This is a genomic window from Neorhizobium sp. LMR1-1-1.1, assembly GCF_040675795.1.
Taxonomy (GTDB): domain Bacteria; phylum Pseudomonadota; class Alphaproteobacteria; order Rhizobiales; family Rhizobiaceae; genus Neorhizobium; species Neorhizobium cellulosilyticum.
On record NZ_JBEGHE010000080.1, the window covers coordinates 114,971 to 171,380 of the forward strand.

The window sequence follows — 56,410 nt, forward strand, 5'->3', positions numbered from 1 at the left end:
CCTGACATTGACGGAAAAGGGTATTTCCGGAATGGCGCAGGCGTTGCGCGAGATCGCCGAATTCAAGGATCCGGTCGGAGAGGTGATTGCCGCCTGGGATCGTCCGAACGGATTGAATATCGAGCGTGTCCGCACGCCGCTCGGCGTCATCGGCGTGATTTATGAAAGCCGTCCCAATGTGACGGCTGACGCCGGCGCATTGTGCCTGAAGGCCGGCAATGCGGTGATCCTGCGCGGCGGTTCGGATTCGGCGCAATCATCGCAGGCTATCCATGATTGCCTTGTTGCTGGCCTGAAGGCTGCCGGTCTTCCGGAGCATGCGATCCAGATCGTGCCGACGACCGATCGTGCGGCTGTCGGCGCCATGCTGTCCGGTCTCGATGGTGCAATAGACGTTATCGTCCCGCGCGGCGGCAAGAGCCTTGTCGCCCGTGTGCAGAACGAGGCGCGCGTGCCGGTCTTTGCGCATCTGGAAGGCCTCTGCCATATCTATGTCGACACATCCGCCGATCTTGAGATGGCGAAGAAGATCGTCGTTAATGCCAAGATGCGGCGCACCGGCGTCTGCGGCGCGGCCGAAACGCTGCTGGTCGACAAGGCCGTTGCCGGCACGCATCTCGTGCCGCTTCTGCAAGCATTGAAGGACGCCGGCTGCGAGATCCGCGGATCGGCAGAAGTCCTGCTTGCTTGCCCGACGGCGGCAGTGGCGACGGAAGAAGACTGGCGCACGGAATATCTGGATGCGGTGATTTCGGTCGCGGTCGTTGACGGCATCGATGGCGCGATCCGACACATAAACACCTACTCGTCCAGCCACACGGAAGCAGTGATTGCCGAAGACCCGGCGGTGGTGGGGCGTTTCTTCAATGAGATCGATTCTGCCATTCTGTTGCACAATGCCTCGACGCAGTTTGCCGATGGCGGCGAATTCGGCATGGGGGGCGAGATCGGCATTTCGACCGGCAAGATGCATGCCCGCGGCCCGGTCGGCGTCGAGCAGCTGACCTCGTTCAAATACCGTGTGCATGGCACCGGCCAGATCCGTCCATAGAGCTTCGGCCCGACGTGGAAGAAGAGAAGATCGATCGCCAATATCTTACCATGCCGCATATCGAGCGCGGCATGGCCGTCGGGCTTTTCGGCGGATCTTTCAATCCGCCGCATGAAGGCCATCTGCTGGTCGCCGAAATTGCGCTGCGCCGTCTCGGCCTCGATCAGCTCTGGTGGATGGTGACGCCGGGAAATCCGCTGAAAAGCCGTAGCGAGCTTGCGCCTCTCAGCGAGCGAATTTCGCTGAGCGAGCATCTTGCCCGTGACCCGCGCATCAAGGTCACTGCGTTCGAAAAGACACTCGGCGGCTCCTATACGGCGGATACGCTTGCCCATGTGAAAGCCAGAAATCCCCAGGCTCATTTTGTCTGGATCATGGGAGCCGATAGCCTGCAATCCTTCCATCTCTGGCAGAAATGGCGCGAGATCGTCTCGATGTTCCCGATCGCGGTCGTTGATCGGCCGGGTGCGACCCTGTCATTCCTGTCGTCGAAAATGGCCCGCACATTCTACTACGCGCGCGTGGATGAGGATGATATCGGTACGCTCTGGAAGCGGCAGGCGCCTGCCTGGACCTTCATTCATGGCCCCAGATCGACGCTGAGTTCGACCGCGCTCAGGGCGAATGGCCGCAAGAACTCACCATGAACCTGAAGGAGCGTCTACACATGACGGTTTCGCGTCATGCGTTCACTTCTGATGGTTCTCCCTTGAAAGATTAACCATTCGGTGCCAACTTCATCAAAGCGGCCGACCTTGATCGGATTCGCTGGAAGTGCTTGTTGCTGTTACTTGGTAAGAAAGGACAAACCCTGACAACAGTACACGCCAAGGGAAAGATGGTTTCCATCCTCCCGCAGAGTTCCGAACGTGGCGCCGATGCCGCAGCTCGTGCTCTCGAACTGATCCTCAATAGCCTTGAGGATTCCAAAGCAGAAGATATCGTCACCATCAATATTGCCGGAAAATCGGCGCTGGGCGACTACATGGTTGTGGTCACCGGGCGATCGAGCCGCCATGTCATGGCGATCTGCGACCATCTTGTCACCGACCTGAAGGATGAGGGGCTTGGATCCCCGCGTGTGGAAGGTCAGGAAAGCGGTGACTGGGTGCTGATCGACACGGGTGATGTGATCGTTCACGTGTTCCGTCCCGAAATCCGCGAGTTCTACAACATCGAAAAGATGTGGGCAGCTCCGGAGATCGAAGAGGGACCGCTGCTGCATTGAGCGGTTTGGGCTTGGCCTGAACCGTCGAAAGCCGTTAAAGCAAGACTGGCGTCACGCGCCGGTGCAGCACTCTTCGGCTGTTCGAATTTAGACGGATCAGGACATGCGTATTACCCTTTTTGCCGTGGGACGGCTCAAGGCCGGCCCGGAGAAGGACCTTGCGTCCCGCTATCTCGACCGTTTCGCCAAGGCCGGCCCCGCCGTCGGCCTGGAGCTGGCGAAGCTGGTGGAGGTACAGGAAAGTCGCGCGTCCAATGCCGATACCCGCAAGCGCGAGGAAGCCGGCGTCCTGGAAAAGGCCTTGCCCGAGGGCGCCATCCTCGTTCTGTTGGACGAACGCGGCAAGACGCTCGACAGCCAGGCTTTTTCGGATGCGATCGGCCGTTATCGCGACAATGGAAAGCGTGACATGATGCTGGCTATCGGCGGGGCCGATGGTCTCGATCCGGAGCTTCGCGCCAAGGCTGATCTCGTACTCAATCTGGGAACGATGACCTGGCCGCATCAGCTGGTCCGCATTCTCATTGCAGAACAGCTATACAGGGCCGTGACCATTCTTTCCGGCCATCCCTATCACCGCGTTTAACCTTTCGTTCAGGCGCAAACACGATGTTGTTTGTGGCGGGCCTAAGCAAATCAGCCTAGCCTTCGCATTCTATCACTCGGAGCGGACATGGACGCCAGTCGGAAAAGACCTGCCAGATATGGATCAGGCTTGGCCAGCACGCTGGCTGTTGCCGGTCTTCTGCTGGCTGTTCCGCAGGTCTTGTCTGCGCAGGATGCGGTTTCGCCAAGTGACAGCACGGTGAATGCGGCTCCTGTCGAAGCCGCCGGGCCGACAGCCGAATTGCAGCAGAAGCAGGAAGAGACACGCAAGGAGCTCGAGGCGCTCGGCAATACGATGCAGCTGTCGGGAGACAAGATTGCCGATATCGAGAAAAGTATTGCGCAGACCAACAAGGACAGCGCCGATATCCGTCAGGCCCTGATCGACTCTGCCAGCAAGCGGCAGGATCTCGAGCGGAAAATCCAGGAGAGCGAAAAGAAGATCGCTGCCCTCGGCGTCCAGGAAGACGGAATTCGCGCATCGCTTCGCAGTCGCCGGGGTGTTCTTGCGGAAGTGCTCGGCGCGCTCGAGCGCATGGGACGCAACCCGCCGCCGGCATTGCTGGTGAAGCCGGAGGATGCGCTTGCTTCCGTGCGCAGCGCCATTCTTCTCGGTGCCGTCGTTCCGGGCATGCGTGCGGAGGCCGAACGCCTCGTTGCCGATCTGAAGGCCCTGAGCGAGACGCGTAATGCCGCAGCGAGTGAAAAGCAGGCCGTGTCGGACACGATTGCCGCGAGCCTTGAAGAAGACAAGCGGATGGATCTTCTTCTGGCTGAAAACGAAAAATTGAACGGCCGGAATACGGCGGAACTCGAGGCAGAGCGGCGGCGCTCGGAGGAACTTGCAGGCCGGGCGACATCGCTCGAAGGGCTTATTTTTTCGCTGGAGAGTGAAATATCCTCGGTGCGGGAGGCGATGGAAGCCGCCCGGGCGGAAGAGGAGCGCCAGAAGCGTCTCACGCAGGTCGAGCGCGAGAAGGCGAGAGAGCTTGCCGAAAACGGTGTGCCCGACAAAAACCGCATTGCGCCAGCATATGCGTTTTCAAGCCTGAGGCAGAAGCTGGCCTTTCCGGTAGCAGGCGATGTCGTACGTTGGTTCGGCGATCCCGACGGGACAGGACATACGGCGCGCGGCATCACCATCGCATCCAATGCCGGGGCCATCGTGACTGCGCCGGCGGATGGTTCGATCGTATTTGCCGGAGCGTTCAGAAGTTACGGCCAAACGATCATTCTTAATGTCGGTGACGGGTATTACGTGGTCTTCACTGGCATGAAGGATGTGAACGTTCGTCAGGGAAGCTTTGTCTTCAGCGGTGAGCCGATCGCCGTGATGGGTGAGAAAAGAGTGGCGAGTGCAACTGCGTTGGCGCTGGAAACGGATCGCCCAACGCTTTACATTGAATTTAGAAACGGCAACACCACGGTTGATTCCAAGCCATGGTGGTTAGCCAAGGAAACTGGAAGGGCGCGAAATGATTCGTAGGGCTTCGCTTGTCATCGTCGGTGCACTCATGGGTGCGACAGCGATGAGTGTCATCTATTCGGCCGGCGTGCCGGCCCAGGCAGCCGGAGCGTCGACCTATAAGGAACTTTCGATTTTTGGTGACGTCTTCGAACGCGTTCGCGCTCAATATGTGACGGCGCCGGATGAAGAGAAGCTGGTCGAAAACGCGATCAACGGCATGCTGACCTCGCTCGATCCGCATTCGAGCTTCATGAATGCCAAGGATGCCGAAGACATGCGGACCCAGACCCGCGGCGAATTCGGCGGTCTCGGCATCGAAGTGACGATGGAAAACGAGCTGGTCAAGGTCATTGCGCCGATCGATGACACGCCCGCTTCCAAGGCCGGTATTCTTGCCGGTGACTTCATCTCCGAAATCGATGGCCAGTCTATCCGTGGCTTGAAGCTTGAGGATGCCGTCGAGAAGATGCGCGGCGCGGTCAATACGCCGATCAAACTCACTGTCATCCGTCAGGGCGCCGACAAGCCGCTCGACATCACCGTGGTTCGCGACGTTATCGCCGTGCGTGCGGTCAAGTCTCGCGTCGAGGGCGGGGATGTCGGTTATGTTCGCGTCATTTCCTTCACCGAAAAGACATATGATGATCTCGAAAAGGCAATCCTGAAGATCAAGGCCGATGTTCCGGCCGACAAGCTGAAGGGTTACGTTCTCGACCTGCGTCTCAACCCGGGCGGTCTTCTGGATCAGGCGATCAATGTATCGGACGCCTTCCTGGAGCGTGGCGAAGTTGTTTCCACCCGCGGCCGCAATGCCGACGAAACCCGCCGCTTCAATGCCGGTCCAGGCGATCTGACCGATGGCAAGCCGGTCATCGTTCTGATCAATGGCGGTTCGGCTTCGGCTTCGGAAATCGTTGCCGGAGCACTTCAGGACCTCAAGCGTGCAACCGTTGTCGGAACCCGTTCCTTCGGCAAGGGTTCGGTCCAGACGATCATTCCGCTTGGCGATGCCGGTGCATTGCGCCTGACGACTGCGCTCTATTACACGCCGTCCGGCAAGTCGATCCAGGGTACGGGTATCAACCCGGACATCAAGGTCGAGCAGCCGCTGCCGCCGGAACTGCAGGGCAAGCTGAAGGCAGAGGGTGAATCCAGCCTCAAGGGTCATATCCAGGGCAATGCGGAGACGGAAGAAGGTTCCGGTTCCGCAGCTTATGTGCCGCCGGAAGCCAAGGATGATATCCAGCTCAACTACGCCATGGATCTTCTCCACGGCACAAAGACCGATCCCAGCTTCCCGGCAAGCCCGGACAAGGCTGCAGCTGCGGTCAAGAATTAAGAACAATGCCGGGGGAGCCTGAAATCGCTCCCCCGGATTTTTATGACCGCGGGATAGCACGGATATTAGCGTGGGTACTGATCTCCATGCACCCTTGGGACAAGGGCGGCCACCGAAGACGAAACGTTCGTGGCGTGGTTACAAGGCCGCTCTGTGCGGCAGTGTAGTCCTTGTCGGCGTTATAGCTCTCTCCATCTATGTCATTCGGGAAAATGACGGGCTCAGGCAGGTTGCCGCCAATGTCGAGCAAGCGCCTTCCGGAGATAAACCCGACCCTTCGAAAGAGGCGGAGGCCGTGGCTCGTTCCGCGCAATCGGGCACATCGTCCGAACGTACGGCGTCCGGTGCCAATATCGAGCGCATTCCCACCGGCGACGGAAACTACGTTACCAAATATACGCCGCGTGACCGGACCGGGCCACTGGTCATCGATGCGCAGCGGATGGGCCAGGATCCGCGGATAGCCGGCCAGCCGAACTCCGATCTTGTCGAAGAAACCGGAGACGGAAAGCTGCCGATCATCGGCGCCGACGGTCTGCGTCCCATGGACCAATATGCAAGGCCATGGTCAGGCGAGAGGGGCGCGCGGGTCGCCATTGTCATCAGTGGCCTTGGCCTCAGCCAGACTGGCAGCCAGAAGGCCGTCCAGCAACTGCCGGCGGGGGTGACGCTAGCATTCGCGGCGAGCGGCAACAGCCTGCAGCGCTGGATGCAGGAAGCTCGGCGCAAGGGTCATGAGATATTGTTGCAGGTTCCGTTCGAACCTTTCGATTATCCGGCGAACGATCCGGGGCCAGGTACTCTGTTGACGGCGAATTCCGCCAAGGACAATCTCGCGCGCCTGCACCAGGCCATGGCTCGGGTCACCAATTATACCGGCATCGTCAATTATCAGGGCGCACGTTACCTTTCGGATGAAAAGGCGCTGCGGCCGGTGCTGCAGGACGTGGCGAAGCGTGGGCTGCTTTTCCTTGATGACGGGACGTCTTCTCTTTCAAAGACGAATTCCGTATCCGATGCCGTCAAGCTGCCTCATGCCTTTGCCGATGTCGTGCTCGACGGACAGGTGCAGACTCAGGCCATTCTTCGCAAGCTCGATGAACTCGGCCGCATCGCGGACCGGCAGGGAACGGCAATCGGCATTGCCGCCGCTTACGACGAGAGCATCGATGCTGTAAGGAAGTGGAGCGAAGAAGCGACGCAGCGTGGCATCGAGATCGTTGGCGTATCAGCGATTGTACGCGATAAAAGCGAACCCTGATGGAGAATGAAGCATGGCCAAGAAAGACGGGGCCGGGAAGAGTGGTACGGTGAAGGCTGAAGACCTGCCATATCGGCCTTGTGTGGGCATCATGGTACTCAACCGTGGCGGACTGGTCTGGGCCGGCCGAAGGATTTCCGAAAGAAACAGCGAATATGACGGCTCGCCTCAGCTCTGGCAGATGCCGCAGGGCGGTATAGGCAAGGGCGAGGATGCGCTTCCGGCCGCCTATCGCGAACTCTACGAGGAAACCGGCATGAAGACGGTGACCCTGCTTGCCCAATCAAACGACTGGATCAATTACGATCTGCCGTCGCATCTCATCGGTATCGGGCTCAAGGGAAAATATCGCGGGCAGACACAGCGCTGGTTCGCCTTTCGCTTCGAGGGCGATGAAAGCGAGATCGCCATCAATCCGCCTCCGGGCGGCCATGAGCCGGAATTCGATGCCTGGGACTGGAAGCCGATGGCCGAGCTTCCCGGCCTGATCGTTCCGTTCAAGCGACAAGTCTACGATCAGGTGGTTGCGGAATTTTTGCATCTGGCAGCGGCCTGAGTTTTGGCTCCCCCGTGAACAGCAATTGACGTGAGAAGACCCGGCCCGAAAGCCGGGTCTTTGCTTATTCACTCTGCAGCGTCGGCCGATTCCGCGTTGAGCTGGCCGTAACGTTCCTCACCGATCTTCGTCAGCAGGTCGAGCTGCGTTTCAAGGAAGTCGATATGGCCTTCCTCGTCCATCAGCAGTTCTTCGAACAGCTTCATGGAAACGTAGTCGCCTGCCTCGTGACAGAGATCACGAGAGGCTTTGTACGCCGTGCGGGCGTCGTACTCGCCGGCAAGATCGGCTTCCAATACTTCCTTGACATTCTGGCCGATACGCAGCGGCGCGAGTGTCTGGAGATTGGGGTGGCCCTCAAGGAAGATGATGCGATCGATCAGACGATCGGCATGCTGCATTTCTTCGATGGATTCGGCGCGTTCCTTCTTTGCGAGCTTGGTGAAACCCCAATCGCTCAGAAGACGATAGTGCAGCCAGTATTGATTAACGGCCCCAAGTTCGAGGAACAAAGCCTCGTTAAGCCGCTCGATGACTCTTTTGTCGCCTTTCAATGTCCGCTCTCCTGTTTTCCTCATGGAACTGCTTCAAGCGAGACAAATATATAACGACTTCGTCCTCCGTCGAGTGACGCAGGGCATGATATTCCTCGGTCGTGCGGATAATCAAATCCACGACGTTGGGGAAACAGCCGCAACAGCGGCCGCGTTTGCTCATGGCGTGATAGACTTTTGCCGGTACGATGAGCTGCCAACAGTCTTCGTCAAGAAGCTGGACTATGACGTCCTTGATTTCCTTGTCCGTGATGTAGTTGCAGCTGCAGACGAGCATTTCCGGTAGACCTGTCAAACATGACCAACGCTATCTTCTTTTGAGAAAGAAGACCGGGGATGTCAAGAAAAATCCTGTTCTGCTTAATCACGAGCTGCTAAATTGCCAGGCTTGGTCAGCATGAATATGGCGCAAAGCATTTCAACCTCGCAATTTGGCCTCAGAGCGGCTTTGCAACGCCGCCGCTTTTATCGAGTTTTGTCGGCGAAGATGGTCGGTTGATCAAGGTTGACGCTTCGACCACCAGCGGCATGAGGCCGTCCGCGCCTTCGTCCAGGCATTCGAACAGATGCTTGCGCATCCGTGGCTCCCAGAACCTGTTAATGTGGGTGGCGACGCCTTTTGCTCTGTCGGTTTTCGGCTGTGACATGAAGAAAATGGCGATCTGATTTGCCATTCTGATCAGCTTTTCCCGCCCCTGATCATGCGACATCGATGGGCTCCTTTTTATCCGCAAGGCGAAGGATTTCCGAGGTTATGACAGGGATTCGGTGCGATCCTGACCGGGCTCTACTCCGCGGCCTGTATTTTGCCTGCGATGCGACGTGAGCGGTTGGACAGATCATTGTAGTCCTCCTGCCATTGCGTCGGGCCGTTGGACGGGGAAACCTGTACTGCCGTCACCTTATATTCAGGACAGTTGGTTGCCCAATCGGAGAAATCGGTCGTGATGACATTGGCCTGCGTATCCGGGTGGTGGAAGGTCGTATAGACGACACCCGGCGAGACCCGGTCGGTAATCTGTGCCCGAAGCGTGGTATCGCCCGAGCGGCTTGCAAGTTTGATCCAGTCGCTATCCTTGATGCCGCGTTGCTCTGCGTCATGCGGATGGATTTCCAGCCGGTCTTCAGCGTGCCAGATGACGTTTTTGGTGCGTCGTGTCTGAGCCCCGACATTGTATTGGGACAGGATACGCCCGGTGGTGAGCAGCAGCGGGAAGCGTGGTCCGGTGCGCTCGTCGGTCGCCACATATTCGGTGCGGATGAATTTTCCTTTGCCTCGGACAAATCCATCGACATGCATGATCGGCGAACCTTTAGGATGCGCCTCGTTGCAAGGCCACTGAACCGAACCCATTTTATCGAGGTAATCGTAGGAAACCAACGCAAAGCTCGGCGTCGTTGCGGCGATCTCATCCATGATTTCGGATGGATGGGCATAATTCCAATTCAGCCCCATTGCCTGCGCAAGCTTTTGCGTCACCTGCCAATCGGCAAGACCGTTCTTCGGGGTCATCACCCTGCGTACACGGTTGATGCGGCGTTCGGCATTGGTGAAGGTTCCGTCCTTCTCGAGGAATGTCGAACCCGGCAGGAAGACATGGGCATAATTGGCCGTCTCGTTGAGGAAAAGGTCGTGCACAACAACGCATTCCATGGCTTCGAGCCCGGCCGAGACATGTCTGGTATCTGGGTCGGACTGCAGAATATCCTCGCCCTGGATATAGATGCCCTTGAATGTGCCTTCGACGGCTGCATCCAGCATGTTGGGAATGCGCAGGCCGGGCTCGTTGTTCAGCGTCACACCCCAGAGTTTTTCGAATGTGTCGCGCGTGGCATCGTCCGAGATATGGCGATAGCCCGGCAGTTCATGCGGAAACGAGCCCATGTCGCAGGAACCCTGAACATTGTTCTGGCCGCGCAGCGGGTTCACGCCGACGCCCGGCCGGCCGATATTGCCCGTTGCCATGGCAAGGTTGGCGATCGCCATTACGGTCGTCGAACCCTGGCTGTGTTCGGTAACGCCTAGGCCGTAATAGATCGCGCCATTGCCGCCGGTGGCAAACAGCCGGGCGGCACCGCGTATAAGATCGGCCGGAACGCCGGTAAAGCTTTCGGTTGCTTCCGGGCTATGGTTTTCTTCGGAAACGAAGGCCGCCCAGTCTTCGAATTCCGACCAATCACAGCGCTCACGAATAAACGCCTCCGCAGCCAGGCCCTCGGTGACGATGACATGCGCCAGTGCCGTCATGACTGCGACATTGGTGCCGGGTTTGAGAGGCAGGTGGTAGGCCGCTTCCACATGCGGCGTCCTCACCAGATCGATGCGGCGCGGATCGATGACGATCAGCTTTGCACCCTGCCGCAGTCGCTTTTTCAGCCGCGAGCCGAAGACCGGATGACCGTCGGTGGGGTTGGCGCCGATAACGATCACCACATCGGACTGCTCGATCGAATCGAAATTCTGCGTGCCGGCGGACGTGCCGAAAGCCTGTCCGAGACCGTAGCCCGTCGGTGAATGGCAGACGCGGGCGCAGGTATCGACATTGTTGTTGCCAAAACCGGCGCGCACCAGTTTCTGGACAAGAAAGGTTTCCTCGTTGGTGCAACGCGACGAGGTAATGCCGCCGATAGCGTCACGGCCATACTGGTACTGGATACGCCGGAACTCGGTGGCGATATGGGAAAACGCCTCTTCCCAGGTCACCTCCCGCCATGGATCGGAAATCTTCTCGCGGATCATCGGGTTGAGGATGCGGTCTTTGTGGCTGGCATAACCATAGGCAAACCGGCCCTTGACGCAGGAGTGGCCGCGATTGGCCTGACCTTCCTTCCACGGCACCATGCGCACAAGTTCCTCGCCGCGCATTTCCGCCTTGAAGGAGCAGCCAACTCCGCAATAGGCGCAGGTGGTCACGGCTGAATGCTCCGGCTGACCGATTGCGATCACCGACTTTTCCGTCAGCGTCGCGGTGGGACAGGCCTGCACGCAGGCGCCGCAGGACACGCATTCCGAATCGAGAAAATGCTCATGCGCACCGGGCGAGACCCGGCTTGCGAAACCACGCCCTTCGATCGTCAGCGCGAAAGTGCCCTGTACTTCCTCGCAGGCACGCACGCAGCGCGAACAGACGATGCATTTCGACGGGTCATAGGTGAAATAGGGGTTGGATTCGTCCTTCGGCATCCATTTCGCGTTGATGGCACCGTCGTTGCGCGCGCGTACATGATTGTCACCCTCGTAGCCGTAACGAACGTCGCGAAGGCCAACGGCACCCGCCATGTCCTGCAGTTCGCAGTCGCCATTGGCAGCGCAGGTGAGGCAGTCGAGCGGATGATCGGAGATATAAAGTTCCATCACGCCACGGCGGATATCCTTCAGGCGGTTGGTCTGGGTATGGACGACCATGTTCGGTGCGACAGGCGTGGTGCAGGAGGACGGCGTGCCGTTGCGCCCCTCGACCTCCACCAGGCAGAGGCGGCAGGAACCGAAGGCGTCGACCATGTCGGTAGCGCAGAGTTTCGGGATCTGGATGCCCGCCTCCATCGAGGCCCGCATGATCGACGTGCCTTCCGGCACGGTTATGGCGCGGCCGTCGATGGTGAGTGTTACCTGTCTTGCAGAGCGGGATGCAGGCGTGCCGTAGTCGATTTCATGGATGAGCGACATGACGTGCCTCCTTGCTGGAGATCGGCATTCGTACTGTCCAGATGATGGAAGTAAGCGGCGCTGAAAAGAAAAAGTCCAACCTCATCATTCCGCAGCCTCCGCCAACGGCACGGGGGAGAAATCCTCCGGGAAATGCGTCATCGCGCTCATCACAGGGTAGGGGATGAAACCGCCGAGCGCGCAAAGCGAACCGAACTTCATCGTATTGCAGAGATCGGCGAGCAGCACCTTGTTCTTGTCCGGCTCGATGCCGCGACCGATCCTGTCGACCGTCTCGACGCCGCGGGTGGAGCCGATCCGGCATGGCGTGCACTTGCCGCAGCTTTCAATGGCGCAGAATTCCATGGCGAAGCGCGCCTGTTTCAGCATGTCGACGGTATCGTCGAACACGGTAATGCCGGCATGGCCGATCAGTCCGTCCTTGGCGGCAAAAGCCTCGTAATCGAATGGCGTGTCGAACAGCGCGCGCGGAAAATAGGCGCCAAGCGGGCCGCCCACCTGCACGGCTTTCACCGGTCGCCCCGTGGCCGTGCCGCCGCCGATATGATCGACGATCTCGCCAAGCGACAGGCCGAAGGCCGTTTCGAAGAGCCCGCCATATTTCACATTGCCGGCGATCTGGATCGGGATCGTGCCGCGTGAGCGCCCCATGCCGAAATCCCGATAGAAAGCAGCGCCGCGATGCATGATGACCGGGATGGAGGCAAGCGAGATAACGTTGTTGACCACCGTCGGGCGACCGAGAAAACCTTGCAGGGCCGGCAAAGGCGGCTTGGCGCGAACGATGCCGCGTTTTCCCTCCAGCGAGTTGAGCAGTGCAGTTTCCTCGCCGCAGACATAGGCGCCTGCGCCTGCGCGGATCTCGATGTCAAAGGCATGATCAGACCCGAGCACCGAGGGACCGAGAATGCCAGCTGCCCGGGCAATGCCGATTGCCTGGCCCATCGTGGCAATGGCATGCGGATATTCGGAGCGGGTATAGATGTATCCCCTGGTCGCACCGGTCGCGAAGCCGGCGATCACCATGCCTTCTATCAGGACAAACGGGTCGCCTTCCATGATCATCCGGTCGGCAAAGGTGGCGCTATCGCCCTCGTCGGCATTGCAGACGATATATTTTTGAGGCGCCACCGCCTCCATCACAGTCTTCCACTTGATGCCGGTAGGGAAACCGGCACCGCCGCGCCCTCGCAGCCCGCTTTCGGTGACCTGAGCCACAATCTCGGCCCGCGGCATCGCGATAGCCTGTTCCAGTCCCTTCAGCCCCTGATAATGGCGATAATCATCGAGTGACAGCGGATCGGTCACGCCGCAGCGGGAGAAGGTCAGGCGGGTCTGCTGACGCAGGAAGGGGATTTCCTTCGTCAGCCCAAGACAGAGAGGATGGGCCTTGCCGGAGAGAAAACCGGCGTCGAAAAGGTCTTTTATATCCGAGGCTTTCACCGGCCCGTAAGCGACGCGACCGTGATCGGTGCGCACCTCCACCAGCGGTTCGAGCCAGAACATGCCGCGAGAGCCGTTGCGCACGATCCTGGCGTCAATACTGCGGGCAGCGATTTCGCTTGTGATTGCCGCTGCAACCTTCTCGGCTCCGAGCGCCAGGGATGCGGCATCGCGAGGGACGAAGATCGTTACCGTCATCGGCCCAGCCTCCCAACAATTTCGGAAAGACAGTGCTCGTCGACCCGGCCATAAACCTCGCCATCCAGCATGGCGGCAGGACCGCAGGCGCACAGACCCAAGCAATAGACCGGTTCGAGCATCACCGCTCCGTCAGGCGTCGTCTGGTGAAAATCAATCCCCAGCAACTGGCGAACGCGATCCGCGAGATTATCACAGCCCACCGATTGACAGGCTTCGGCTCGGCAGATTTTCAGAACATGCCGTCCACCCGGATGTTCACGAAATTCGGGATAGAAGGTGACGACGCCATGGACTTCCGCACGGGAGAGGTTGAGTTCATCGGCGATGACTGGCTTGACGATATCCGGTATGTAACCGAACTCCGCCTGAAGCGCATGCAGAATGGGCAGCATCGGCCCTTCCAGATGCTTCCGGTCACGGATGATGTCGCGTGACCGCTGGGCGATCTCACCAGCGGAATTTCGCATGGTCATGGACGTGGCCTCCCGGCATATGCCGCAAACCTGTCCTCCTCGACTGTCTCCGGCATCCATTCCCCGATGGTAAGATCATTCGGGGATGCGGGAAAATGTCGCAACACGAAGCCTGCCCGTCAATAAACGAGATCGGTTACGCGATAGCGAACACCTATCAAGCCATTCCGCCAGATCATAACATTGTGGAGTAACGGTTCTTTTTGTGTTGCCAATGTAGGTACGGTACACACGCAAAAAGTGTCCTTTGGCTGACTGCAAATGCCGCCGCCGAAGATCGCTGCATACACCCATGAGCAATAAAATTTCGCCAACTCACCCAATGCGAGAGAAACGCTATCTTCGGCATATCTTCCCTGTACGTAAGATGTCTCTAATGGTCCTGGCGGCTCATCGGACGAGATGAATATGGCGGATGGCTTTCATCAAGTTCACATTTCTCTTATGCAACCTTGACGTTTTTCTTGCGTGCCACAGTTGTCTCCTTCGACTGTGACGCGATGAGAAAAGCCTTGCAGTCCATGCCTTTCTGTCATTCATTCCCGCAACTGATCCGGAATAAACTGGGAAAGGATACCGATCATGTCTTCTCGTCTTCTCAAACTTTCTGCGGCCGCGCTGCTGGGGTCAGTGCTCTTCGCCAGCGCTCCGGCCTTCGCCGAGGCAGTGCTTCATCGCGGCAATGCCGGCGAGCCACAGACGCTCGATCAGGCGCAGACCTCGATCAATATCGAAGCCTTCATCCTCAAGGATCTTTACGAAGGTCTGACGATTTACGATGCTGCTGGCAAGATTATCCCGGGCGCTGCCGAGAGCTGGACACTGTCTGATGACGGTGTAACCTACACGTTTAAGCTGCGCGAAAATGCAAAGTGGTCGGATGGTACACCCGTTACTGCACAGGACTTTGAGTTTTCCTTCAAGCGTGTAGAAGATCCGAAGACGGCAGCGAAATACGCCAATATCCTCTACCCGATCAAGAATGCCGAAGCGATCAACAACGGCAAGGCTGAGGTCGCCACACTCGGCGTCAAGGCCGTCGACGACAAGACGTTTCAGATCACGCTCGAGCGCCCGACCCCGTTCTTCCTTGAGCTGCTGGCCCACCAGACCGCGCTGCCCGTTTCCAAAGCAAGTGTCGAGAAAAACGGTGCCGACTTCGTCAAGCCTGGTGTGATGGTGTCTAACGGCGCCTTCAAGCTGGTCAGCCATGTGCCAAACGATAGCCTCGTGGTTGAGAAGAACGAGAACCATTGGGACGCTGCCAACACCAAGCTCGACAAGGTGATCTTCTATCCGATCGACGACCAGGCTGCGTCCGTCCGTCGCTTCGAAGCGAAGGAAATGGATCTCGTCTTCAATTTCTCGGCCGACCAGATCGAGCGCCTGCGCGGCACCTACAAGGATCAGGTCCACGTTTCCCCGACGCTGGCCACCTACTACTACGCCTTCGATGGCAGTCAGGCACCCTATGACGACGTGCGCGTTCGTCAGGCACTTTCGATGGCTGTCGATCGTGACTTTCTCGCCAAGGAAATCTACAGCGGCTCGCAGATCCCGGCCTATTCGCTGGTCCCCCCGGGCATGGCAAGCTACGGTGAGCCATCCAAGGCCGATTTCGCCACACTTTCGCAGCTTGATCGCGAGGACAAGGCGCTCGAACTGATGAAGGAAGCTGGTTACGGTGAAGGCGGCAAGCCGCTCGAAATCGAGATCCGCTACAATACCAACCCGAACCACGAGCGTGTCGCCACCGCCGTCGCCGACATGTGGAAGAACACTTTCAAAGCCAAGGTGACGATGACCAATCTCGACGTCTCGTCGCACTACGCTTACCTGCAGGAAGGCGGCAAGTTCAACGTTGCCCGCGCCGGCTGGGTTGCCGACTATGCGGATGCCGAAAACTTCCTGGCGCTGAACCTGTCGACCAACAAGACCTTCAATTACGGCAAGTACAACAACCCGGAATTCGACGCTCTGATGCAGAAGTCCTATGCGGAAGAGAACCCGGAAGCCCGCTCCAAGCTGCTGCACGAAGCCGAAGCGCTTCTGTCGCGTGACCAGCCGGTCGCGCCTCTGCTTACCCAGGCTGATCTCTGGCTCGTGTCCAACCGCGTTTCCGGCTGGGAGGACAATGCTGCCAACGAGCACCTGAGCCGCTTCCTCAGCGTTTCCGAATAACATCCATCATCCGAGACGGCGCCCGCCTAACCGCGGGCGCCGTTTTGCAGGAGACACCCGCATGCTGGCTTTTGTCCTGCGCCGCCTTGCGAGCGCCGTACCGACGCTGTTTATCGTCGTCACCATTTCCTTCTTCCTGATGCGCTTTGCGCCAGGTGGCCCGTTCAATCTGGAGCGCCCGCTTCCGCCCGCAACGATGGAAAACATCATGCGGACCTATCAGCTCGACCAGCCCCTGTGGCGGCAATATGTAACCTACATATCCAATGCCGTTCAGGGCGATTTCGGCCCGAGCTACATCTACAAGGACAACACGGTCGCCGAACTGATCAGCAAGGGCCTGCCCTATTCTATGGAACTCGGCTTTTTCGCGCTTCTCCTGGCTCTGGTCGGCGGCGTCACGCTTGGCACGATTGCTGCCCTTCGCCAGAACAGCGTGCTCGATTTCTCCATCATGTCCCTCGCGACCGTCGGCACGACAATTCCGAATTTCGTCGTTGGCCCGGTTCTGACGCTGATCTTCGCTATCGTCTTCTCGCTGCTGCCGGCCGGCGGCTGGGGTGACGGTTCGTTCCGTTATTTGCTCCTGCCGATGATCGCCTTGGCGCTGCCGCAGCTTGCCGTTTTTGCTCGTCTTACCCGCGGCTCGATGATCGAGGCGCTGCATGCCGACCATATCCGCACAGCTCGGGCCTACGGTTTGCCGCCGCGGATCGTCGTCATCACCCATGCCATGCGCGGCGCGCTTCTGCCGGTCGTCTCCTATCTCGCGCCCTGCGCTGCGGCGCTGATGACCGGTTCCGCCGTGGTCGAGACGATCTTCACCATTCCCGGCATCGGCCGCTATTTCGTGCTCGGCGCGCTCAACCGCGATTATACGCTGGTCATGGGCACGGTCGTGCTGATCGCCATCTTCGTCATCGTTTTCAATCTCGTGGTCGATCTCATTTACGGCCTGCTCGATCCGAGGGTTCGCCATGACTGATATCGTCACTAATCCTGCGCCCGCGCAGCCGGAAAGCCCGGACAACAAAAGCCGCAGCCTGTTTCAGCTGGCAGCCCTTCGCTTCCGTCGCAACAAGGCTGCGATGGCCGGCTGCGTGATGATGGTGCTGATCGCGCTGTTTTCCTACATCGGCCCGTTCTTCGTGCCGCACAGCTATGACCAGGTTTATTCCTCCTACGTCTCCGTCGGCCCGAGCCTTGAGCCACGGCCGGATGAGGCGTCGCTGGAAGATGCGATGCGTGGCGTTGCCACCCGCGCCCGCGTCAATCTCGATGAGTTCAATGTTGAAGGACAGACATTTACCGCAACATTGAGCGCCGAAAACCCGATCGATCCGCGCGCAACCCGCTATTTCGACCGTGCCAACGAGTTCAAAAACACCAAGGTCGTCGCAACCGAAAACGACGGGCGCGAGCTGAAGGTCGAAGGCACTGTCAGCCGCGAATATTTCTTCTTCGGCACCGATCCGAATGGTCGCGACATGCTTGCCCGCGTCATGCTCGGCGGCCAGATCTCGATCGCGGTCGGCCTGCTTGCCAGTCTCGTCTCGCTCGGCATCGGCGTGCTTTATGGCGCGACATCGGGTTATCTCGGCGGTCGCGTCGACAATGTAATGATGCGGTTTGTCGAAATCCTCTATTCGCTGCCCTTCGTCTTTCTCGTCGTCGTGCTCGTCGTCTTTTTCGGCCGATCCTTCATACTGATCTTCCTTGTCATCGGCGCGGTGGAATGGCTGGACATGGCCCGTATCGTGCGCGGTCAGACGCTGGCATTGAAGCGTCGGGAATTCGTCGGTGCCGCACAGGCACTGGGATTGAGCGACTGGCAGATCATCCGCCGGCATATCATTCCGAACACGATCGGCCCGGTCATCGTCTTCGTTACCGTCGTCGTGCCGAAAGTGATCCTTCTCGAGAGTTTTCTTTCCTTCCTCGGCCTCGGCGTTCAGGCGCCGCTGACGAGCTGGGGCGCGCTGATCTCGGAAGGTGCCAGCAACATCCAGTCGGCCCCGTGGCTGCTGATCTTCCCGTCCATCTTCTTCGTGGCAACGCTCTTCTCGCTGAACTTCATCGGCGATGGCCTGCGCGATGCACTTGACCCGAAGGACCGCTGATATGACTGGGACACAAGAAAACATCCTCTCCATTCGCGATCTGAAGGTCGATTTCTCGACGCCGGACGGCACCGTGAATGCGGTCAAGGGTATCGGTTTCGATATCAAGGCCGGCGAGACACTTGCTGTCGTGGGCGAGAGCGGTTCCGGCAAGAGCCAGACCATGATGGGCGTCATGGGCCTGCTCGCCAAGAACGGCACGGTCATCGGATCTGCCCGATATCGCGGCAAGGAACTTGTCGGCTTGCCGAAGAGCGAGCTGAACAAGGTGCGCGGCGCCAAGATCACCATGATCTTTCAGGAGCCGATGACCTCGCTCGATCCGCTCTATACGATCGGCCGGCAGATCGCCGAGCCGATCCTCTATCACCGCGGCGGCTCAAGGGCGCAGGCCCGCGCCCGCGTGCTGGAGCTGTTGGAACTCGTCGGCATTCCCGATCCGGCGCGCCGGATCGACAGCTATCCGCATGAGCTTTCCGGCGGCCAGCGCCAGCGCGTGATGATCGCCATGGCGCTTGCCAACGAGCCTGATGTGCTGATCGCCGACGAGCCGACCACGGCGCTCGACGTGACGATCCAGGCACAGATCCTGAAACTCCTGCGCTCGCTGCAGGAGCGGTTCGGCATGGCGATCGTGCTGATCACCCACGATCTCGGTATCGTGCGCCATTTCGCGGAACGCGTCGTCGTCATGCGCCGCGGTGAGGTGGTGGAGCAGGGGACGACGGAGCAGATCTTCGAGAACCCGACCTCGTCCTATACCCGCATGCTGATCGATGCGGAGCCGCATGGCCGCAAGGCGCCGCCGGCAGACAATGCCCCGATCATTCTCGAAGGCCGTGACGTGGTCGTCGATTTCGATATCGGCAAAGGGTTTCTGTCCAAAGGTCCGCGTACCTTCCGTGCCGTCAATGGCGTCACCGTGAGACTGCAGGAAGGCCAGACGATCGGTGTCGTCGGCGAATCGGGTTCCGGAAAATCGACGCTCGGGCGCGCGCTTTTAAGGCTCCTGCCGAGCGACGGTGCATACCGCTTCGGCAAACAGGACATCTCGCGGCACGATCGCCGCCAGATGCGTTCGCTGCGCAAGGAGATGCAGCTCGTCTTCCAGGATCCCTACGGTTCGCTTTCGCCGCGCCAGACTGTCGGTGAGGTCATCACCGAAGGCCTGCTTGTCCACGAGCCTGGCTTGAGCAAGGCCGATCGCGACCGGCGCGCCATCGCGGCGCTTCAGGAGGTTGGCCTCGATCCGGCAGCACGCAACCGCTATCCGCATGAATTCTCCGGCGGCCAGCGGCAGCGTATTGCGATTGCCCGGGCGATGATCCTCAAGCCGCGTGTTGTCATCCTCGACGAGCCGACATCGGCTCTCGACCGGTCGGTTCAGGGGCAGGTGATCGATTTGTTGCGCAAGCTGCAGGCCGATCACAATCTTTCCTACGTCTTCATCAGTCACGACCTGTCGGTGGTCAAAGCCATTTCGGACTATGTGATCGTGATGAAAAACGGCGAGATCGTCGAACAGGGCGAAACGGATGCAATCTTCGAGGCCCCGAAGGCCGATTATACGAAGGCGCTGATCGGCGCGGCTTTCAGCGTATAGTACGGGTCGATCGGGACATTCTTAAAAAAGGGCGCGCATCGTCGCGCCCTTTTCCATGTCTGGATATCGGTATGCCGGTTGTCGGAGGAATTGGTTCTGCTCTTTGAGATAGCACGATCGAGTAGTCGATCGCGTCTACCGATCCTGCAAATCGGCCTTAATTTGCTGGTCTTGTCGTGCTGGAAGCGAGCCGATGCTGCGGCGGCTCTGGCCATTGCCACATTTGTGAGCATTGAAGAGTCGTAGTGTCCATAGCTAAGCGTTCAGTGCATGGCTCTGCTGCAGCAATATCGCTTCTAAAGTATCGGTTCGCCTGTATGATGACCACATCAGAGCGATGCTCCTCCTCCCGCAGACCTCTGATTTTCAGGCGACCTACTCCTCCTCCCAAGGGCGCCTGATCGAGCAGCGACACTCCTCCTCCCAGTCGCTGTTCAAATCTTTTCGAAAAGCCTGCCGCACCTCCTCCCGCGGCAGGCTTTTTCGTTTAATCCGTCAGAATGATATCGGCCTCACGGCAATGGTCCCTGATCAGGGCGCCGTTTTTCAGGTCGTTCCCTTGCGTTTTTGCCCGGGCCGCCTCTTCGCTCAATCCGTAACCGCGCCAGCGATCCATAAGCCGTTCCTCAAGTGTCGCGACGGGGGCAGAGATGAGGATCTCGTAGTCGAATTCGCCGTCCAGTGCCGACCAGGGAGCGCGATCGAGAAGCAGGTAGTTTCCCTCGACAAGAACGAACCGCGTCGAATCATCGATGATGCGTGCTGCCGCGATGGCCAGTTCCCGGGATCGGTCGAATACTGGCACCAGCACTTCTCCTTCCGCCACCCTGACTGCACGGATGATGTCGAGAAAGCCGCGGACGTCGAACGTCTCGGGCGCCCCCTTGCGGGAAAGGAGGCCTTTTTTCTGCAGGACGCCATTGTCCATGTGGAAGCCGTCCATCGGCAGGACTTCTGCGCTCTCACCAAGCGTTTTCAACGCCGCTGAAAGCGAGTCGGCCAGGGTCGACTTGCCTGCGCCCGGCGGGCCGGCAATCGCGACGATAAAACGTCGCCTGTCGCCCGCACGGTGAATGATTGTGCGGGCGATATCATCGGTGGTCATTGTCATGCGGCAAGCGGCTCCGGCGCCTTTGCGCCGGTCATGAATGCGACGGCGTCCGACATCGTATAATCCTTCGGATTGATGACGGTAAGACGTTTTCCTAGCCTGTGGATGTGGATGCGGTCGGCGATCTCGAAGACATGCGGCATGTTGTGTGAGATCAGCACGATCGGAATGCCACGCGAGCGCACGTCGAGGATCAGCTCCAGCACACGCCGGCTTTCCTTGACGCCGAGTGCTGCCGTCGGCTCGTCAAGGATGATGACCTTGGAACCGAAGGCTGCTGCCCGCGCCACCGCCACGCCCTGGCGCTGACCGCCAGACAGCGTTTCCACGGCCTGGTTGATGTTCTGGATGGTCATCAATCCAAGCTCGGAGAGCTTTTCACGCGCCATCTTTTCCATGGCGCCGTGGTCGAGTTTGCGCAGAACCTTACCCATGAAGCCGGGCTTGCGGATTTCGCGACCGAGAAACATGTTGTCGGCGATCGACAGCGCCGGTGACAGTGCGAGGTTCTGGTAGACGGTTTCGATACCGGCCTTTCGGGCCTCGATCGGCGAGGCGAAATGCACGAGTTCTCCGTCCATGCGGATCTCGCCCTCATCGGGACGGATCGCGCCGGAAATCGCCTTGATCAGCGAGGATTTTCCGGCGCCGTTGTCGCCGATCACGGCGAGGATTTCGCCGGGATAGAGATCGAAATCGGCATTGTCGATGGCGGTGACACGGCCGTAACGCTTGACGAGATTGCGACCAGTGAGGATGGGTTTGCGTGTGTCGGTCATCAGCGTGAAGCCTTTCTGATCCATTGGTCGGCTGCGACGGCGACGATGATGAGGACGCCGATCAGGAGATAGGTCCATTGCACATCGGTGCCGAGCAGGCGCAGGCCGAGCGAAAAGACGCCAACGATCAGCGCGCCGAACATCATGCCGAGAATGGAGCCGCGGCCGCCGAAGAGCGAGATGCCGCCGATCACCACGGCGGTGATCGATTCGATATTGGCAAACTGACCGGCGGTTGGCGACACGGAGCCGATACGGCCGATCAGTGCCCAGCCTGCCAGCGCGCAGATCACACCCGATAGCATATAGACGGAAATCAGCATGCGCTGCACGTTGACGCCGGAAAGATCGGCTGCTTCCGGATCGTCGCCGACTGCGTAGAGATGCCGTCCCCAAGCGGTGTGGTTGAGTACGTACCAGAGCACTGCGACGAGAAGGATCATGGCGATCACGCCATAGGTGAACACCGCGCCGCCGAACTTGAAGGTTTCTCCAAAGAATTGGAGAATTGGGGCGGTACTTTCGATTTCCTGCGAGCGAATGGTCTCGTTGGCGGAATAGAGAAAGTTGCTGGCAAGCACGATCTGCCACATGCCAAGTGTCACGATGAAGGGGGGCAGTTTCACCCTGGCGATCAAAACGCCGTTGATGAAACCGCAAAGCGCACCGGTTGCAAAACCACAGAGGATCGCGAGTTCCGGCGGCAAGCCGTAGCGGAAGGTGAATTGCCCCATGACGACCGACGACAGAACCATGATGGCGCCGACCGAAAGATCGATACCGGCGGTCATGATGACCAGCGACTGGGCCGCCCCGACGATCCCGGTGATCGCCACCTGCTGCAGGATCAGCGTCAGCGAGAAGGCGGAGAAAAACTTGCCGCCAAGCGTCAGGCCGAACACGATCAACGACACGACCAGCACGATCAGCGATACGGCGGACGGGTTGGAATGCAGAAAGTGACGGAACTTGTGAAGGAAGGACGGTTTGTCCTGTTCGAAGGATGCTACATCCTTCGAACTGTCCTTGAGCACTTTTTCATAGTCGTGATGCGGTGCGCTTGCCACTGGCTCGCTCATGAAATCCTCCCGCTTTTGTCGATGCCCGGTTCAGGCCGGGTTGCCGTGGCAGGCCGGTGGAACAGGTCCACCGGCCCGCAAGGATTTGCTAGAGGCTTAGCCCCAGCACTTGTTCAGGCCTTCCTTGGTGTCGATCGACTTGATCGACGGCACCGGCTTGTCGGTGACCAGCGTGACGCCAGTATCGAAGAAGTTCTTGCCTTCGGTCGGCTTCGGCTTTTCGCCGCTATCGGCAAACTTCTTGATCGCCTCAATGCCGAGTGCCGCCATCTGCAGCGGATATTGCTGCGAGGTGGCGCCGATCGCGCCATCGGCGACGTTCTTGACGCCCGGGCAACCGCCGTCGACCGAGACGATCAGCACGTCCTTCTCGCGGCCGACCGATTTCAGCGCCTCATAGGCACCGGCGGCAGCCGGTTCGTTGATCGTGTGGACGACGTTGATGGTCGGGTCCTTCTGCAGAAGGTTTTCCATCGCGGTGCGGCCACCTTCTTCATTGCCGTTGGTGATATCGTGTCCGACGATGCGCGGATCGTCCTCGTCACCGATCTTGTTCGGATCCTTCGGGTCGATGCCGAAACCGATCATGAAACCCTGGTCGCGAAGAATGTCGACGGAAGGCTGCGACGGGGTAAGATCGAGGAAGGCCACCTTGGCTTCCTTGGCGGCGTCACCCAGCGTATCCTTGGCCCATTGACCGATCAGCTTGCCGGCCAGCAGATTGTCGGTGGCGAAGGTCATGTCGGCGGCGTCGATCGGCTCCAGCGGCGTGTCGAGTGCGATCACCAGCAGGCCGGCATCGCGCGCCTTCTTCAGGTTCGGCACGATGCCCTTGGTGTCGGAGGCGGTGATCAGGATGCCCTTGGCGCCATCGGCGATGCAGGTCTCGATCGCCGCTACCTGGCTTTCGCTGTCGCCGTCGATCTTGCCGGCATAGGATTTCAGCGAGACGCCGAGTTCTTTGGCCTTGGCGGTCGCGCCTTCCTTCATCTTGACGAAGAAGGGATTGGTATCGGTCTTGGTAATCAGGCAGGCCGAAATGTCCGCGGCGTAAGCGGGTGCAGAAAAGACGACGCCAAGCGCCAACGCCCCGAATGACAGGGAAAGTACGGATTTTCTCATGATCTCCTCCCAGAGACGAAGTCCGCTCGCTGCGGACGGGTTCATTCCGGATGCAGGCCGGATCGTGCCCCAGTGCCTCCTCCGGGCGTTCCTGCATCCTTACAATCGTCAATAATCGCGAAAGAAAATCTCCTGTCAATAATTAATTCCGATTGAATTATTTATTCTGCCTTGTCATGCTATGCCCAACGTGAGAGAGCGAAGGCAAGGGAGGTGCTGGATGTCGATCACCGATGGCCCGCTTTCCGGGCCTGTTTCTTCTGCCGGTTTTTCCGGCGGTTCCAACCAGACGCGGGTGCGCGCCTATAACGAGCGGCTGGTCCTGTCGCTGGTGCGGCTGCACGGTGCGCTGTCGAAGGCAGATATTACCCGGCTCAGCGGCCTGTCGGCACAGACGGCGTCGGTCATCATGCGGGCGCTGGAGAAAGATGGTCTGTTGCTTCGCGGCGAGCCGGTGCGGGGGCGTGTCGGCCAACCTTCCATACCCATGCGTCTCAACCCGGATGCCGTCCTGTCCTTCGGCGTGAAGATAGGCCGTCGCAGCGCCGATCTGGTGCTGATGGATTTCGTCGGTAATATCCGCAAGCGCTATCACGAGACCTATGCTTATCCGCTGCCGCAGGAGATTCTGCGGATCATCACCTCGGGCATTGCCGATATCGAAGCGCAGATGAGCGGCGAGGAGCAGGCGCGGATCGCCGGCATCGGTATTGCTGCGCCGTTCGAGTTGTGGAATTGGGCCGACGAGATCGGCGCGCCATCGGGTGCCATGGAGGTTTGGCGTGGCTTCGATCTCCAGGCCGAAGTCGCGTCGCGCGTCGCTCACTCCGTCTATTTGCAGAACGACGCGACGAGCGCCTGCGGTGCGGAGCTGGTATTCGGTGTCGGGCCTACCTATCCGGATTTCATCTACCTGTTCATCGGCTCGTTCATCGGCGGCGGCATCGTGTTGAATTCGAGCATTTTTTCGGGCCGTACGGGCACTGCCGGGGCCGTCGGGCCGCTGCCGGTGCGGGGCAGGAATGGCGAAAATCGCCAGCTTCTCGATATCGCCTCGATCTTCGTACTGGAGAACATGCTGAGAGATCGCGGCATCGATCCGCAGCCGCTCTGGTATTCGGCCGATGACTGGGTCGATTTCGGCCAGCCGCTAGAGCTCTGGGTCCAGGCGACAGCTGCCGCATTGGCGCAGGCCATCGTCGCGGCCGCTTCGATCATCGATTTCGGTGCGGCGGTCATCGATGGTGGCTTTCCGGGCTGGGTGAGGAAACGCATCGTCGATGCGACGATCGAGGCGGTTGCCCGGCTCGACCTTCGCGGTGTCGTCATTCCCGATATCATCCAGGGCAAGGTCGGATCGCAGGCGCGCGCGATCGGTGGCGCCAGCCTGCCCATCTTCGCCCGGTACCTGACGGATCAGTCGGTGCTGCTCAAGGATTTCAACGGAGAGTGAGAGCCGTTCTTACTCTTGCAGCATACCGTCATCTTGCCTAGCCTTTGGTCCTCGGAGAAACAGGATGAATGAGGCCATGGAGACCAGCGAGACACATTCGCCGATGCCGAGCGAGCCGGGTATTCTTGAGTTTCTCGATGCCTGCAACAGCTTTTATCCCCCCGACGCCGTGAATGCGCCGATTGCGCAGCAGCGCGTCTGGTATGATGCGCTCTGTGCCGGTTTCGACCGGCCGCTGCCCAAGGGGATGATCTTTCAGGATGAGGTTTTGTTCGCGCCGATCCGGCGCTACCGACCTGCGCGTCTCACTACGAAAACCGTTTTGCTCTATCTGCATGGCGGCGGCTTTGTCGTCGGCTCTCTGGAGAGCCATCATGCGATCTGTGCCGAGATTGCCGAGTTTGCCCAAGCGGAGCTCATTTCTGTCGATTATCGTCTCGCGCCGGAACACGTCTGGCCTGTTCAGACGGATGATTGTTACGGCGTGCTGAAGCAGCTTATCGGGCAGGGTAGCAAGATCGTGGTGATCGGTGACAGTGCTGGCGGCAATCTTGCTGCCGGCCTCTCAATTCGGGCGCGTGACGAAAACCTTCCCGGCATTATAGGTCAGGTGCTCATTTACCCCGCGCTTGGCGGCGATCTTGTTTCAGGTTCGTATCGAGAAATGGCGAATGCGCCGGGTTTGACGACCGCCGATGTCGCCTATTATCGCGCAGTGCTAAAAGCGCCGGAAATTGAGCCGGTGGCGCATCCGCTTCTATCAACCGATCTTTCCGGGCTTCCGCCTGCCTATATCACCGTGGCGCATTTCGATCCGCTGCGTGATGATGGCCGGCTCTATGCAGCGCGGCTGAACCAATGGGGTGTCACCGCGAGCTTTCGAGACGAGCCGCAAATGGTCCACGGATGGCTTCGCGCCCGGCATATGAGCGAGGGCGCACGAGACGGTTTCAAGACTCTGTGCGAAGCGATCCGAGCGTTTGCCGCCTAGGTCTTCGCCTTGGAGACAAGTACCGGATTGGCCCTGAAGGCTGCCGGGAAGATGGTCTTCAGATTATCGATCTTCGGCATGTCGTTATAGACGATATAGGGGTGGTTCGGATTGAGCGTCAGGAAATCCTGATGGTATTTTTCTGCCGGATAAAAGCCTTTCAGCTTCGAAAGCTTGGTCACGATCGGCGCATGAAACAGCCCGGTTCTGTCCAGTTGGGCGATGTAGGCTGCGGCAACTTTCTGCTGTTCAGCGCTGGCGGTAAAAATCGCTGATCGGTACTGCGTGCCCTGATCCGGCCCCTGATAATTCAGCTGGGTCGGGTTATGGGCGACGGAGAAAAACACCTGCAGCAGTGTGCCGTAGCTCACCTCGTGCGGATCGAAGGTCACTTCCACCGCCTCCGCGTGGCCCGTCTCGCCTAGGCTGACGGTCTCATAACTGGCCGTTTCCTTCGCGCCGCCGGAATATCCCGAGACTGCGTTCTTCACGCCCTTCACATGCTGGAACACGGCCTGCACACCCCAGAAACAGCCGCCGGCAAAAACTGCGGTCTCGCTGCTCCCCTTGGCTGCCTCATCAACTATGGGGGCCGGGATAACCACTGCCGCTTCTGCAGCAAACGCGGATGTTGCCGGAGCGGCAAGTAGCAACAAGGCGAATGTCATTCCAAGGTTTTTGCGTGCAAATATTGTCATGGCAGCTTCTCCAGTTGCCATGACTGTGTTCCTCGTAAAGCTTTCGGTCAACTCACATCGATGTGGCGAACGTGACCGTCTAGATGAGGTCACGCGGTATCGCTTTCTCGAATGTCTTTTCGAAGATCTGCTTTTCCCCGTGATAGGCCAGAACCTTGGCGCTTATCAGCCAATCCTTGTCCGTGCAGGCTATATTGGCGGTCGACACAGTACGTATCGACCAGTTGGAGCGGCTCATGTCGCAGGTCCAGACGCAGGTTCCTGTCATAGACAGTGGATCGTCCGGGCTGATCGACCAGGTTTCCTCGCGGCGCCGGCAGGTGGCAAGGCCGGTGCCGGGATGTTCGAAAAGTCCGGTATCCTCGGTCACCTGATAGCGCGTCTCGTTGGCAGCAAGGTCGCGGGTTACGCTGCGGCGCGTTTCAGCCGGTGCATGTTCGATATATTTCGGCAGCGGATCCGGATTGTCAGGCTGCTTCATCTCGAAGGTCTCATGGCGCCCAAGAAGCGGCATGGCGAGACCAAGCGAAGCGATATCGATCGTCACGCCGGGATCGACCGGCGGCGGTAGAACCATCGGCCAGTAAGAGGTTGAAATCGATAGCCGAATTCTGTGTCCTTCGCCAAAACGATAACCGCATGCATCGAGTTCAAGCCGGATCGTTACCGGCTCGCCGGGCGTGAGCGGCTTCGGGTTCTCGTTGCCGTCACGATGGGCAAGGTTGATGACGCCGAACGAAACGCGTGTTGCGGTGCCGTCGGGATGGATGTCGACGATGCGGGCGCAGAGATTGGCAAGCTCGGCATCGGCGTGCAGCGTCAGCGTGATGACCGGGCGACCGAGATAGGTTTTCGACTGCGCCAGCGGTGCCGTCTCAAAGGTCAGCGAGCCGGCATCGTCGCTGCGCTGGTCGCCGGCCAGTTCCGCATCCGGTTTCAGTGTGAACCATTCACCGGCGGCTGTTCCGGTGTCGAGTGGGGATTTCAGATAGACGTTATGCTTCGGCGCATGGGGGATAGGCATGCCTTCAAGCAGTGTTCCGAACTGATCGATATAGAAACACTCGGCTTCCGGTGCGCTCCAGCGGTCTTTCGAGATCCAGAAACCCGGATCGGCATCACGTCTGACAGCCGGCTTCGGACCGTCGAGAATATAGGCGCGCATCTGCGGCAGCCGGTCGATGCCGTTGTTCTCGCCGCGCAGCCAGCGGTTCCAGAAGGCGATGGCCTCGCCAAGGAAATCGGCGCGTGGTTTTGGCCAGGCAAAATGCGGGTATTTGTGGACCCATGGGCCGACAAGCGCCTTGGCCTTTTCGCCCAGTCCCTCGACCGCCAGAAACGGGGTGTTGCGATAACCATCGGCCCAACCGGCAATTACCAGAGCCGGGATTTCGAAAGCGGAATAGTCCTCGCAGATCGAACCGTGTTTCCAGAATGCATCGCGGCGCTGGTGAGAGAGCCATTCCTCCACGAAGAAGGGTTCGTTTTCCAGCCGCTCTACCCACATGTCGAGCCAGCGGTCGCCGACGATTTCCGGATCGGGCGAGCGGGATTGGTAGGCAAGCATGGTTGCCGCCCAGGAGAGCTGGGCCGAGAGATGACAGCCATTCTTGTAATGGATATCGTCATTGTAGCGATCGGTAGTGGAGGCGATCGAGATCACCGCCTTTAAGGCTGGCGGGCGAAGCGCTGCGACTTGCAGGCTGTTGAAGCCGCCCCAGGAGATACCCATCATGCCGACCGAACCGTTCGACCAGGGTTGTTCGGCAATCCAGGCGATCAGCTCGCAGGCATTCGCCAGTTCCAGCTCGGTATACTCGCCGTCGATCACCCCGTCGGATTCGCCCGAGCCGCGGATATCGACACGCACTCCGGCAATACCTGACGCAGCAAAGACCGGATAAGTGGATTCGTCGCGCGGGCTGGTTCCGTCGCGTTTTCGATAGGGCAGGAATTCGAAGACCGCCGGCACCGGATCGGCTTCTGTTCCATCCGGCATCCAGATGCGGGCGGCAAGCCGGGTCCCGTCCTTCAGCCTGATCCACTGGTTTTCGATAACGGTGAAGGGGCGGTCGTTCATCTGTTCAGATCCTAAAAGCAAACTCTTTGCGGGATTTGCCCCTCACCTTCCCCCTCTCGATGGTGGAAAGGGAAACGAGACGTTGGTACCTGCGTCCTCGCCCCGTTTACGGGGAGAAGGTGCCGGCAGGCGGATGAGGGGCAGCTCTCAGTGTCCGGCGCTTTCCATGCGCCGCGTGGCAAGCACCTTTTCCAGCCAGCCGAGTTCCATTTCGGGCACGGATTTGAGGAGAAGGTCTGTGTAGTCGTCGAAGGGCGGCGAAAGTGCCTGGGATTTCGGGCCGAAGCGGACCAGCCTGCCGCGATGCATGACGGCGACCGAATCGGCTATTGCCTTCACGATGGCGATGTCATGGGTGATGAAAACATAGGAGAGCTGCTGCTCTTCCTGCAGTTTCATCAGCAGCTTCAAAATGCCTTCGGCGACCAGCGGGTCGAGCGCCGATGTCGGCTCGTCGCAAAGGATCAGCTCCGGTTTCGCCGCAAGCGCACGGGCAATCGCCACACGCTGCTTCTGCCCGCCGGAAAGCTCTGCCGGATAACGATCGATGAAACCGTTGCCCATTTCGATCTGTTCGAGCAGTTTCCTGACGCGGGCGGTCTTTGCAGCACCTCTGAGGCCGTAATAGAAGGTCAGCGGCCGGCCGATGATGTCGCGCACCGTCTGGCGTGGGTTCATTGCCGTATCAGCCATCTGGTAGATCAGCTGGATACGGCGAAGATCGTCTTTCGGGCGGTTCTTCAGTGTCAGTGTCAGCGGCTTGCCGTCGAACGTGATCTTGCCTTCGCTCGGCCTCAGAAGGCCGGTGATGACACGTGCCAGCGTCGACTTTCCCGACCCTGATTCGCCAACGATCGCCAGTGTCTGCCCCTTGCACAGATGCAGGGAGACGCCGTGCAGAACCTTGAAGCCGTTCGAATATTCCGCGCTGACATTATCCACTTTCAGCAGCGGGTTGGACTGGTCCGCAGCCTCCTCGCGTGCTGTCTGGCGCACGTTGACCAGCGCTCTTGTATAGTCCTGCGTCGGCGCCTCGATGATCTGCTGTACCGAGCCGTATTCCACCGTCTTGCCATGGCGGAGAACCATGATGTCGTCCGAAATCTGAGCGACCACCGCGAGATCGTGGGTGATGTAGAGCGCAGCCGTATCGGTTTCCTCAATCGCATGTTTGATCGCGGCCAGAACATCGATCTGCGTCGTCACGTCGAGCGCCGTTGTCGGTTCGTCGAAGACGATCAGGTCAGGGTTGGAGCAGAGCGCCATGGCGGTCATGGCGCGTTGCAACTGCCCGCCCGAAACCTGATGCGGGAAACGATCGCCGAAGGTCTCGGGACTTGGGAGGCCCAGTACCTGGAAGAGATAGAGCGCCCGCTGGCGCGCCTCCTGCTTGGTCATCAGGCCGTGCTTGACTGTCGCCTCGATTACCTGGTCGCCCAGCCGGTGGGCCGGGTTGAAGGCGGCAGCTGCAGACTGCGCCACGTAGCAGATACGGGCGCCGCGCAGTTTTCTGATGCCGCCCTTGCCGAGTTTGAGGATGTCGATGCCGTCGAGTTTCACCTCGCCGCCGGTGATTTCGGCGCCGCCGCGGCCATAGGCGAGGGCGGAGAGGCCGATCGTCGACTTGCCGGCTCCCGATTCGCCGATCAGGCCCAAAACCTTACCCTTTTGCAGATCGAAGGAAACGCCGTCGACGATGGTGATCCGTTTCGGCTGTTCGCCGGGCGGATAGCTGGTTGCTTCGATCTTCAGGTCGCGGACGGAAAGAAGATGGGTGTCAGGCATCGCCACGACCTCCCTTCAGGCTGGAGGTTCGTTTCAAGAGCCAGTCGACCACAAGGTTGACGCAGATGCAAAGTGCCGCGATCGCCGAGCCGGGTACAAGCGCTGCGGGGATGCCGAAGATGATGCCGTCCTTGTTGTCCTTCACCATGCCGCCCCAGTCTGCTGTCGGCGGCTGTATGCCGAGGCCGAGGAAGGAAAGGGTAGAAAGGAACAGGATGGCAAAGGCGAAGCGCAGACCGAACTCGGCCAGAAGCGGCGAGAGCGTGTTGGGCAGGATCTCGCGAAAAATGATCCACATCTTGCCTTCACCGCGCAGTTTCGCCGCCTCGACAAATTCCATCACCGCGACATCGAGCGCCACGGCGCGGCCGAGACGGTAGACGCGGGTGGAATCAAGTACTGCCATGACAAGGATCAGCACGAACAGGTATTGCGGCAGGACGGCCAGTACGACGAGCGCGAAGATCAGCGTCGGGATCGACATCATCAGGTCGTTGAAACGGGAGAAGACTGTGTCGATCACCCCGCCGGAGACCGCCGCGATGAAGCTTAAAATGATGCCGAGCGAAAACGAGATCACGGTCGCCGCCAGCGCCACGAAAAGCGTCGTACGGGTGCCGTAGATCAGCCGCGAGAGGATGTCACGGCCGAGATTGTCTAGGCCGAAGAAGAACTGGCCATCCGCCACCTGCCAGACGCCCCCGACGACTTCGGTTTCGCCATAAGGGGCAATCAGCGGGGCGAAGAGGGCGCAGAAGATGGCGAGCGCAATGCCGAAAAGGCCGATCCAGGCGGTGATGGGGATTTCTCTCACTCTCATCGCGGATGCCTCAATCTCGGATTGGCGACGATCGCAAGAATATCGGCCAGCATGTTCAAGAGGATGTAGACGGCCGCAAAGATCAGGCCGCAGGCCTGCACGACCGGCATGTCGCGCACCGTCACCGCATCAACCATGTATTGGCCCATGCCCGGATAAACGAAGACGACCTCGACGACTACGACACCGACCACCAGATAGGCGAGATTGAGCGCCACTACATTGATGATCGGGGCGAGCGCGTTGGGGGCGGCGTGCTTGACGATCGCTCGCCAGCTGGAAAGTCCCTTCAGCTCGGCCGTTTCCATATAGGCAGAAGACATGACGGAGAGGATGGCTGCCCGCGTCATCCGCATCATGTGAGCGAGAACGACGAGAACCAGTGTTGCCGTCGGCAGCGCAATCGTCTGGATACGTTCGAGGAAGCCCATGCCCTCGTAGACTGTCGCCGGGAAGGTGGCGATACCGAAATTGACGGCGAAATAGAGGATCAGCAGGTAGCCGATGAAAAATTCCGGCAGCGAGATCGCCGCCAGCGAAATCACATTGATGATCTTGTCGGGCATCCGGTCACGGAAATGGACCGAGAGCATGCCGAGACAGATCGCAAGCGGCACGGCGATGATGGCGGCAAAACCGGCAAGGAACAGTGAGTTGCCAAGTCGTTTGCCGACCTGTTCGGAGACCGAATTGCGGCTTGCCCAGGAGGTGCCGAAATCACCCTGGACCACGCCGCCCAGCCAGTCGAAATAACGGGTGACGACAGGGCGATCGAGACCGAGTTCGGCGCGGATGTTGGCAATCGTCTCAGGCGTTGCCGACTGGCCGAGATAGGTGGAGGCGAAATCGCCGGGCAAAGCTTCCACGCCGGCAAAGATCAGCACGGAAACGGCGAAGAGAAGAACGAGCGAGAGGAGGAAACGCTCGAAGATAAGGGTCAATAGCGGAAACCGCTCCCTCGGGCTGCGGGCAGGCGTACCGCCGGCCTCTGCGGAATTTGACATCTGGCGCGATCCCGTTTCCGAAATGAAGGAATGGGATCGCAGGCGCTGACCTGCGATCCATGTTCATCGGTGGGCCGAGGCCCTCGTTCAAAGGATCAGGCGTCGAACCAGACGCGGCTTGCGACATAACCGTTGGACATGTCGTTGCCGATATCGCTGACATAGCCCATTAGCTTCTTGGTGCCGGCATTCACGAAGTCGTTGAACATCGGCAGAATCGTGCCGCCTTCGTCGCGCACCAGCATCGCCATTTCGCGATACATGTCCTTGCGCTTCTTCTCGTCCAGTTCGCCACGGGCCGAGATCAGCAGCTTGTCGAATGTCTCGTTCTTGAAGCGGGTGTCGTTCCAGTCGGCGGTCGAAAGATAGGCGCCGGAATAGAACTGGTCCTGGGTCGCGCGGCTGCCCCAATAGGAGGCGGAGAAAGGCTGCACGTTCCAGACGTTCGACCAGTAGCCGTCACCCGGCTCGCGCTTAATCTCGATGTCGATGCCAGCTTTCTTGGCGCTCTGCTGGAAGAGCACGGAGGCGTCGACGGCGCCCGGGAAGGCGACTTCCGAGGTGCGCAGGAGCACGGATCCACTATGGCCGGACTTCTTGTAATGGAAGGCCGCCTTGTCGGGATCGTAAGATCGCTGCTCGATGCCTTCGGGGAAGAGCGCGTAGGTGTCGTTGATCGGGAAGTCGTTGCCCACCTTGCCGTAACCGCCGAGAATGCGCTTGACCATTTCCTCGCGGTCGATCGCGTATTTCAGCGCCATCCTGAGGTCGTTGTTGTCGAACGGCGCCTTGTCACAGTGCATGATGAAGACATAGTGACCGCCGCCTGATGTCGTCAGCAGCTGCACCGTCGAGGCGCGTGTCAGAAGCGGTACGGTCTTCGGATCGACGCGGTTGATGAACTGGACCTGACCGGACGAAAGTGCCGCAATACGGGCCGTCGCGTCGTTCATCGTGATAATTTCGACTGAATCTACATAACCACGGTCGGAGCGCCAGTCATTCGGGTTTTTCTCGAAGGTCATGCGAACGCCGGGTTCGAAGCTCTTCACCTTGTAGGGGCCGGTGCCGACGCCTGCCGTCGGCTTGTCGATGCCGCCATTCGGCTGGATGACGAGGTGATAATCGGTGAAGATTGCCGGCAGGTCGGCATTGCCGCTGTCGAGTGTGACAACCAGATCACCGCCCTTGTTTTCGATCGAGGTGATCGACTTCATCACGCCGGCTGCACCGGATTCGGTCTTCGAGTCGCTGTGGCGTTTCAGGGTGGCCACAACGTCGTCGGTGGTCATTTCCTTGCCGTCGTGGAACTGCACGCCCTTGCGGATCTTGAAGGTCCAGGTCTTTGCGTCGGCGGAAGGCGCCCAGGATTCGGCCAGCGACGGGATCGGGGCCCGGGTCTGCGGATGTGTCTCTACCAGCGTGTCACCCCAGCTGCGTACGGCAGCGAACATGACTTGTGAAGTTGCCTTGGCGGGGTCGATCGAGTCGGTGGCTGCGCCGCCTTCGAGGCCGAGCTTCAATGTGCCGCCCTTCTTGGGCGTCTGGGCTGCGGCGCTGGTGGCGAAAAGATTGCCAGCTGCGGTCAGCGTCAGGCCGGCGGCCATGGCGCGACCCATGAATTCGCGGCGGTTCATGCCGCCTGCCGTAACGCGTCCGGCCAGATACTTGGTGAAGTCGTTCATTTCCCTTGTTCCCCTTTATCCGATGCAGATTTCTGTTCTTGTCATCGACACCCCGTCGTCCGGTTTCCTCTTCCGTGGAGGGGCGTGTTTCATGCTGTCGATCGTGGGAAATGGTTCGGTTGCCGCCGACATAACTTCCTTTCTTCTGCAGTCTCCCGCTCATCTGCGTGAGCTTATCTGCCTCGGGAAAATCTGCTCTGTGATCGAAGGCCCGTTGAGGCTTGATGAATGGTAAGGGCGCGGTGTCGCGCGGGTGAGCCTTCGCTACGACATTAAGTGCCTTTGATGCGACACATTTGGCAACCTCCCATGGGTTGCGAAAATTCGACACCTGTCAGGCAGGTGCCCAATAGGCTCAATCGCGCGCTATTGCATGGAAAAATGCGCCGGTCACACGACCTCGTTTTCCACCCGATGGGCCTATTTCGACGCCGCGGCCGTCTGCAATCATGGCGAGAGGTTGGTCGTTTCCAGCATCGATCACGCGTGCGTAATGGAATTCATGGCCACGGATCAGGTCGTTGGCCGAACCGATCGCAGAGTGGCCCAGCAGGCGTGCCTGGCGGTAGCCGAGATTCATCTTGCGCTTTGCAAAGCTCGTGGCATGGGAGAGAAGCCCGGTCATGGCGTGGGTCACCCCGTCGGCATCCTCCAGCGCCTCGCCGAGAACCATGTAGCCACCACATTCGCCGTGAACGGGTTTTGTTTCCGCGAAGCTTTTCAAACCCGCCTTGAAATTGTGGGCTGTTGCCAGCCGGCGGGCATGCAGCTCGGGATAACCGCCCGGCAGCCAGCAGATGTCGCAATCGGCTGGCGGCGCTTCGTCGGCAAGCGGCGAAAAGGTGATGATCTCCGCCCCCATGGCGCGCCATTGCCGCTTGATATGTGGGTAGAGGAAGGTGAAGGCTGCGTCCTCGGCAAGCGCAATCCGCTGGCCCGGTGGTGGAAGCGCCTTTTCGGTTGAACCTGACGGTATATCGAATGGTTTTGCGGCGGCAAAAATCGCATCGAGATCAAGCGAGCGCTCCATAGCATCGGCCAGACGATCGATGTGGGCATCCATTTCCGGGTGTTCGCTCGCCTGGACGAGACCGAGATGGCGTTCCGGCAGTGTCAGCGTCGGATCACGCAGCACCGTGCCGACAACCGGCATGCCAAGTGCCTCGATCGCATCGCCGGAAAGCTTCTTGTGTCGCTCGCTGCCGGCCCTGTTCAGCACGCAGGCGGCCATCTTCACATTTGGGTCGTAATGCATGAAACCGCAGGCGATTGCCGCCGCTGTCTGGCTCTGGCCGGAAACGTCGAGTACCAGAAGCACAGGCAGGCCGAAAAGCCGGGCCAGATCGGATGCGGCGCCGGAACGATTGGGTTCGGTCACGATGCCGTCGAACAGGCCCATGGCACTTTCGATCAGTATCAGCTCGGCATCATCCGCCTGTTCACGCGCCAGATGGCGCAAAAGATCGGGCGCCATCGCCCAGCTGTCGAGATTGAGGCCGGGCAGGCGGGTCGCCGCCTCGTGAAAACCGGGGTCGATATAATCCGGCCCGGTCTTGATGCCGCGAACTTTCACGCCGCGCCGTTGGAACGCCCTCAGCAGGCCGATCGTGACGCTTGTCTTGCCGGAGCCGGAGCGGGGTGCGCCGATGATGAGCGCGCGGGCGATCATGGATTCTTGCCCGAAAGAACGGCCTGCCCGGATAGGGCAGCCTGCATGGAAACGATCCTGCCGATGACGATCAGTGCTGGAGCGGCAAAATTCTGGCGCTGGACTTCTTCCTCGACAGTGGCAAGTGTTGCCGTCATCGAGCGTTCGTCCGGCGTCGTTGCGGCCATCAGCACGGCAACGGGCGTGTCGGCGGCAAGGCCGCCTTCCATCAGCAGTCGGGCAATCGTGCCGATCGTGCTGACGCCCATATAAACGACGATGGGCTCGCCGGTTTTTGCAAGCGCCTTCCAGTCGAGATCCCCGGGTGTTCCGGCGGCATGGCCGGTTGCCAGCGTGATCGAGCGGCTGATGCCGCGCATGGTAGCGGGAATGTTGGCGGAGGCGAGCGCCGCCAATGCGGATGTCATGCCGGGCAGCACGCGAAAGGGAATGTTTTCCTTCACCAGCGCTTCAGCTTCCTCGCCACCACGACCGAAGATGAAGGGATCGCCGCCCTTCAGCCGCAAGACGCGCTTTCCCGCCTTTGCCAGTTCGATCAGTTTGGCCGTGATATCGTCCTGCGCGACGGAAGGCTTGCCGCCACGCTTGCCGACGAAGATCAGGTCTTTTGTCGTCGCCAGCGCCAGCACGCCGTCAGAAACCAGCGCATCATGCACGATCACATCCGCCTTTTTCAGCGCATCAGCCACTTCCAGCGTCAGATAACGTGGATGACCCGGTCCGGCACCACCCAGCCATACGTGGCCCGGGGCAAATTCGGGGGCATCGACGATCGTTTCCAACAACTCATTCACGGACATATTCAAACCTTTTGCCGGCCGGTGGCGGCCGGGTTATAGAAACGGCCATGGAAGCGGCCATTGAAACAGAAAGCAAGAACCTGCGTCGTGGATGGACGACGGGCACCTGTGCGGCGGCAGCCAGTAAGGCCGCCTGTCTTGCGTTGATGACTGGCGAATTTCCCGCCTTGGTCGAAGTGACATTGCCCGGTGGCCAACGCCCGGCCTTCGCTCTTGCTATGGAAGAGAAGGGCAGCGGATTTGCCAAGGCTGGTATCGTCAAGGATGCCGGCGACGATCCCGATGTCACCCATGGCGCGCTGATCATGAGCACCATGCGCCGTGGATTGCCCGGCTCCGGCATTACCTTCAAGGCGGGACCGGGCGTCGGCACCGTGACACGACTTGGCCTGCCGCTGCCGCCCGGTGAGCCATCTATCAACCCGGTTCCGCGCAAGATGATCGCCCAGGCTATTTCCGAGGTTTGCCATGGCGAGCGGGATTTCGAGGTCGAGATTTCCGTTGCCGATGGCGAGAAGATCGCCGAGCGCACCCTCAACGGTAGACTTGGAATCCTTGGCGGCATATCGATTCTCGGTACAACCGGCATCGTCATCCCGTTTTCCTGCGCTTCCTGGATTCATTCCATCTGGCGTGGCATCGATGTGGCGCGCGCCGCAGGGCTTGATCACATTTCCGGCGCCACCGGCAATGTGTCCGAAAAGGCGGCGCAGGCCCATCATGGCCTGTCGGAGATCGCGCTGATCGACATGGGCGATTTCGTCGGCGGCATGCTGAAATATCTTCGCAGCCATCCGGTGCCGAAGGTGACGATTGCCGGCGGCGTCGCCAAGATGACCAAGCTTTCTCAAGGCATGCTCGATGTGCATTCCAAACGCGGGCTTGCCGATCTCGAGGCTCTGGCCAAGGTTGCGGCCGAAGCCGGCGCGGAGGCCGATCTCGTGGCGCGAATTACCGCGGCCAATACCGTGTCGCACGCCTTCCAGCTCGCCGATGACATAGGGCTTCCGCTTGGCAACCGCATCGCTGCACTCGCCTGGAAAACGGCGGCCAAGGCACTGCATACGCCAGATATCGCTCTGGAAATCCTGGTCTTCAATCGACAAGGCCAGCTTGTCGGCAAGACGGAGTTCACGCCCTCCGATCATTCCGAACCCTTATCGGCGTGATCCTTGCTGAACTGATCCCAGCCGGGGCGAAAACGCCTTACATAGTCGGCATTGTATAGCTGGCTCTCGACAAAATCGGACGCGCCCAGGCCTTTGCCGATAAAGATCAGTGCCGTGCGTTCGGCCGGCTCTTCCGCCAGTTTCGCCTCGATATCGGCGAGCGTTCCGCGGATGATCCGCTCTTCCGGCCAGGAGGCGCGTACGACAATTGCCACCGGGCAATCTGCGCCATAAAGCGGCGTCAGTTCCTCGACGATTTTTTCCAGTGCATGGATGGCGAGATGGATCGCCAGCGTTGCGCCTGTCGCTCCAAAGGCCTTCAGTGTTTCGCCTTCCGGCATTTTCGACGCGCGGCCGGAAACGCGGGTGAGTACGAGGCTCTGGGCCACTTCCGGGATGGTGAGTTCACGCTTCAGTGCTGCCGCTGCTGCGGCGAAGGAGGGCACGCCCGGCGTCAGCGTATAATCGATACCGTGTTTTTCCAGCCGACGGATTTGTTCGGCGACCGCGCTCCAGACGGAGAGATCGCCGGAATGCAGCCGCGCGACGTCCTTGCCCGCCTTGTGGGCGGCAACATATTCGGCTTCGATCTCGTCCAACGACAATGAGCCGGTATCGACGATCCGCGCATCTTTCGGGCACCAGTCGAGCAGTTCCTTGGGCATGATCGAGCCGGCATAAAGGCAGACCGGCGCGCGGGCGAGAATATCACGACCGCGCACGGTGATCAGGTCTGCTGCACCCGGACCTGCACCGATGAAATGGACGGTCATGCTTGTTCTTTCATTTCTGCCAGCGCGCAGGTGGCGCCCTGCGATATCAGCCTAGGCACGATGATCTCTGATTTTTCGCCCGCAGCTGCCAGCGCGGCACCCTCCGAAAGGCTGGAGGACAGCGTTTTCGCAAGGCTGTGCCGTGACACGGTTTTCGTTCGCGGTTCTGCGTCCATCAGGGCATCGTCCGCCACGATATGGAGCGGCAGGCCCAGCATCTCGGCCAATTGCAGAATGCCGGCTTCCTCCCGCTTGATCTCGCCGGTTGCGAGCGCCGAGATGGATTCACGTGAAATTTTCGCTTCCATGCAGGCGGCATCGAGCGCCGATAGAAGCTCATCGCGCGTGCTGCCCTTGCGGCAGCCGAGACCGGCAACGATCATGATTGCATTCCTTTTGTCCATGTCCATTGGGTCACCGGCATTGCCGGCTTCCAGCCCTGCATCGCGCCGACCGGTGCTGCGCGTGAAACTTCCATTCGGATCAGGTTGCCGCCGAGTTTCGCTTGTGCCGCCAGCAGTACGGTTTCCATTTCCAGCGTCACGGCATTGGCAACCAGCCTGCCGCCGGGCTTCAGTGCCTCTAAGGCTGCGTCGAAGACGCCTGGTTCGCTGCCTCCGCCGCCGATGAAGATCGTATCGGGTTGCGGGAGATCGTTCAGCGCGGACGGCGCCTCTCCTTCGACCAGAACCAATCCCGGAACGCCGAAACGGTATGCATTGCGCCTGATCCGCGCGGCGCGTTCCGGATGAGCTTCGATGGCAATCGCTCGCATCGACGGGTCAGCCAGCATCCATTCTATGCCGATCGAACCGGAACCGGCGCCGATGTCCCAGAGCAGTTCACCAGGCCGCGGGCTGAGCGCCGACAGCGTCAGCGCCCGGATTTCCCGCTTGGTGATCTGTCCATCGTGTTCGAACAGCGCGTCGTCCAGTCCGAAACCACGCGGCAGGATGCGCGCATCGGCACTTGCAACCACCTCGATGGCCACGACATTGAGGACATTGATATCCTGCAGTGCGAATTCTGCGGCCTTGCCGGCGCGCATCGTCTCGGCCTCACCGCCCATCGCTTCAAGCACTGTCATTCCGGATCGACCAAACCCGCTTTCCGTCAGCAGTTCCGCCAGCTCCCGAGGGCCTTTTTCGTCGGAGGTCAACGCGATGATCCGCCGGCCGGGATGTAATAGCGGGCGGATCAGATCGATCGGGCGGCCGTGCAGGGAAACGGTTTCGATATCCTGTAGTGGCCAGCCAAGTCGTGAAGCCGCCAGCGAGAATGCCGAAGGCGATGGGTAGGTGGTAAACTCATCGGAGCCGATGTGACGCGACAGGGTGACGCCGGCGCCGTAAAAGAACGGATCGCCGGAGGCGAGCACGCAAACCTTTTGCCCTCTCAGTGCCACGACATCGCGCATCGCTGCATCGAACGGCACCGGCCATGGCCGCGCCTCGCCGGTTACCAGCGGCGCTGCAAGCTCCAGATGCCGTCTGCCGCCGAAGACGACCGAAGCGCAGGCGATCGCATCCCTGGCGTTTTCGCCCAGCCCTTTCACGCCATCCTCGCCGATCCCGACAATGGACAGCCAGCGGCTTTGGTTTAAAGCTTGTTTCTCTGATTCAGGAGGCAATTTGACCTACTCCATCCTCATTCTGGGAGGTACGGCGGAAGCCAAGGCGCTCGCCGCCCAGCTTTCGACGAGCCCCGATTACGATATTCTGCTCTCGCTTGCCGGCCGCACCAAGGCCCCGGCCGAACAGCCCGTGCCGGTTCGCATCGGCGGCTTCGGCGGTGCCGGAGGGCTTGCCGCATTTCTTCGCGAAAAGAACGTGGACCTGCTGATCGACGCGACGCATCCGTTTGCGGCAAACATTTCCCGCAACGCTGCCGAGGCGGCGGCGCTGGCGGGTGTCGATATTCTCGCTTTGCGCCGTCCGGTATGGTCGCGACAGAAGGACGATCACTGGCAGGAGGTCACCGATATTGCGGCCGCCGTCCAAGCCCTCGACATTGCTCCGCGCCGGGTTTTCCTGACGCTCGGCCGGCAGGAACTGCTGCCTTTCGAAGTGATGCCGCAGCATTCCTATCTGGTGCGCAGCGTCGATCCAGTCGATCCGCCGCTGAAGCTGCCGAACGTGTCTTATATCACCGCGCGCGGTCCGTTCTCCGAATGGGACGAGACCCAGCTGCTTGAACAGCATGCAATCGATCTTATCGTCTCGAAGAATAGTGGCGGTGTCTCCAGCGTCGGCAAGATCAGCGCTGCCCGACGGCTGGGCATCGAGGTCGTGCTGATCGAACGCCCCCGTCTGCCGGATGTGCCATCGGCCAGAAGCGTCGAAGAGCTTGCCGGCATGGTGCGTCACTGGAAGCTCTCCCGCAGAAAACGGGGCGAATAGACAATCGGCCTCTGACCAGTCCGCTCGATAAGCCTCGTCTCGGCCGTGCCGACGATCACGCAGGTCGCCATGTCTGCCATATCGCCTTCAGCTTCTTCGAGCGGCACGATGCGGATCGCCTCGTCGGGGCGGCCTGCTGCACGGCCGAAGATCACCGGCACTGAGCCGGGCAGATGGGCGCGCAAAATGTCGAAAGCCTCGCCCAGCTGGTGCGGACGCGCCTTGCTGATCGGATTGTAGAAGGCCATGACGAAGCCCGCCTTCGCAGCCGCCACGAGACGTTTCTCGATGATCGCCCAGGGTTTCAGGTTATTCGACAGTGATATGGCGCAGAAATCATGGCCCAGCGGTGCACCGGCCTTGGCGGCAACCGCAAGCATCGCAGTAACACCCGGCACGACGAACAGCTCGATATCACGCCATTCGGCCGGGCCGTCGTCGATCGCTTCGCAAACTGCGGCCGCCATGGCAAACACGCCCGGATCACCGCCGGAAACAACGCAGACCTTACCGCCCTTGGCCGCCATTTCCAGCGCTGCTTTGGCGCGCGTCAGTTCTTCGCGGTTGTCCGAGGCGTGGCGGCGTTGGTCTGCTCTGAGGTTCAGCCGGTCTATATACGGGAAATAGCCGAAAAAGTCGGTGGATGCCGTAACTGCCGCGAGAGCCTCCTGGGTCATCTGGTCGGGATTGCCGGGGCCGAGGCCGACAACGGTCAGCGACCCGGTCATTTCTTTTCCCCTTGCGGTCTCGTGGTCCAGCCGGGAACGAGTACGATGGAGAAATAGGGCGCCGGGCTTTCGTCGCGCGTTTCCAGTCGCTCGGCCGCTCCGTTCGCCATCGTGCCGCGCTCGACATAAAGTGCGCCGGAAAGCTTTCCGACCGATGCTAGGGCGCGGCGGATTTTCGGCAAGTTACGGCCAACCTTCATAATCACGGCGCCATCCGTAACCGCGAGCCGTTCTGCGAGCTTTTCTTCCGACAGTGTGCCGGGCAGCACGCTTAAAATGTCGTCGCCCTGCACCAGCGGCAGGCCGGTCATCGACCAGCAGCCGGACATGGCGGTAACGCCTGCGATCACGTCCGCCTGATAAAGATCCTTCAGCCGCAGATGCAGGTGCATGTAGGAACCGTAGAAAAGCGGATCGCCCTCGCTCAGCACGGCAACATTCTTGCCGGCATCGAGATAGGAGGCGATCTCTTCGGCCGAGCGATCGAAGAAATCGTTGATCGGGTTCTTGTAGTCGTCTTCGTCCTTGTGGGTCTCGATTGTTACCGGATAGACCAGCGGCAATTCGATCGTGCCGGGGCGGATATGCGCCTCGACGATGGTGCGGCCATTGCCGGTCGAGCCCTTCTTGCAGAAGAAGGCGACGACATCGGCCTCGTTTATGGCGCGCACTGCCTTCAGCGTCATCAGTTCCGGGTCGCCCGGGCCGGTGCCGACGCCGGTCAGTTTACCCTTGAGGATGGCGGCGTTCACAGGCCTGCCCTCGCAAGCGCGTTGACTGCGGCGGCGGTCATCGCCGAGCCGCCCATACGGCCGCGCACCACGGCATATGGAATATCGTGGGTGGAAACCATCAGCGCTTCCTTGCTTTCCATCGCGCCGACAAAACCGACTGGCATGCCGATGATCGCGGCCGGGCGCGGTGCGCCGGCATCCAGCATTTCCAGCAATCGGAACAGTGCCGTCGGCGCATTGCCGATGGCGACGACCGCGCCTTCCAGCTCGTCCCACAGGTCGAGAGCGGCCGCCGAGCGGGTATTTCCGATGGTTTTTGCCAGTTCTACGGTGCGACTGTCGCGCAGGGTGCAGATCACCTGGTTTTCCGCCGGCAGTCTTGCGCGGGTCACGCCATGCGCCACCATTTCGGCGTCGCAATAGATCGGCTTTCCAGCTCGAAGGGCAGCGCGTGCCGCCTCGACGAAATCGCTCGAGAACCGGAAATGCTCTGCCGCCTCGACCAGCCCGCAGGCATGGATCATGCGCACGGCGATATCGGCCTGTTCCTCGGTGAAGGCGGAAAGATCGGCTTCCGCGCGAATGATCGCGAATGACTTTTCGTAGATCGCATCGCCTTCGCGGATATATTCGTAACTTGTCATGGTCGTCCTGTGGCTGCCGCTTCCAGCCGGTCTGAACCGATCCGGGCAAGGCACGCGGCTGAGTTTTCGCTTGGTCGTCTTTCTGATCTGACGAGATCGGCAAGGCGGCGAAGCGTGGCGTTGGTATCGGCAAAGCTCGAGAAAGCAAAGGGTTGGTCTGCAGCTTTTCCCTGCGCAATCAGAGAAACGCGATCAGCGGTGCCGCAAAGGGTAAGCGCTGCCGGTTGCGGATGGGCGCAGCCTTTCGGGCAACCGGTGACATGCAGCTTGAAAGAACCGTCGAGCAGATCGGTGCATTCGGCGGCCGCTGCTGCGGCAATCTCGTGAGTGGCGATCGTCGCCGAAGTGCAGGCGGGGCTGCCCGAGCAGGCGGCGATATGGCCCCGCGGATCGGTGGCAGAGATGATGAACCCGTTGCTGTCGGCGAAGTCCCGCAATTCCCGGCAGGCGATCTCGGTGCCAAAGAAGAGCAGGGAGTGATCAAGCGCTGGTTTGAGCGATTTTATTCCCAAGCGGACGGCTTCGTTACAAAGCGCGATCAGATGTTCCGCCTTTGCCTGTCCAAAGGCGGGGCCGACGCCGATGGCGTGGAGGTGATTTGAAAGGCTGAACAAGTCAAAAGGAGATGCAGCCACTTTTCCAGCCGTCATGCTCGGGCTTGTCCCGAGCATCTGCGACGGATCAACTGTCGCGACGCTGGCAGATCCTCGGGACAAGCCCGAGGATGACGGCGGAGTGTGGGGTGCTGCCTCGTTCACGGCCAAGCGATGAGCCAGATCTCGTCCGCGAGCCTTGTTTCCCAGGCTTGCCAGCCGCTTCAACAGGTCGATGACCGTGTCGACAACAAGTGTTTCACGTAAAACATTGAAAACACGAGCGGATTGCTCTGTGTCTCCGAGAAGCAACTTCCAGTCGTGTTTTCCGACCGCGATAAGACGGATATCGGCAAGCAGGTCCGAGAGCCGCAGAAGTCCTCCACCATCGACCACAACGGCCATTTTGGGTGCCAGTCCGGTAATGCCGCGCGAGGCGTCACGTATGGCCTCTGCCAGCGGTCGGGGATCGGCAATTTCGCTATCATCCATACCGGCAAGCGGTGGAACTTCGACGGTAAGAGCTTCGCGAAGCGGCAGGTTCATCGCGCGCGCATCGGCATCCAGACGCGGCGCGGACATCTCGCTCAAGCCACGGACCTGAAGATTGCCGCGGGCGGAAATGTCGACCATGCCGTTGCCATGCTTCAGCGCCAGCAGGCAAATATCCGCCAGTTGTTCGGGCGAAATCGCTTCGATCAGCGAGATACGCGCCAACAGGCCGTCGCCGGTCATCATCGGGGCCGAAAGGGCAGGGCAGGCACCGCGTTGCAGAGTGAGCGGGAGCGCCGTCATGCGACCTCTCCCGTCAGCATCTCAAGCTCGGCATCGACCGCATTTCGGCGCGGATGCCATAGCCCGCGGATCAGCGCCGAGCGGAAACGCTCGCCCATATAGCGCGCACCTTCCGGGCTCTGCGTCAGCAGAAATTCTCGCACGATCTCATCACCCAGATAGGCGTCATAAGTGGCGTCGATCAAGGATTGAGGAATGGCGTGGGTCGTTTCGGCAAAGCCGATCAGTCGGTCGACCGTTTCCACCAGTTCTGCCGCGCCGCGTGGGCCGTGGCGCATCTGGCCGGCGATGAAGCGCGGATTGATGGCCCGCGCACGGACAACCCGTGTGACGGCTTCGGAAATCGAGCGTGCTTTCGGTTTTGCGGGATCGGTCGTATCGAGCGCAATCACGTCCGCCTTGCCGCCAAGCGCTGCCACCGCTGCGGAAAAACCGCCGATAAAGGCAACGTCGGCCGAACCGTCCAGAAGATCGCGGCCGGGATCGTCGCCGGTATGGACGAGTAGGTCAGCATTGCCGATCCGTCCGGCAAATTCGCCGGGCACATGACTCGCCATACCGTCGGCACCGCCGAAAGCATGGCTGGTGGCGTCGAGATAGATGCGCCCCAGCTCTTCCCGCTCGCCCCACGATCCATCGGCAAGTTTTTCCTCGATGCCGGAGCCGTAGGTGCCGGGCGCCGAGCCGAAAATGCGCGGCGGAACCGCGCCTGTTTTCTGGGCTTCTTCGGCCAGCGGGTTGTCTCCCGGTGCTTCTTCGCGCGCGGCAATCGCCCGCATGGCGGCATTGAGCAGGGCGATCAGCGCCGGGAACATGTCACGGAACAGGCCGGAAATCCGGAGCGTCACGTCCACGCGCGGACGGCCAAGCTGCGCCGGAGGCAGAACCTCGATGCCGGTGACACGGCCGGTCACTATATCCTGAACCGGCCTTGCGCCCATCAGTGCCAGAACCTGCGCCACTTCCTCGCCGCCGCTTCTAAGCGAAGCACTGCCCCAGAGATCGAAAACGAGGTTTTTCGGCCAGTCGCCATGGTCCTGAAGATAACGCCGCAGAATTTCGTCGGCGGCGCGTTTGCCCAGTTCGAACGCGGTTGGCGTCGGCAGGGTGCGCGGATCGCTGGCAAAGAGGTTCCGCCCGGTCGGCATCACATCCCGGCGGCCGCGGGCTGGCGCACCGGAAGGGCCGGGGCGGATATGCCTGCCATCCAGCGCATCCAGCAGAGCCTGCTTTTCCGTCCCGGCACTGGCAATCCGCAGCGGATCATCGTCGGCCTTGGCCACTTCGCCGAAAACATGCTGGCCGTCCTTGATCGCAAAGTCCTTGAGATCGCAAAGAAACGCATCGATCCGGGCAAGCGCGGTATCCGGGTCGTCGTCGCGGGAAACGCCGGCATCGGTGGCAATCGTCGTGTCTCGGGCCGCATCGACGATCAGTTTTGCCAGCCGGTCACGGCGGCGGCGGTCGAGGCCATCGGCCTGGGCATATTCGTCGACCAGCAGTTCAAGCTTCTTCTCATCGTCCGAAAGACCGGCGCCGGTCAGAACCGGGGGCAGGTGGCCGATGGTGACAGCGGAAATCCGCCTTTTGGCAACGGCTGCCTCGCCGGGATTGGAGACGATAAAGGGATAGATCACCGGCAGGCCACCAGTCACCAGTTCCGGAAAACAATCTTTCGACAGCGCCACCGTCTTGCCCGGGAGCCATTCGAGCGTGCCATGTGCGCCGACATGCACGATCGCATGAGCGCCAAGGGCGTGGCGCATCCATTGGCCGAAGGCGATCAGCGCATGGCGGGGCGGCAGGTCAGGGCTGTGATAGTCGGCGCGGCGATCGGCGCTGCGACCGCGATCCGGCGCCAGCGCCACGGTGACATTGCCAAACTCTGCGGCGCGGAAGCGGTATGCACCATCTTCCAGATCCGCGTCGTCTTTCGCCTGGCCCCATGCTTCGCTGGCACCTGGTGCTGCGACGTAGTCGCGAAGCGGCAAGGAGCCAGTTTTCCGATTAAGACGATCAAGGAGGTCGCGGGGCGTGTCGGGAATATCGGCAACCGAATAGCCGGCTAGCGAGACTTCGCGCAGCATGGCAAGCACGCTTTGCGGCACATCCAGCCCGACGGCGTAACCGGTGCGGCCCGGCGCGCTCGGATAATCCGGCATCAGGATGACGATTTTTCGCTCAGAGCGGATCGTCATCTTCATCCGCAGGAAGGCTGCGATCCGCTCGGTCACCTGGTCGACGCGATCCGGCTCGGGGCCGTTGACGAGTTCCGCTGATCCACTGCCCTGCTTGAAGGAGATCACACCGGCCAGAATGCGGCCATCGAGTTCCGGCAGGACGACATGCATGGCAAGGTCGGCGGGGTTCAAGCCGCGCAGACCCTCGATCCAGCCTTCGCGACGGGTGGTCGCGACAACGATCTGGAAGACCGGAATGCCTGACCTATCGAAAATCGTCTCGTTGCTGTCGTCGGTGCCGCTGGCAAAAGCGGTGGTCGTCAGGATCGCGGCGGGCTGAAGCTCGGTTACCGCCTGTTCGATAAAGGTTATCGCCTCGGCATCCTTCAGGCCGCTGACAAAGAGCGGCACGGGGGCGAAGCCGCGCGCGGCGAGCGCTTCAAAGAGTGCATCGATCGGTGCAGCGTCATTGGCGAGCAGCATGGACCGGTAGAACAGGATCGGCAGGCGCGGCGCATCCGGTGAAAATCCGGCCATAAGGTCTCGTCGGTCAACGATCCCTTTCCCAGGGCGATAAAAACCGGCCTTCGGCATCGCAATTGCAGGCGGAATCTCATCCGCCCCGCCGCTTGCCAATGCTCCCAGTCGCTGCACCAGAAGCCGCATATTGTCCGGTCCGCCCTCGCGAAAGCAGGCGAGAATGCCGGTAAGATTTGCCTCGGAAACCGTCGAGGCGGCGGCCAGCCGCTCGTCGCGCATGCTGCATTCGCCGGGCAGCATGGCGAGCGCTATCTTCCGGCGTTTCGCCAGCCGCGACAGTTCCTCGACGCCATAGGCCCAGCGGTCGTAACCGCCGAGAATGCGCACGAGGATGACCTTTGCGTGAGCCGCCGTCTTTTCCAGCCACAGGTCGACGGACATCGGATGGCGCAGGTCGGAGAGGTTGGTGAGGGCGAGCGACGGGCTGTTGGTGTTGCCCGAGGCTTTACCCCCCTCTGCCCTACCGGGCATCTCCCTCGCAGGAGGGGAGATCGACTCGCGGCGAGGTTCCGCCCTATTCAATTGTTGAGGATTTAGCGGTGTTGCTACGTCTTGCTGATCTCCCCCCTTCTGGGGGAGATGGCTGGCAGGCAAGAGGGGGGTATCAAGGCCACGAGCCTCAGCCGTATTCCACGCGCCACGGTCAACCGCCTCCCAAGCCGCCGCAATCCCGTTCAGATCGCTGCCGGAAAAGGACAGAACCACCACATCGGCCGGTGACTGGTTGAGGTCTACCGGTTCTATAAGGTCGTCGAGCGACGACGATGTGGTGGCGAGTATGTGCATCCTTTTCCTCGGCCGGTGGCTCTTATGCCGCCAGCATTTTTTCGATCGCGGCGCGGTCGATGCCTTTTTCGCCGATCACGACGAGGCGGCTCTGGCGGTTTTCGCCAGGTGCCCAGGCGCGGTCGAAATAGTGGTTCACGCGCGATCCTACCGCCTGAACCTGCAGGCGCATCGGCTTGTTCGCGACGTCGACAAAGCCCTTTATGCGCAGCACGTTTTCCGCTTCCGCGGTCGCCGAAATACGGGCAGCCAGCGCTTCGGGGTCGGTTACCGAGGCCAGATCAATAACGAAACTGTCGAAATCGTCGTGGTCGTGGTCGAGTTCGTCGTCATGATGGGTCTTGCGGTTCTCGATATCGTCCTCGACGGCAAGGCCAAGGCCGATCAGAACGCTGGGATCAACCGCACCATTTGCAGCCGGTACGATTCTCACGGCACGCGGCAGATGCGCCTGAACTCGGCCCTTGGCGGCTGCAAGCGAAGCCTGATCGAGAAGGTCGGTCTTGGTCAGCACGATCATGTCGGCACAGGCGACTTGGTCCTCGAACACTTCTTCGACCGGATCGTCATGATCGATCGAGCTATCGGTCTGGCGCTGGGCTTCGAGCGCATCGTGGTCATCGGCAACGCGGCCTTCGGCCAGTGCTACACCATCAACGACCGCAATCACGGCATCTACTGTCACACGCGCCTTCACGGCCGGCCACTGAAACGCCTGTACGAGCGGCTTCGGCAGAGCAAGACCGGAAGTCTCGATCAGGATATGGTCAACGCGCGGCTCGCGGGCGAGAATCTGGTCGATCGCCGGCACGAAATCGTCTGCCACCGTGCAGCAGATACAGCCATTGGCCAGTTCGATGATGTTGTCGTTCGGGCAGCTCTCGATGCCGCAGCCTTTCAGCACCTCGCCATCGATGCCGACATCGCCGAATTCGTTGACGATGATCGCCAGCCGCTTGCCGTCCAGCTTTTCGATCAGGTTGCGGATCAGCGTGGTCTTGCCGGCGCCGAGAAAGCCGGTAACGACGGTGCAGGGAACCTTATCGAACTTAGGGGCGAAGTTTTCGCTCATGAAGGCATGTCCTCGTGGTGATGAAAGGGTGGGATACGGGCCGTCATGCCTTTTCCACGAAGGCACATCGGGCGGCCGCGAAGGGGCAGGAAACCGCGCTCGTCTTCGGCCAGCATCATCGCGCCGGTGACGATGTCGTCGGCATTTTCGGTGGAGAGGTGGCCAAAGACATAGGACCAGCCGGAACGGTGGTTGAAGGCCGCACTCGGGCTCTTATCGCAATTGGCAAGGCAGGTGACCGGCTTGACGGTAAGGGGCTTGCCCTCAGCTGCCAGTTTCAGCGCTTCGATCAGGCCGATACCGGGGCGGGCCTCGCTGTCCGTCGCCTCGCGGCAATTGGTGCAGACGAAGATCGTCACGTCGACGTTGCCGGCATTGCCGCCGACGGTCGTTCCGGTTTCGTCTTTTCGCGCATCATCTGTCATCAGGCCGCACTACCGCCGGGTTACTCAAGTCGGGGTGCGGAACAGGAAAGCCAAGCCATCCTGCAGCGATGATTGAAGCCTTTGCCGGAGCACCCCGCCCGGAAAAGCACGATTTTCAAACGGCAGGTCTCCTGGCTCGCGGGTCGTCACCATCCGCCTGCCTTCCCAGAAGGGTCCATGGCCGGACCTCTCCAGTGGCGTCTCTGGCGTGATGGCTCGCCGCACACAGTTGCGGGGGCAGCCGCGGCATTGGACGTTTTATCGGTCCGCACCGCATTCTCTCTTAGCCCCTGCCGTTGCCGGCAAGGGACCGTCGTGGCGCTCAAGTAAGCGTTCCGCGGTCAAACTGTCAATGTCGCAAAGGCGATTGCCGATAGAACCGAATTGACTATAGTGGATCTGTCTTTGGTGCCCGGAAGGGTTACTCAAGGGAATGCGGTGCGACGATCTTTCGTCAAACCCGCGGCTGCCCCCGCAACTGTAAGCGGAAAGCCTTTGCCCAAAACGGCCATCCGGTCGTCAAGCCACTGGAGCAATCCCTTTACGGATTGAACTGGGAAGGCGGGTGAAGGCGCCCGATCCGCGAGCCAGGAGACCTGCCAGAGACATTCGGCAATGGTAACAGCCCTCGGGTGGAGGGCAGAAAGACGAAGTCCATGGTTACGAATTCTGCTGCAGCCGCAGCCAGCGTTTCCGCATCAAAAATCATTCCTCTCGGCATGTCGGCCCTTCTTGGCCTGTTCATGGTCGGTTTCGTCGGCTTTTCGCATCTGGAAGTCGTACATAACGCCGCTCACGATACGCGCCATTCGCTGGCCTTCCCCTGCCACTAAGAGGAATTTCAAAATGTCGTTGTTTCGTAACATCGTCCTTGCGGCGGTGGTCGCCGGGTTATTGTCCGGCCTGCTGATGACCGTGATGCAGAGTTTTTCCACCGTGCCGCTGATCCTGCAGGCGGAAACTTTTGAAAATGCCGGTGGCGAAGAGGCCGGACACAGCCATTCGCATGACGCAGCGCCTGCCATCGGTGCGGCCCAACCAGCTGCCGCCGATCACCATCATGACGAAGAAGCGTGGGCGCCTGCCGATGGTTTCGAGCGTTTCATCTATACCGCTTCGGCCGATGTGCTCGCCGCCATCGGTTTTGCGCTCGTCGCAATAGCATTTGCCGAAGCGCTCGGCGGCTTTGGCGGCTGGCGCGGCGGTTTGATGTTCGGCATTGCCGGCTTCCTCACCGTCAGCCTTGCGCCGGGTCTCGGCCTGCCACCGGAACTTCCGGGCATGCCTGCCGCCGAACTCGGTCCGCGTCAGCTCTGGTGGGTCTCGACCGCTATCTGCACCGCTGCCGGCCTCGGTCTTCTTGCCTATACCCGTTCCGCCTTGCTGGCGGCTCTGGCGATCGTGCTTCTCGTTGCGCCGCATCTGGTTGGCGCGCCGCTTCCGCCAAGCCATGAAACGGCGGTGCCTGTCGAACTCCATGCCCGGTTCGTCAACGCCGTTTATGCCACAAATCTGATCTTCTGGGCGGTTCTCGGTGTTGCCGCTGCTGTGCTAAGGCAGAAGTTCCGCAGCGGAGAACAAGTTTCTCCGGTAACCGAAAGGGAGCTTGCAGCGCGTTGAAAAATATCGATGAAACCGCCGAGGAGCGTCATCGCGCCAAGATGGCGAACCGCAAGGCGGTTCAGGATGCAGAAGTCGCCGAGAAGACCCTGGAAAAGGGTCTTCTCATCGTCCATACCGGTCCCGGCAAGGGCAAGTCGACGGCGGCCTTCGGGCTTGCGCTACGCATGCTCGGCAACAACCGTCGTGTCGGTATCGTGCAGTTCATCAAGGGCGCATGGTCGACCGGCGAACAGCCGGCGCTTGCCGTGTTCGGCGATCGCGTCGTCTGGCATACGATGGGCGAGGGGTTCACCTGGGAAACCCAGGACCTCAAACGCGATATCGCGGCCGCGAACAAGGCCTGGGAGAAGGCACTCAAGTTGATGGCGGACGAGACGATCGGGCTGGTCATCCTCGATGAACTCAATATCGCACTTCGCTACGACTATCTTGATCTGGAAAAGGTCGTCGCCGCCTTCCAGGCCAGACGCCCTGACCTGCATGTTGTCGTCACCGGCCGCAACGCGAAACCGGCCTTGATAGAGGCGGCTGATCTGGTGACGGAGATGTCTCTGGTCAAACATCACTTCAAGGCGGGTGTCAAAGCCCAGGCCGGCATCGAGTTCTAGATCATGGTCGCTCGCTCGCTGATGTTCCAGGGAACGGGCTCCGACGTGGGCAAGTCGCTGGTCGTGGCCGGCCTTGCCCGCGCCTTCACTTTGCGCGGCCTGAGCGTCGCGCCGTTCAAGCCGCAGAACATGTCGAACAATGCTGCGGTCACCGCGGATGGCGGCGAAATCGGCCGGGCGCAGGCGCTGCAGGCGCGCGCGGCCGGCATGCCGCTCAGCGTGCATATGAACCCGGTGCTTCTGAAACCGCAGAGCGATATCGGCTCTCAGGTCGTGGTGCAGGGGCGTGTCGAGGGTAATGCCAAGGCATCCGAATATCAGCACCTGAAGCCCCGACTGCTTTCGCGCGTGCTCGAAAGCTTCGAGATCCTGCGCGCCAAGGCTGATCTGGTTTTGGTCGAGGGAGCCGGCAGCGCTTCGGAAATCAACCTGCGCCAGAACGATATCGCCAATATGGGTTTTGCCCGCGCGGCCGATGTGCCGGTGGTGCTGATCGGCGATATCGATCGCGGCGGCGTCATCGCCAGTATTGCCGGCACCAAGCTGGTCATCGATGCCGATGATGCGGCGATGATCCGCGGTTTCATCGTCAACCGGTTTCGTGGCGATCCGGCGCTGTTTGCCGAAGGCATGGATCTGATTGCCCGATTCACGGGCTGGCAATCGATCGGGCTCCTGCCGCATTTTGCCGATGCGGCACTTTTGCCGGCCGAAGATGCGCTGGGCCTTTCCCAGTCCTTTGCTCGCAAGCCGGGCGCGAAAATTCGAATCGCGGTGCCGATCCTACCGCATATTTCCAATTTCGACGATCTCGACCCGCTGGAAGCCGAGCAGGATGTGGAACTGATCCGCGTCCGTCGCGGCGAAGCCATTCCCGGTGATTGCGATCTCGTGCTGCTGGTCGGCTCCAAGGCTACGATTTCGGATCTTGCGGCGTTGCGCCAAGCCGGGTTCGATGTAGATATCGCCGCCCATCATCGCCGCGGCGGGCGGGTGCTCGGTTTGTGCGGCGGTTATCAGATGCTCGGCAAACGGCTTTCCGATCCGGAAGGGACTGAAGGTCCACCCGGCTCAGTCGATGGACTCGGCCTGCTCAATGTCGAAACCGTTCTTTCCGGCGCCAAGCGGCTTGAAGCAGTTTCGGGTTCTAGTTTCGATGGTGTTTCCTTTGCCGGCTACGAAATGCATATCGGTCGCACAGCCGGCGCGGATTGTGCCCGGCCGTTCTCGACGATCGGTGGTCAAGCGGAAGGGGCATCCTCCGCGGATGGCCGGGTCGTCGGCACTTACGTCCACGGGTTGTTTTCCGACGACAGGCAGCGGTCAGCCTGGCTCACCCGTCTTGGCGGTTCGTCTTCAGGCCTCGATTACGAGGCGAATGTCGATGCCATTCTCGATCGTCTCGCCGCCCATATGGAACGGTATCTCGATCTCAGCGGGTTGCTCAGACTTGCCACATGAGGACCGCCAGGACGCCGAAAAGGCCGATCAGCAGCATGTCGGCAATGCGGGCGATCTTCAGCGCGTCGTAGATATCCTCATAGACCAGTTCGCTGCGGCCGCCTTCGCCCATATAGCTCGCCTCGATCATCTCGCCGCCATAACTGCGCGGGCCGGCAAGCGCTATTCCCAAGGCACCTGCCATCGCAGCTTCAGGCCAGCCGGCATTGGGCGATCGATGGTTCTTGGCATCGCGGCGGATCGCCCTGATGGCATTGCTTGGCGAGGCATCGCGAACAAAAAGCGCGGCAACCACGAAAAGCGCTGCCGTGAGGCGCGAGGCAGGCAGGTTGACGAGGTCGTCGAAACGGGCGGCCGCCCAGCCGAAAGCTTCGTGGCGCGGCGAGCGGTGGCCGATCATGCTGTCGGCGGTATTGGCTGCCTTGTATGCCGCACCGGCGGGCAGGCCGCCGATCCCCATCCAGAAGGCCGGCGCGACCACGCCATCGGAAAAATTCTCGGCGAGGCTTTCGATCGCCGCCCGGCAAACTGCCGCTTCGTCCAATTGTTCGACATCGCGGCCGACAATTCTGGAGACGGCCGCCCGTCCCGCCGGCAAGCCATGGTGCTTGAGCGAGGAAGCGACATCGCGCACATGCCGCTCGAGACTCTTCTGGGCCGGGAGGCTCGCAGCGACAAGAATGAGCAGGATCGGACCCAGCGGGATAACAAGCAGCACATCCTGCAGGACCGCAGAGACAAGAATGACAATCGCCATCAGAACGGCGAGTGCCTGGATCCCCATGCGTTTTCGCGTGGCAAAGTCATCCGCCTCGCGGTTCCATCGGGTGTCGAGTTGCGATATCAGCCGGCCGATCCACGTGACGGGATGGCCGATCAGCCTGAACAGCCAATCCGGGTAGCCGGTAAAGCGCTCCAAGATCAGCGCGAGGAATGCAAGAAGGAACATTGCTGTGGCAAACCCAAAGGATAAAGATGTCGTTGGCGATCCGATCCAGCACGGCGGCAATCTGGCCAGGGCACGCGCGCTGTTTCCTCAGGCGCCTGAGCCATGGATTGATCTTTCGACCGGTATCAATCCGCATTCCTATCCGCATTCGCCGATCCCTAGCAATGTTTTTGCACGGCTGCCGGAACCGGCATCGCTTGATGAGTTGAAAGCGATCGCAGCTAAAACCTATGGCGCGCTGTCCGCGGCCCATGTCGCGGCAGGGCCAGGCACGCAGATCCTGCTGCCGATCGTCGCCTCGCTGATCGATGGGCGCAAGGCAGCAATTCTGTCTCCCACCTATGCCGAACATGCCCGCGCAGCAAAACTGGCCGGATTCGAGGTCACCGAAACCGATGACATCAATCAGCTCGCAGCGGCCGATCTTGCGGTCATCGTCAATCCCAACAATCCGACCGGTCGCGTCGTGCCGAGGGCGGATCTGCTGTCGCTTGCCGACGCCATGCGGGCCAAAGGTGGACTGCTTGTCGTTGATGAAGCCTTTTCGGACGTGTCCGAGGCCAAAAGCGTTGCGGAAATGGTCGAAAGCGGTGGCCTTCTGGTCTTGCGTTCATTCGGGAAATTTTACGGCATGGCCGGCCTCAGGCTCGGTTTTGCGATCTCGCATCCCGATGTGGTGCGACGGATTGAGGACAGGCTCGGTCCCTGGGCGATATCCGGTCCAGCGCTCCATGTGGCAAGCGAGGCGCTGGCCGATGGCTGGTGGCAGGTTATGATGCGCCGACGGCTGGAAGACGAAACGGCTCGTCTGGAGACGCTGCTCAAGGCTGCCGGCATTTCCATGTATGGAGGCACATCGCTGTTCCGGTTGATCCGGGATCCGCGCGCCCAGGCACTTTACCGGCATCTCGCCACCCACGGCATCATCACCCGTCGCTTCGATGAGCGCCCGGACGATCTCAGGATCGGCCTGCCGGGCGAAGAAGGCTGGCATCGACTGGAAGAGGCGCTGGCATCCTTCGTTTAGGCGGATACTATGCCGGCCATGTCTGTCGCTCGAGGTTGAAGGCACGACGGACGAAGTTGGTGGGTTCCATCCATGTGCCCTTCTGATCCGGAAATGGTGGTTCGGCGCCCGAAGGCGGTAGGTACTCGCCGTGCTCGTAGTCCAGCCTATTGTCGATCTGCCAGGGTTTTACGGTATTGCCGATCGCCCTTGGCGGCCCACTGAAACCGAGCGCAGCGGAGAGCGGATTGCTGGTCGGGTCGAGAACATGCCCAAAGAAGTTGCCGAATGGAAAAGCCAAGCGAAGGACAAGATCCTTCTCCGACGCCAGAACATAGATATGCCCGGTCTTCTCGAAGGCATCGACATATTCCTTCTCCAGGCAGGTCCGCTCTATGGCTGCTGCCATCAGGCAGGCGGATCGCGTTTTGCGGTTCAGCCGCCTGATCGTCTCCAGAACAACCCGAGCACCAAGGCTGTGGCTGGCGAAGGAAAAGCTTGCTGCCTGCCGCAATTCAAGATTGCAGAAGGCCGCCAGTTTCTGGCCGGTAAGGTTCGCCGTCGGCTTCTCCACCGGGTAGCTGATGAAGCCCGCATGGGAATCGCCCGGCCATAAGATGCCGATGAAAACCGCTGAGGGCGGCAGGTTGAGAAGTGTCTCTAGCCGGGAGAGCGCATGCACTCCGTCGCTCTGCCTGTTATTGTAGCCGTGGACGACAAAGAGGATATCGCGGCCGGTTGTCTGTTGCCTGAATATGTCCGGTCTTAACGGAGACAGCGCAAAATCGGTGTCAATCTTCTGCATCGCCGGCGTCATTGCTATGGCGCCGCCAATTGGTGAAACCCTGAAATTGAGGAATAGTGTCACAATGCCCCCTATCGTCTTACCGCCTTGAAAGCCCATGCGGCTTTGGAAATGGCCGAGGATAGATCCTTGGCTATAGGAGCGACGGGAACGGCGACGAGCCCGATCAGGAAGGCCAGAATGAAATGCGAAGACCCGAAGTCCTCAGTGACCACAGCGGTGCCCACCTCAGCCAGCACGATTGCGATTGCCGCGGCGACGAAGCGTGACGTATTGCGGAACTGCTGTTCGGC

Annotated in this window: 52 protein-coding genes and 2 riboswitches (2 of these 54 cut by a window edge); of the genes, 21 read left to right on the plus strand and 31 right to left on the minus strand. The window is 60.2% G+C overall.

Going from position 1 to position 56,410, the window contains the following annotated elements; translation table 11 throughout:
* From MRBLMR1_RS28785 to MRBLMR1_RS28820, 8 genes are all read left to right on the plus strand, one after another.
* Nucleotides 1–1,051, plus strand: the 3' portion of a protein-coding gene (locus MRBLMR1_RS28785; protein ID WP_500067067.1) for a glutamate-5-semialdehyde dehydrogenase. Its footprint begins 230 nt before the window's first position; the window shows 1,051 of its 1,281 coding nt (coding positions 231–1,281); its start codon lies off the left edge, out of view; the stop codon is at nt 1,049–1,051.
* Nucleotides 1,052–1,101: 50 nt separating this feature from the next.
* Nucleotides 1,102–1,698: a nicotinate-nucleotide adenylyltransferase gene (locus MRBLMR1_RS28790; RefSeq protein ID WP_500067078.1), complete on the plus strand. Its 597-nt coding sequence runs from the start codon at nt 1,102–1,104 to the stop codon at nt 1,696–1,698.
* Nucleotides 1,699–1,889: 191 nt separating this feature from the next.
* The gene (rsfS, locus tag MRBLMR1_RS28795; RefSeq protein ID WP_148143774.1) at nt 1,890–2,279 is read left to right on the plus strand and encodes a ribosome silencing factor; all 390 of its coding nucleotides are present in this window, start codon (nt 1,890–1,892) and stop codon (nt 2,277–2,279) included.
* A gap of 103 nt (nt 2,280–2,382) precedes the next feature.
* Nucleotides 2,383–2,865, plus strand: a complete 483-nt coding sequence (gene rlmH / locus MRBLMR1_RS28800) for a 23S rRNA (pseudouridine(1915)-N(3))-methyltransferase RlmH (protein ID WP_148143773.1) — start codon at nt 2,383–2,385, stop codon at nt 2,863–2,865.
* 87 nt (nt 2,866–2,952) lie between these two features.
* Complete coding sequence (locus MRBLMR1_RS28805) at nt 2,953–4,371, plus strand: murein hydrolase activator EnvC family protein (protein WP_148143772.1); 1,419 nt, start codon at nt 2,953–2,955, stop codon at nt 4,369–4,371.
* The gene (locus tag MRBLMR1_RS28810) at nt 4,361–5,692 is read left to right on the plus strand and encodes a S41 family peptidase (RefSeq protein WP_148143771.1); all 1,332 of its coding nucleotides are present in this window, start codon (nt 4,361–4,363) and stop codon (nt 5,690–5,692) included. Before MRBLMR1_RS28805 ends, MRBLMR1_RS28810 begins: the two co-directional genes overlap by 11 nt.
* A gap of 70 nt (nt 5,693–5,762) precedes the next feature.
* Complete coding sequence (locus MRBLMR1_RS28815; RefSeq protein WP_148143770.1) at nt 5,763–6,953, plus strand: divergent polysaccharide deacetylase family protein; 1,191 nt, start codon at nt 5,763–5,765, stop codon at nt 6,951–6,953.
* A 13-nt stretch (nt 6,954–6,966) separates the two neighbouring features.
* Nucleotides 6,967–7,509, plus strand: coding sequence for an RNA pyrophosphohydrolase (locus MRBLMR1_RS28820; protein ID WP_148143769.1), 543 nt, complete (start codon nt 6,967–6,969; stop codon nt 7,507–7,509).
* A gap of 68 nt (nt 7,510–7,577) precedes the next feature.
* On the opposite strand, the gene bfr is transcribed toward MRBLMR1_RS28820, so the two are convergent.
* The 6 genes from bfr to MRBLMR1_RS28850 form a co-directional block, all read right to left on the minus strand.
* A complete protein-coding gene (bfr, locus tag MRBLMR1_RS28825) occupies nt 7,578–8,063 on the minus strand; it encodes a bacterioferritin (protein ID WP_148143768.1) in 486 nt (161 codons plus the stop codon).
* Nucleotides 8,029–8,340 carry a (2Fe-2S)-binding protein gene (locus tag MRBLMR1_RS28830; protein WP_148143767.1) on the minus strand — a complete coding sequence of 104 codons (312 nt, stop codon included), beginning with the start codon at nt 8,338–8,340 and terminating at the stop codon, nt 8,029–8,031. Before MRBLMR1_RS28830 ends, bfr begins: the two co-directional genes overlap by 35 nt.
* A 160-nt stretch (nt 8,341–8,500) precedes the next feature.
* On the minus strand, nt 8,501–8,773 hold the full coding sequence (locus MRBLMR1_RS28835; protein WP_148143766.1) for a formate dehydrogenase subunit delta: 273 nt from the start codon (nt 8,771–8,773) through the stop codon (nt 8,501–8,503).
* A 77-nt stretch (nt 8,774–8,850) separates the two neighbouring features.
* Nucleotides 8,851–11,730 carry a formate dehydrogenase subunit alpha gene (gene fdhF / locus MRBLMR1_RS28840; protein WP_183686870.1) on the minus strand — a complete coding sequence of 960 codons (2,880 nt, stop codon included), beginning with the start codon at nt 11,728–11,730 and terminating at the stop codon, nt 8,851–8,853.
* Between the two features lie 84 nt (nt 11,731–11,814).
* A complete protein-coding gene (locus MRBLMR1_RS28845; protein ID WP_183686872.1) occupies nt 11,815–13,371 on the minus strand; it encodes a formate dehydrogenase beta subunit in 1,557 nt (518 codons plus the stop codon).
* Nucleotides 13,368–13,847 carry a formate dehydrogenase subunit gamma gene (locus tag MRBLMR1_RS28850; protein WP_148143763.1) on the minus strand — a complete coding sequence of 160 codons (480 nt, stop codon included), beginning with the start codon at nt 13,845–13,847 and terminating at the stop codon, nt 13,368–13,370. Before MRBLMR1_RS28850 ends, MRBLMR1_RS28845 begins: the two co-directional genes overlap by 4 nt.
* Before the next feature lie 582 nt (nt 13,848–14,429).
* Here MRBLMR1_RS28850 and MRBLMR1_RS28855 point away from each other — a divergent pair.
* The 4 genes from MRBLMR1_RS28855 to MRBLMR1_RS28870 all read left to right on the plus strand — a co-directional run bounded on the left by MRBLMR1_RS28855 (nt 14,430) and on the right by MRBLMR1_RS28870 (nt 19,751).
* Complete coding sequence (locus MRBLMR1_RS28855; protein WP_148143762.1) at nt 14,430–16,028, plus strand: peptide ABC transporter substrate-binding protein; 1,599 nt, start codon at nt 14,430–14,432, stop codon at nt 16,026–16,028.
* Nucleotides 16,029–16,089: 61 nt separating this feature from the next.
* Entirely contained in the window at nt 16,090–17,013 is a 924-nt protein-coding gene (gene oppB, locus MRBLMR1_RS28860) for an oligopeptide ABC transporter permease OppB (protein WP_148143761.1), read from the plus strand.
* Entirely contained in the window at nt 17,006–18,148 is a 1,143-nt protein-coding gene (locus MRBLMR1_RS28865) for an ABC transporter permease subunit (protein WP_148143760.1), read from the plus strand. Before oppB ends, MRBLMR1_RS28865 begins: the two co-directional genes overlap by 8 nt.
* A 1-nt stretch (nt 18,149) precedes the next feature.
* The gene (locus MRBLMR1_RS28870) at nt 18,150–19,751 is read left to right on the plus strand and encodes an ABC transporter ATP-binding protein (RefSeq protein WP_148143759.1); all 1,602 of its coding nucleotides are present in this window, start codon (nt 18,150–18,152) and stop codon (nt 19,749–19,751) included.
* A gap of 487 nt (nt 19,752–20,238) precedes the next feature.
* On the opposite strand, the gene MRBLMR1_RS28875 is transcribed toward MRBLMR1_RS28870, so the two are convergent.
* The 4 genes from MRBLMR1_RS28875 to MRBLMR1_RS28890 form a co-directional block, all read right to left on the minus strand.
* Entirely contained in the window at nt 20,239–20,862 is a 624-nt protein-coding gene (locus tag MRBLMR1_RS28875) for a nucleoside triphosphate hydrolase (protein WP_148143758.1), read from the minus strand.
* Nucleotides 20,859–21,665, minus strand: a complete 807-nt coding sequence (locus MRBLMR1_RS28880) for an ATP-binding cassette domain-containing protein (RefSeq protein WP_148143757.1) — start codon at nt 21,663–21,665, stop codon at nt 20,859–20,861. The genes MRBLMR1_RS28875 and MRBLMR1_RS28880 overlap by 4 nt, the downstream gene beginning before the upstream one ends.
* Nucleotides 21,641–22,720 (minus strand): ABC transporter permease, encoded by a 1,080-nt coding sequence (locus MRBLMR1_RS28885; protein WP_148143756.1) that lies wholly within the window; start codon nt 22,718–22,720, stop codon nt 21,641–21,643. The genes MRBLMR1_RS28880 and MRBLMR1_RS28885 overlap by 25 nt, the downstream gene beginning before the upstream one ends.
* Before the next feature lie 96 nt (nt 22,721–22,816).
* Entirely contained in the window at nt 22,817–23,842 is a 1,026-nt protein-coding gene (locus MRBLMR1_RS28890) for a sugar ABC transporter substrate-binding protein (RefSeq protein ID WP_148143755.1), read from the minus strand.
* Between the two features lie 220 nt (nt 23,843–24,062).
* On the opposite strand from MRBLMR1_RS28890, the gene MRBLMR1_RS28895 reads away from it, so the two are divergent.
* Nucleotides 24,063–25,295, plus strand: a complete 1,233-nt coding sequence (locus MRBLMR1_RS28895; RefSeq protein WP_148143754.1) for an ROK family transcriptional regulator — start codon at nt 24,063–24,065, stop codon at nt 25,293–25,295.
* Between the two features lie 64 nt (nt 25,296–25,359).
* A complete protein-coding gene (locus MRBLMR1_RS28900) occupies nt 25,360–26,286 on the plus strand; it encodes an alpha/beta hydrolase (RefSeq protein ID WP_500067068.1) in 927 nt (308 codons plus the stop codon).
* Here the strand turns inward: MRBLMR1_RS28900 and msrA are convergent.
* The 8 genes from msrA to cobA all read right to left on the minus strand — a co-directional run bounded on the left by msrA (nt 26,283) and on the right by cobA (nt 36,827).
* Nucleotides 26,283–26,954 carry a peptide-methionine (S)-S-oxide reductase MsrA gene (msrA, locus tag MRBLMR1_RS28905; RefSeq protein WP_500067079.1) on the minus strand — a complete coding sequence of 224 codons (672 nt, stop codon included), beginning with the start codon at nt 26,952–26,954 and terminating at the stop codon, nt 26,283–26,285. The two genes, MRBLMR1_RS28900 and msrA, sit on opposite strands and share 4 nt — an antisense overlap.
* A gap of 109 nt (nt 26,955–27,063) precedes the next feature.
* Complete coding sequence (locus MRBLMR1_RS28910; RefSeq protein ID WP_500067069.1) at nt 27,064–29,064, minus strand: CocE/NonD family hydrolase; 2,001 nt, start codon at nt 29,062–29,064, stop codon at nt 27,064–27,066.
* A gap of 147 nt (nt 29,065–29,211) precedes the next feature.
* Nucleotides 29,212–30,849, minus strand: a complete 1,638-nt coding sequence (locus MRBLMR1_RS28915) for an ABC transporter ATP-binding protein (RefSeq protein ID WP_148143751.1) — start codon at nt 30,847–30,849, stop codon at nt 29,212–29,214.
* Complete coding sequence (locus MRBLMR1_RS28920) at nt 30,842–31,669, minus strand: ABC transporter permease (protein ID WP_148143750.1); 828 nt, start codon at nt 31,667–31,669, stop codon at nt 30,842–30,844. The genes MRBLMR1_RS28915 and MRBLMR1_RS28920 overlap by 8 nt, the downstream gene beginning before the upstream one ends.
* Complete coding sequence (locus MRBLMR1_RS28925) at nt 31,666–32,673, minus strand: ABC transporter permease (RefSeq protein ID WP_148143749.1); 1,008 nt, start codon at nt 32,671–32,673, stop codon at nt 31,666–31,668. The genes MRBLMR1_RS28920 and MRBLMR1_RS28925 overlap by 4 nt, the downstream gene beginning before the upstream one ends.
* A gap of 95 nt (nt 32,674–32,768) precedes the next feature.
* Complete coding sequence (locus tag MRBLMR1_RS28930) at nt 32,769–34,358, minus strand: ABC transporter substrate-binding protein (protein ID WP_148143748.1); 1,590 nt, start codon at nt 34,356–34,358, stop codon at nt 32,769–32,771.
* Between the two features lie 355 nt (nt 34,359–34,713).
* Nucleotides 34,714–36,027, minus strand: a complete 1,314-nt coding sequence (locus MRBLMR1_RS28935; RefSeq protein WP_148143747.1) for a cobyrinic acid a,c-diamide synthase CobB — start codon at nt 36,025–36,027, stop codon at nt 34,714–34,716.
* Nucleotides 36,024–36,827, minus strand: a complete 804-nt coding sequence (gene cobA, locus MRBLMR1_RS28940; protein WP_148143744.1) for a uroporphyrinogen-III C-methyltransferase — start codon at nt 36,825–36,827, stop codon at nt 36,024–36,026. Before cobA ends, MRBLMR1_RS28935 begins: the two co-directional genes overlap by 4 nt.
* 59 nt (nt 36,828–36,886) lie before the next feature.
* Between cobA and MRBLMR1_RS28945 the strand changes: the two genes are divergently transcribed.
* Entirely contained in the window at nt 36,887–37,996 is a 1,110-nt protein-coding gene (locus tag MRBLMR1_RS28945; protein WP_183686888.1) for a cobalt-precorrin-5B (C(1))-methyltransferase, read from the plus strand.
* Here the strand turns inward: MRBLMR1_RS28945 and cobM are convergent.
* Genes cobM through cbiE form a run of 3 tightly spaced genes read right to left on the minus strand, consistent with a single transcriptional unit; the run spans nt 37,972 to nt 40,399 of the window.
* Nucleotides 37,972–38,769, minus strand: coding sequence for a precorrin-4 C(11)-methyltransferase (gene cobM, locus MRBLMR1_RS28950; protein ID WP_148143740.1), 798 nt, complete (start codon nt 38,767–38,769; stop codon nt 37,972–37,974). The two genes, MRBLMR1_RS28945 and cobM, sit on opposite strands and share 25 nt — an antisense overlap.
* Complete coding sequence (locus MRBLMR1_RS28955; RefSeq protein WP_183686874.1) at nt 38,766–39,152, minus strand: cobalamin biosynthesis protein; 387 nt, start codon at nt 39,150–39,152, stop codon at nt 38,766–38,768. The genes cobM and MRBLMR1_RS28955 overlap by 4 nt, the downstream gene beginning before the upstream one ends.
* Nucleotides 39,149–40,399 carry a precorrin-6y C5,15-methyltransferase (decarboxylating) subunit CbiE gene (gene cbiE / locus MRBLMR1_RS28960; RefSeq protein ID WP_148143736.1) on the minus strand — a complete coding sequence of 417 codons (1,251 nt, stop codon included), beginning with the start codon at nt 40,397–40,399 and terminating at the stop codon, nt 39,149–39,151. The genes MRBLMR1_RS28955 and cbiE overlap by 4 nt, the downstream gene beginning before the upstream one ends.
* 1 nt (nt 40,400) lies before the next feature.
* On the opposite strand from cbiE, the gene MRBLMR1_RS28965 reads away from it, so the two are divergent.
* Nucleotides 40,401–41,168 carry a cobalt-precorrin-6A reductase gene (locus MRBLMR1_RS28965; protein WP_500067070.1) on the plus strand — a complete coding sequence of 256 codons (768 nt, stop codon included), beginning with the start codon at nt 40,401–40,403 and terminating at the stop codon, nt 41,166–41,168.
* Here MRBLMR1_RS28965 and MRBLMR1_RS28970 read toward each other — a convergent pair.
* From MRBLMR1_RS28970 to MRBLMR1_RS29000, 7 genes are read right to left on the minus strand one after another with little or no spacing between them, the layout of a single operon-like run.
* Nucleotides 41,132–41,896 carry a precorrin-3B C(17)-methyltransferase gene (locus MRBLMR1_RS28970; RefSeq protein ID WP_183686877.1) on the minus strand — a complete coding sequence of 255 codons (765 nt, stop codon included), beginning with the start codon at nt 41,894–41,896 and terminating at the stop codon, nt 41,132–41,134. The two genes, MRBLMR1_RS28965 and MRBLMR1_RS28970, sit on opposite strands and share 37 nt — an antisense overlap.
* A complete protein-coding gene (locus MRBLMR1_RS28975) occupies nt 41,893–42,648 on the minus strand; it encodes a precorrin-2 C(20)-methyltransferase (protein ID WP_148143730.1) in 756 nt (251 codons plus the stop codon). The genes MRBLMR1_RS28970 and MRBLMR1_RS28975 overlap by 4 nt, the downstream gene beginning before the upstream one ends.
* Entirely contained in the window at nt 42,645–43,274 is a 630-nt protein-coding gene (locus MRBLMR1_RS28980) for a precorrin-8X methylmutase (RefSeq protein ID WP_148143728.1), read from the minus strand. Before MRBLMR1_RS28980 ends, MRBLMR1_RS28975 begins: the two co-directional genes overlap by 4 nt.
* Nucleotides 43,271–44,662, minus strand: coding sequence for a precorrin-3B synthase (gene cobG, locus MRBLMR1_RS28985; protein ID WP_148143726.1), 1,392 nt, complete (start codon nt 44,660–44,662; stop codon nt 43,271–43,273). The genes MRBLMR1_RS28980 and cobG overlap by 4 nt, the downstream gene beginning before the upstream one ends.
* Complete coding sequence (gene cobN / locus MRBLMR1_RS28990) at nt 44,659–48,168, minus strand: cobaltochelatase subunit CobN (RefSeq protein ID WP_500067071.1); 3,510 nt, start codon at nt 48,166–48,168, stop codon at nt 44,659–44,661. Before cobN ends, cobG begins: the two co-directional genes overlap by 4 nt.
* A gap of 22 nt (nt 48,169–48,190) precedes the next feature.
* Complete coding sequence (gene cobW / locus MRBLMR1_RS28995; protein WP_148143722.1) at nt 48,191–49,240, minus strand: cobalamin biosynthesis protein CobW; 1,050 nt, start codon at nt 49,238–49,240, stop codon at nt 48,191–48,193.
* Nucleotides 49,237–49,665, minus strand: coding sequence for a DUF1636 domain-containing protein (locus MRBLMR1_RS29000; RefSeq protein WP_148143720.1), 429 nt, complete (start codon nt 49,663–49,665; stop codon nt 49,237–49,239). Before MRBLMR1_RS29000 ends, cobW begins: the two co-directional genes overlap by 4 nt.
* Nucleotides 49,666–49,769: 104 nt before the next feature.
* Nucleotides 49,770–49,995, minus strand: a riboswitch (cobalamin riboswitch).
* 59 nt (nt 49,996–50,054) lie between these two features.
* A riboswitch (cobalamin riboswitch) is annotated at nt 50,055–50,283 on the plus strand.
* A gap of 38 nt (nt 50,284–50,321) precedes the next feature.
* Here MRBLMR1_RS29000 and MRBLMR1_RS29005 point away from each other — a divergent pair.
* Genes MRBLMR1_RS29005 through MRBLMR1_RS29020 form a run of 4 tightly spaced genes read left to right on the plus strand, consistent with a single transcriptional unit; the run spans nt 50,322 to nt 53,357 of the window.
* The gene (locus tag MRBLMR1_RS29005) at nt 50,322–50,498 is read left to right on the plus strand and encodes a CbtB domain-containing protein (RefSeq protein WP_148143718.1); all 177 of its coding nucleotides are present in this window, start codon (nt 50,322–50,324) and stop codon (nt 50,496–50,498) included.
* Between the two features lie 13 nt (nt 50,499–50,511).
* Nucleotides 50,512–51,285 carry a CbtA family protein gene (locus tag MRBLMR1_RS29010; protein ID WP_148143715.1) on the plus strand — a complete coding sequence of 258 codons (774 nt, stop codon included), beginning with the start codon at nt 50,512–50,514 and terminating at the stop codon, nt 51,283–51,285.
* Nucleotides 51,282–51,896, plus strand: a complete 615-nt coding sequence (gene cobO, locus MRBLMR1_RS29015) for a cob(I)yrinic acid a,c-diamide adenosyltransferase (RefSeq protein ID WP_148143713.1) — start codon at nt 51,282–51,284, stop codon at nt 51,894–51,896. The genes MRBLMR1_RS29010 and cobO overlap by 4 nt, the downstream gene beginning before the upstream one ends.
* A 3-nt stretch (nt 51,897–51,899) precedes the next feature.
* A complete protein-coding gene (locus tag MRBLMR1_RS29020; RefSeq protein ID WP_148143711.1) occupies nt 51,900–53,357 on the plus strand; it encodes a cobyric acid synthase in 1,458 nt (485 codons plus the stop codon).
* On the opposite strand, the gene cbiB is transcribed toward MRBLMR1_RS29020, so the two are convergent.
* Nucleotides 53,341–54,306 carry an adenosylcobinamide-phosphate synthase CbiB gene (gene cbiB, locus MRBLMR1_RS29025; protein WP_148143709.1) on the minus strand — a complete coding sequence of 322 codons (966 nt, stop codon included), beginning with the start codon at nt 54,304–54,306 and terminating at the stop codon, nt 53,341–53,343. The genes MRBLMR1_RS29020 and cbiB overlap by 17 nt on opposite strands.
* A gap of 4 nt (nt 54,307–54,310) precedes the next feature.
* Here cbiB and cobD point away from each other — a divergent pair, with 4 nt between their 5' ends.
* Nucleotides 54,311–55,333: a threonine-phosphate decarboxylase CobD gene (gene cobD, locus MRBLMR1_RS29030; protein WP_500067072.1), complete on the plus strand. Its 1,023-nt coding sequence runs from the start codon at nt 54,311–54,313 to the stop codon at nt 55,331–55,333.
* Nucleotides 55,334–55,340: 7 nt separating this feature from the next.
* On the opposite strand, the gene MRBLMR1_RS29035 is transcribed toward cobD, so the two are convergent.
* Together MRBLMR1_RS29035 and MRBLMR1_RS29040 are read right to left on the minus strand one after the other, a co-directional pair.
* Complete coding sequence (locus MRBLMR1_RS29035) at nt 55,341–56,117, minus strand: alpha/beta hydrolase (protein WP_183686878.1); 777 nt, start codon at nt 56,115–56,117, stop codon at nt 55,341–55,343.
* 71 nt (nt 56,118–56,188) lie between these two features.
* Nucleotides 56,189–56,410, minus strand: partial view of a hypothetical protein gene (locus MRBLMR1_RS29040; RefSeq protein WP_148143705.1) — the 3' end only. Its footprint extends 468 nt past the window's final position; the window shows 222 of its 690 coding nt (coding positions 469–690); its start codon lies beyond the right edge, outside the window; its stop codon occupies nt 56,189–56,191.

Excerpts from the sequence above, each read along its gene's own strand:
- MRBLMR1_RS28790 (WP_500067078.1), top strand. The coding sequence starts at position 1,102 with ATGCCGCATATCGAGCGCGGCATGGCCGTCGGGCTTTTCGGCGGATCT.
- rsfS (WP_148143774.1), top strand. The coding sequence starts at position 1,890 with ATGGTTTCCATCCTCCCGCAGAGTTCCGAACGTGGCGCCGATGCCGCA.
- rlmH (WP_148143773.1), top strand. The coding sequence starts at position 2,383 with ATGCGTATTACCCTTTTTGCCGTGGGACGGCTCAAGGCCGGCCCGGAG.
- MRBLMR1_RS28805 (WP_148143772.1), top strand. The coding sequence starts at position 2,953 with ATGGACGCCAGTCGGAAAAGACCTGCCAGATATGGATCAGGCTTGGCC.
- MRBLMR1_RS28810 (WP_148143771.1), top strand. The coding sequence starts at position 4,361 with ATGATTCGTAGGGCTTCGCTTGTCATCGTCGGTGCACTCATGGGTGCG.
- MRBLMR1_RS28820 (WP_148143769.1), top strand. The coding sequence starts at position 6,967 with ATGGCCAAGAAAGACGGGGCCGGGAAGAGTGGTACGGTGAAGGCTGAA.
- MRBLMR1_RS28830 (WP_148143767.1), bottom strand. The coding sequence starts at position 8,340 with ATGCTCGTCTGCAGCTGCAACTACATCACGGACAAGGAAATCAAGGAC.
- MRBLMR1_RS28835 (WP_148143766.1), bottom strand. The coding sequence starts at position 8,773 with ATGTCGCATGATCAGGGGCGGGAAAAGCTGATCAGAATGGCAAATCAG.
- fdhF (WP_183686870.1), bottom strand. The coding sequence starts at position 11,730 with ATGTCGCTCATCCATGAAATCGACTACGGCACGCCTGCATCCCGCTCT.
- MRBLMR1_RS28845 (WP_183686872.1), bottom strand. The coding sequence starts at position 13,371 with ATGACGGTAACGATCTTCGTCCCTCGCGATGCCGCATCCCTGGCGCTC.
- MRBLMR1_RS28850 (WP_148143763.1), bottom strand. The coding sequence starts at position 13,847 with ATGACCATGCGAAATTCCGCTGGTGAGATCGCCCAGCGGTCACGCGAC.
- MRBLMR1_RS28855 (WP_148143762.1), top strand. The coding sequence starts at position 14,430 with ATGTCTTCTCGTCTTCTCAAACTTTCTGCGGCCGCGCTGCTGGGGTCA.
- oppB (WP_148143761.1), top strand. The coding sequence starts at position 16,090 with ATGCTGGCTTTTGTCCTGCGCCGCCTTGCGAGCGCCGTACCGACGCTG.
- MRBLMR1_RS28865 (WP_148143760.1), top strand. The coding sequence starts at position 17,006 with ATGACTGATATCGTCACTAATCCTGCGCCCGCGCAGCCGGAAAGCCCG.
- MRBLMR1_RS28870 (WP_148143759.1), top strand. The coding sequence starts at position 18,150 with ATGACTGGGACACAAGAAAACATCCTCTCCATTCGCGATCTGAAGGTC.
- MRBLMR1_RS28875 (WP_148143758.1), bottom strand. The coding sequence starts at position 20,862 with ATGACAATGACCACCGATGATATCGCCCGCACAATCATTCACCGTGCG.
- MRBLMR1_RS28880 (WP_148143757.1), bottom strand. The coding sequence starts at position 21,665 with ATGGATCAGAAAGGCTTCACGCTGATGACCGACACACGCAAACCCATC.
- MRBLMR1_RS28885 (WP_148143756.1), bottom strand. The coding sequence starts at position 22,720 with ATGAGCGAGCCAGTGGCAAGCGCACCGCATCACGACTATGAAAAAGTG.
- MRBLMR1_RS28890 (WP_148143755.1), bottom strand. The coding sequence starts at position 23,842 with ATGAGAAAATCCGTACTTTCCCTGTCATTCGGGGCGTTGGCGCTTGGC.
- MRBLMR1_RS28895 (WP_148143754.1), top strand. The coding sequence starts at position 24,063 with ATGTCGATCACCGATGGCCCGCTTTCCGGGCCTGTTTCTTCTGCCGGT.
- MRBLMR1_RS28900 (WP_500067068.1), top strand. The coding sequence starts at position 25,360 with ATGAATGAGGCCATGGAGACCAGCGAGACACATTCGCCGATGCCGAGC.
- msrA (WP_500067079.1), bottom strand. The coding sequence starts at position 26,954 with ATGACATTCGCCTTGTTGCTACTTGCCGCTCCGGCAACATCCGCGTTT.
- MRBLMR1_RS28910 (WP_500067069.1), bottom strand. The coding sequence starts at position 29,064 with ATGAACGACCGCCCCTTCACCGTTATCGAAAACCAGTGGATCAGGCTG.
- MRBLMR1_RS28915 (WP_148143751.1), bottom strand. The coding sequence starts at position 30,849 with ATGCCTGACACCCATCTTCTTTCCGTCCGCGACCTGAAGATCGAAGCA.
- MRBLMR1_RS28920 (WP_148143750.1), bottom strand. The coding sequence starts at position 31,669 with ATGAGAGTGAGAGAAATCCCCATCACCGCCTGGATCGGCCTTTTCGGC.
- MRBLMR1_RS28925 (WP_148143749.1), bottom strand. The coding sequence starts at position 32,673 with ATGTCAAATTCCGCAGAGGCCGGCGGTACGCCTGCCCGCAGCCCGAGG.
- MRBLMR1_RS28930 (WP_148143748.1), bottom strand. The coding sequence starts at position 34,358 with ATGAACGACTTCACCAAGTATCTGGCCGGACGCGTTACGGCAGGCGGC.
- MRBLMR1_RS28935 (WP_148143747.1), bottom strand. The coding sequence starts at position 36,027 with ATGATCGCCCGCGCGCTCATCATCGGCGCACCCCGCTCCGGCTCCGGC.
- cobA (WP_148143744.1), bottom strand. The coding sequence starts at position 36,827 with ATGTCCGTGAATGAGTTGTTGGAAACGATCGTCGATGCCCCCGAATTT.
- cobM (WP_148143740.1), bottom strand. The coding sequence starts at position 38,769 with ATGACCGTCCATTTCATCGGTGCAGGTCCGGGTGCAGCAGACCTGATC.
- MRBLMR1_RS28955 (WP_183686874.1), bottom strand. The coding sequence starts at position 39,152 with ATGATCGTTGCCGGTCTCGGCTGCCGCAAGGGCAGCACGCGCGATGAG.
- MRBLMR1_RS28970 (WP_183686877.1), bottom strand. The coding sequence starts at position 41,896 with ATGACCGGGTCGCTGACCGTTGTCGGCCTCGGCCCCGGCAATCCCGAC.
- MRBLMR1_RS28980 (WP_148143728.1), bottom strand. The coding sequence starts at position 43,274 with ATGACAAGTTACGAATATATCCGCGAAGGCGATGCGATCTACGAAAAG.
- cobG (WP_148143726.1), bottom strand. The coding sequence starts at position 44,662 with ATGACGGCGCTCCCGCTCACTCTGCAACGCGGTGCCTGCCCTGCCCTT.
- cobN (WP_500067071.1), bottom strand. The coding sequence starts at position 48,168 with ATGCACATACTCGCCACCACATCGTCGTCGCTCGACGACCTTATAGAA.
- cobW (WP_148143722.1), bottom strand. The coding sequence starts at position 49,240 with ATGAGCGAAAACTTCGCCCCTAAGTTCGATAAGGTTCCCTGCACCGTC.
- MRBLMR1_RS29000 (WP_148143720.1), bottom strand. The coding sequence starts at position 49,665 with ATGACAGATGATGCGCGAAAAGACGAAACCGGAACGACCGTCGGCGGC.
- MRBLMR1_RS29005 (WP_148143718.1), top strand. The coding sequence starts at position 50,322 with ATGGTTACGAATTCTGCTGCAGCCGCAGCCAGCGTTTCCGCATCAAAA.
- MRBLMR1_RS29010 (WP_148143715.1), top strand. The coding sequence starts at position 50,512 with ATGTCGTTGTTTCGTAACATCGTCCTTGCGGCGGTGGTCGCCGGGTTA.
- MRBLMR1_RS29020 (WP_148143711.1), top strand. The coding sequence starts at position 51,900 with ATGGTCGCTCGCTCGCTGATGTTCCAGGGAACGGGCTCCGACGTGGGC.
- cbiB (WP_148143709.1), bottom strand. The coding sequence starts at position 54,306 with ATGTTCCTTCTTGCATTCCTCGCGCTGATCTTGGAGCGCTTTACCGGC.
- MRBLMR1_RS29035 (WP_183686878.1), bottom strand. The coding sequence starts at position 56,117 with ATGCAGAAGATTGACACCGATTTTGCGCTGTCTCCGTTAAGACCGGAC.